Origin of the sequence: Sagittula stellata E-37 (assembly GCF_039724765.1) — a bacterium.
Classification (GTDB): domain Bacteria; phylum Pseudomonadota; class Alphaproteobacteria; order Rhodobacterales; family Rhodobacteraceae; genus Sagittula; species Sagittula stellata.
In genome coordinates, this window is record NZ_CP155730.1 from 1 (window position 1) to 57,071 (window position 57,071).

Below are 57,071 nucleotides of genomic sequence, written 5' to 3' on the forward strand. Positions count from 1 at the left end.
GCTGATATGTGCGACAAGATCGAAACCTTTCAGCAGGAACAGAGAGCAGTTTAAGTCACCCCAGATCCTGTCCAAGAGACGGGGAGGAGCTCAGATGACGGGTTTGGATGACCAGCTTTCGCGCCGCCGCGTCTAGAAAGGCTTATTCCTCTCACATCATTTTATCGTGCCGCCCAGTCCAAAAGATCGGCAAGAAATGCTCGAAACACCCGGCAGAATCGAACCGTGTTTCTTCGAGGAGCACATCCCCGCCGGACTGGCCGACCTTTTGATCGACATCCAGAGGGAAGCAGCCCAGCTGGGACAAGGGCTGCACCCGGACAGCGCGGCTGAACTCGCGGACCTCGTCCGCGTGATGAACTGCTACTACTCCAACCTGATCGAAGGCCACAACACACGTCCACGAGATATTGAGCGCGCCCTCGCCGGTGCCGAACTCGAAGAAGAGACCCGCCCGCTTGCCTTGGAAGCGCGCGCCCATGTCATTGTTCAGCGAGCAATCGACGAGATGCATGAGACTGGCACCCTGCCCCGCCCCACGTCCGGCGAATTTCTCACCTGGGTGCACAGGGCTTTCTACGATGAAATGCCTGACGAATTTCGGGTGATCGAACATTCCGATGGAACACGCGAACCGATCATTCCCGGGCACATGCGCCAGGACGGCGGCAAGGAGGTGGCCGTCGGGCGCCACCTCCCCCCTTCTTCGTCGCGCGTTGCGGCCTTCATGGATCACTTCGACAAACGGTTTCAGATCGCCGCACGGTCCTCGAGCGGGCGGATCATCGCGATCGCGTCGGCGCATCACCGGTTGAATTACATCCATCCGTTCCCGGCCGGCAACGGGCGCGTCAGCCGCTTGATGTCCCATGCCATGGCCCTGACGGCCGGGATTGGAGGACAAGGTCTGTGGTCGGTATCGCGCGGGCTTGCGCGCGGGTTGACGGATCGCGGTGAATACAAGCGCATGATGGATCTCGCGGACAGCCCGCGTCGTGGAGACCGCGATGGACGCGGCAACCTATCCGAAGCCGCTTTGAAGACCTACAGCGAATGGTTCCTGAAGGCCTCGCTCGATCAGATCACGTTTTCCACAAAGCTTTTTGACCTTGCTGGGCTGGAAAAGCGGTATCGGCGCCTCGTAGAGGACCCCGTCGATGACAAACGCGCGCCCGATCTGATCTCGGCCGTTCTTCGGCATGGCGCGCTTAGGCGTGGCGACGCGCAAATTCTCCTCAAGACGTCTGAGCGCACCGCACGCAACACACTTGGCAAATTGACCTCTGCCGGGTAACTGACCTCCGCCCCTCCGAAAACCCCCGTAAGACTGGCGTTTCCCTTGGACTACCGCGAACGGCTTTTCCCCAACCCGTTCGCCCATGGAGATTTGCCGGAATGATGCAGGTCAAGACACTTGCGCGCCCCGGACCTGTCCGAAGATCAGGTGAGAGAGTTTGGAGTGTTTCTTCGAGAGAACGTTCGGGACGCGATTTTCCATCGGTTTAAATCGTTCGAAAAGCACGCTTTCGAATACGGTCACGCCCGGATCGCCGGCGTGCAAAGTGACCTTTGGGATGAAACCGAAGGCGGGCTGATCTTGAAGCAGCAAAATACCTTGCAAGAGCGCGACGTGCCATTTGGAGACCCGCTCGAAGAAATAGACGCACGCAGGGGTAACGGAGGAGTACATGAACAAGCGGCGGACTTCATTCTTGCGACGCGTGTCCGTGGCTCTGTCCACCACGCCGTTTAAATCGAAAATCGACTGGAACTCGAGCAGTTGCTGGTCAGAGTGCTTGGTGCCGCAGCATTGACCCACGCGTTGCTGAAGCCTGTCGATGCCTCCTAAGACTCAGCACTCATGCCCGCATCCTCCAACTGCTCCCGGTCCGGAAGCTCGCGAAGGCTCTCCAAGCCGAGGGCGACAAGGAACTGCTCGGTGGTGACGAATGTATACGGCGCCCCGCGCCGGGGTGACCTTGGCCCGGTCCCGATCAACCTGCGCGCATAGAGCCGTCCGATCAGGTCGCGGCTGATTTCCTTCCCGAAGATGTCCTTCAGCCCGTCGCGGGTGATCGGCTGCTGGTAGGCGATGGCGGCCAGCACCGCGACGTCGAATTCGCTCAGATCGATTAGCTGGTCCCCGACATCCGCCGCAGCGCGGATCGCGGGGGCGTAGGCGGGCCGCGTCCGGAACATCCAGCCGCCGGCGACCTGGGCAATCTCGAAGGCCCGCCCCTCCAGATCGGCGGCAAGGTCCTCGACCAGCAAGTCGACCGAGGCCCCCTGCCCCACCACGCGGGCCAGGTCCTCACGCGGGACCGGCGAGGCAGAGGCGAAAAGCACCGCCTCGATCCGGCGCATCCATTTCCGCCAGCGCAGCTCGGGCGGCAGGTCGGCCAGCTCGCGGTCAAGCTCGGGCTCGGGGCGGTCCTTCGCCATCCCTACACCCCGTAGAGCCGGAAGGTGTCGCGACCGGTCAGCTCGCGCACCGCACCGAGGTCGACCAGCCGGTCGCAGAGCCGCCGCGCGGCGCGATCCGGCAAGGGCAAGGCCGACGGCGCCACGGCATCGCGGGTCAGGAACATCTCGACCGCTGCCCCTGCCCCCTTGGCCCGAAGCTTCGGCGCGACCGCCTTCAGATGCACCGCCCGGCGTGCGAGGTCGGCAGCAAGGCGCGCGGCCTCGGGCGCGGACGAGACGAGCGCGCGATGACAGGAAAGCCTCAGGTCATCCCCGCGCTTACGCAGATCGGTGCGTTTCAGACCAGCTCCCAGAAGCGGTACGAGGTGATCCCAACCGAGGGCTTGCGCAAGCGCCGCATCCGCGAGGACAAGCGCGAGCACGTCGGCGCGCGGCGTCGCCGTCAGCACCGCTTCCAGCACCGTCGCGGCCCGGGCGACCGGAGCACCCTTCCCGGCATCGAGCCACGTGGCGATCTGGCCCGGCGCATGGGTCGGCAAAGCCCGGGCAAGAGCCTCGACCGACACCGGTCGTTCGACCGCGCGCCGCCATTTCAGATGTGTTTCCCCCGCCGGGCCGGGCAAATCGCTGGGACGCATCAGATGCACCGCATCGCGCAACTCCCCTGCCCGCTCTGGCCGCCCCGCGAAGGCGACGCAGGCCTCTGCCGCGCGCAGCGCCAGACGGTCCCGCAACAAGGCTTGGGGCACGTCCTCACGTCCCAACACAAGATGCAGGCAGTTCAACGCGGCGCCGGACAAAAAGGCCACATCTTCAAGGGTTTCTGCCCGCGTCGAGCTGACCCAACCCGGCATCTGCGGTAGGGTATCTGCGGTGCTGTCGTGAGGCGTGGGCGCAAAAGTCATGCTCGGATGTTAACTCATGGCGGCGCTTTCTGCCAGAAAATAGCACACAAACCGCCCCACCTTGCCGTTGTCTTTCATGTCCAATAAGTTTGCATTATTGGACATGAAAGACATGCTGGGAAGCAGTTCAGCTTCATAGTCGGATTTTCTAGAAAGATGCCCTCAGAGACCGAGAAATCGACGTCAACGCCCTCTGATGAGCAAGATGACGCTCGCGTCGACGAGAGACATCAAGGGGAAAGCGATGACATCGCCCTGCCCTCCCATGTGGCCGGATCCGGGACGCTCGATCGTCTGGTGGACACGGCGCGCAACTACGCACGCGCTGCGGCCTCCGACAACACACTGAAAGCTTATGCGCAGGACTGGGTGCATTTTATCCGCTGGTGCAGGATGAAGGGCACGGAGGCGCTGCCTCCGTCGCCGGAGATGATCGGGCTTTATCTCGCGGATCTGGCGTCCGGGTCAGGCTCCGCCCCTGCCCTCTCCGTCTCGACCATCGTCCGCCGCTTGTCGGGTCTCGCCTGGAACTGCGCGCAGCGGGGATTCACCCTCGATCGCAAGAACCGGCACATCGCCACGGTGCTGGCCGGAATCAAGCGCAAGCATGCGCGTCCGCCGGTTCAGAAGGAAGCGATCCTGGCCGAGGACATCCTCGCGATGGTGGGCACCCTGTCCTATGACCTGCGCGGGCTGCGAGATCGCGCGATCCTGCTGCTGGGATACGCTGGCGGCCTGCGCCGCTCGGAAATCGTCAGTCTCGATGTCCATAAGGACGACACGCCGGAGTCCGGCGGCTGGATCGAGATCTTCGACAAGGGCGCGCTGTTGACCCTCAATGCCAAGACCGGTTGGCGCGAGGTCGAGATCGGCCGCGGCTCCAAGGATCAGACTTGTCCCGTTCATGCGGTCGAGCAATGGCTGCACTTCGCGAAGATCGGCTTTGGGCCAGTCTTCGTCGGCACCTCGCGCGATGGCAAACGGGCCTCCGAAACGCGGCTCAACGACAAGCATGTGGCCCGCCTGATCAAGCGCACGGTCCTCGACGCTGGCATCCGATCCGAGCTGCCAGAAAAGGAGCGCCTCGCGCTGTTCTCCGGCCATTCGCTGCGCGCCGGTCTCGCCAGTTCGGCAGAGGTCGACGAGCGCTATGTCCAGAAACACCTGGGCCATGCCTCCGCCGAGATGACCCGCCGCTACCAGCGCCGCCGCGACCGGTTCCGCGTGAATCTGACCAAAGCCGCAGGGCTGTGAGTGTGGCCGAACGGTCGTCAACGACCTGCTGCGCTGATCTGTCCTTGACTATAGAGCTGGCCTGTCTTCGGACTGAGGAGACAGACGGTCAAGAAAAGCCACTTTGGCGAAGAAGAAATCGCTCACTGCCCGACAAATGCAATGCGAAGCGGTGCCACCAAAGGCGGCGTTCTGATGTCCACCCGGCGCTTGCGCAGCGCCAGAATTGACCCTGATCCGGCACAAATCAGGGTGTTTTCCGCAAAGGTCTGTGGAAAAGTCCTTGCGCGACTCTGTTCCGTTCGTCAATAGTCACGAAAAAGGGCGTGAAATCGCCATTATCCGTGAACACGGCGGAGCGGAGCGGACGAGAATGACCGCGATGTGAGCCATAAAACAGGCGGCGCGGGGCAGAAATATGGATGCAACCCTCCAGTCCGAGGACCTGAACGGGGTCATTCGGGACCATTCTGAAACACTGGCGGCACAATTGCACGCCCAGAGAGAGAGCCTGTTTCCGCCCGACGCGGCGAAACAGATGCGCAAGTTCACCTCTGGTGAGGCGGCGGCGCTGCTTGGCGTAAACGACAGCTACCTGCGCAAGCTGAATCTGGACGGCAAGGGCCCCTCCCCCGAATTGACGCCCGGCAACCGCCGGCTCTATTCGGTGACGGACATTCAGGCGCTGCGCGAACTCCTGGAAAAGACGGCCAGAAAACCCGGCGACTACCTGCCCGGACGGCGCGAGGGCGACCACCTCCAGATCATCGGCGTGATGAACTTCAAGGGCGGATCGGGCAAGACCACGACCTCTGCCCACCTTGCGCAGCGGCTGGCGCTTCTGGGGTATCGCGTTCTGGCCATCGACCTCGACCCGCAGGCCTCCATGACCGCGCTGCACGGGGTGCAACCGGAATACGACCTGCCGGAAGGCGGTACGCTGTACGATGCGATCCGCTACGACAGCCCGGTGCCGATCACCGACGTCATCCGCCCGACCTATATCCCGAACCTCGACCTGATTCCCGGCAACCTCGAACTGATGGAGTTCGAGCATGAAACCCCCCGCGCCCTGGCCCAGGGCAGCGCCGGGCTATTCTTCTTCCGCGTGAAGGAGGCGCTGAGCCAGGTCGACGAGAACTATGACGTGGTGGTGATCGACTGCCCGCCGCAGCTTGGCTTCCTGACCATGTCTGCGCTGTCCGCCGCGACGGGTGTGCTGGTGACCATCCACCCAGAGATGCTGGACGTCATGTCGATGTCGCAATTCCTGCGGATGACCGCCGACCTGATGGACGTGATCGCCGAATCCGGCGCAGACATGAGCCACGACTGGATGCGCTACCTGCTGACCCGCTACGAACCGACCGACGCGCCGCAGAACCGCATCACCGCGTTTCTCCGTACGATGTATGGCGACAAGGTTCTGAACGCGCCGATGCTGAAATCCACCGCGATCTCCGACGCCGGTCTCACCAAGCAGACACTCTACGAGGTCGAACGTTCGGCCTTTACCCGGTCGACCTACGACCGCGCCATCGAAAGCGTGAATGCCGTCAATGACGAGATCGCCGGCCTGATCCAGAAGACCTGGGGCCGCTGAAGGGAGGAGCGTCATGTCCGACAAGAAGAAAAGCCGCCTGTCCATGCTTGACGGTCTTGCGCAGGCCGGGGCGTCTGCCCCCCCTGCCCCGATGATGTCGTCGAACCGCGCGCTGCGCTCGGCCCGCGACGCGGTGGACGGGATCAACGTGTGGGAACTGGACCCCGACAGCATCGCCAACCGCCGCGTGCAGGACCGGATGGAACTGGGCGACGTGTCGGATCTGCGGCAGAACATCGAGACCAACGGCCAGACCGTGCCGATCCTCGTGCGCCGCGATCCGAAAGACCCGGAAAAATACCTGCTGGTCTACGGCGCCCGCCGTCTGGCCGCGATCCGCGAATCCGACAAGGTGACGAAGGTGCGCGCGCTCGTCGCCTCGATGAGCGACGAAGCCGCGATGCGGGCGCAGATGGCCGAGAACGCCGACCGCCGCGACCTGACCTTCATCGAAAAGGCGTTTTACGCCTACCAGCTGATCGAGGTCGGCTTCGGCACCCAGTCCGAAGTGGCCGAGATGCTGAACGTCACCAAATCGTGGATCTCCATGTCGCAGAACATCATGCGGCTGCTCGGCCCGGAGCTGGTGCAGATCATCGGCCCGGCCCCAGGCGTTGGCCGTCCGCGCTGGGATGCGCTGGCGCAGGCGCTCGACGGGCGGTTCAACAGCCGCGCGCCGGTGATCGAGGCGGCAGAGGACGCCGCCAGCCGTATCGCCTCGGACGAGGCTGCCGGGAAGACGCTGGCAAAGGAACCGTCCGTCCTGATCTTCGAAGCCCTGGAACGGCTGGCCCGCGGCCCGAAGCGCAAGCCCATCGTGCCGGTCAAGACGACACTGAAGATCAACGGCGAAAAGGCGGGCAGCCTGGCGCGGACCGCGAAAGGCGTGGCCATCGATCTCGACGATCCGCGCTTTGCCAATTGGATGCAGAACCACGCCGAACCCATTCTCGAAGAACTTTACGCCCGCTGGCGCGAAGACATCGAGTGAGACCAGAGCAGAACGAGAAAAAACAGGAGGCACGAGAGAGGCAAAAGAAAAGGCCCCGCAAAGCAACGCTCCACGAGACCCTTCCAGATTAGCACCTTCAAGGTAGTCGCCGGAGCCCGCACTCGCAAGTCCAAAGTGATTCGCGAGCAGGGAATTTTATGCCTTCGTGAATGAAAAATGCGGTACGACCCGATAACGCCGTTCCGGCGACCGATGACGCCTGCGCTGATGGACCATCGCGCGCAGCTTGACACACCTTTGCCGCCCGACGGCCTGAACAAATGGGAAGCGTTGCGCGAACTGGCCTGCGCCCGCAACGCCTACGGTCTCAGCGACCGAGACATGACCGTCCTTCAGGCACTGGTCAGCTTTCACCCCGATACAGTTCTTGGCAGTGGCGGCGCGGCCCCAGTGGTGTATCCGTCGAATGCCGCGATCTGCGAGCGGTTGAACGGGATGCCCTGCTCGACCATGCGGCGCCATCTGTCGCGGCTGGTGGGTGCGGGTGTCATCGTGCGGCGCGACAGCCCCAACGGCAAACGGTATGCCCGTCGGGTCGGCGACGCCAAGGTGGCCTATGGCTTCGACCTCTCGCCTCTGGTGTTGCGCCACGCCGAGGTTTGCGCTCATGCCGAAAAGATCCGCGCCGAACGCGACGCCCTCAAGCGTCTGCGAGAGACGGTCAGCCTGATGCGCCGCGACCTGGCCGGTCTGGTGGACTGGGGTCGGACGGAGCGTCCCGATCTCGCCACCTGGGACATTTACGAAGACCTTGCCCGGCTCGCCGCCCGCGACCTGCGTCGCAAGCTGGACCATGCCGCGCTGGAAACCTTGCGCGCCCGTCTGTTCGCTGCTTTGACAGAGGTGCGGGATCTGCTGGAACCTCAGGAAAGCGTCACGCAGACAGCCGAAACGAGCACCAGCCACGCCCGGAATGAGCAGCACCATCAGAATTCAGAGAAAGACTCTCATGCTTCTGAAGGAGCGGTTCCGGGCGAGGACGGCAACGTCACACCTCTGACCAGCCGGAAGGCCAACTTAGGAACAGACGCGCAGGAGGATGCCCCCCCTGCCCCGTCCCTGCCCTTGCGACTGGTCCTATTGGCGTGTCCCGAAATCCAGAGCTATGCACCGCATCCTGTGAGGCACTGGCACGAATTCGTGGCCATCGCAGAAACGGTCAGACCCATGACCGGCATTTCACCTACGGCCTGGGAAGAGGCCCGGCGGGCCATGGGACCGGAACAGGCAGCGGTTGTCCTTGCGGCCTTGCTCGAACGGTTCACGGAGATCCGCAATCCCGGCGGCTACCTGCGGCATCTGACAGCGAAAGCGTCGGAAGGCGCGTTCTCTTGCGGACCGATGGTTATGGCTTTGCTGCGGCGCGCGGCCTGAGTTCACAGTTGTGAACTTTGGCTGCATACCGGGTGCCTCGGGCAAGAGTTCACAGCTGTGAACTCTTGATCCAAACCGTGTGTCGGCCAATCCGATAATCGAGAAAAAACGCCAACGCGTCTGATCAAGATGATCCCAATGATGCGACGGGGCAGGGGCCATGCGTTACAATTGCACCACAGACCTTCCCCAACATCGCGTTTGCCCCTTTAACTGATCAAATCTCTCGGATAAGACGCGCCTACTTGCTGCGCCATCCAGATTGCCGTGTCCAGACAGCTTCGCAGCCTCAAGACCAAGAACCTGAGGGACAATGGAAATGCGCAGTCTGAGACAGCGGCCCCCTGCGGCCGTCCGAAACTCCGTGGCGAACAGAAACCTGATGGTCGGGACGTCCCTGACCGCCGCCTGCCTGGCCGGTTTCGCCTACGCCCAGGACACCAACGCCGACACCACCACGATCGTCCTGCCGACACTCGACGTGGAAACGACGGCTGAACCCACACCGGCCCCTGCACGTCCGGCGCCGGCGCCCCGCCGCACCGCAACGGCTCCGCGCCGGGCACCCGCGCCGCAGGTCTGTACGCCGGATCTGGCAGGAACGCCGGTTTGTGCGGAACAGGAAGCCGCCGAAGCGGCTGCCGCGCAGACCGCAGCCCAAGCCGCAGCGGCGGCAGAAGCCGCACGGCAGGCCAGCGCGGGCACCAACCCGAACGGCGACCCGGACGCGCCGTTCCGGGCCGTGACGAGCGCCAACTCCAAGCTGAGGGGCGAGATCGCGGACATGCCGCGCACCGTTACCGCCGTCACTAAAGAGGTGCTGGAGACCACCAACACCACCTCTGTCCGGCAACTGGCGCGCAACACGCCGGGGATGAGCCTGGGCTTCGGCGAGGGCGGCAATGCCTTTGGCGACAACATTTACATCCGTGGTTTCAAGGCCAACAACGACGTCTATGTCGACGGCGTGCGCGATCCGGGCACGTCGGTGCGTGAAACCTTCGACACCGAGCAGGTCGAGATCCTGAAAGGCCCGTCCGGGTCTGTCGGCGGGCGGGGCGCCACCGGCGGCACGATCAACCTGACGACCAAGCAGCCGCAGGACGTGGATTTCCAGCACTATTCGGTGGAGGCGACCAGCGCGGGCACCGTGCGCGCCACGGCGGACATCAACCTTGCCTCGGACGAGCGTCTGCAACTGCGGTTCAACACGATGCTGCAGAAGGGTTGGGTGGCCGGACGCGAGGACGTGCACGACGACCGGCAGGGCGCCGCTGTGGCGCTGCGCTACAGTCTGACGGATGACGTGACGCTGGATGCGTCCTATTCCTTCACCCGCTTCGACCAGACACCGGACTGGGGCGTGCCCTTCACCACCGGGCGCCCGGACGGCAAGACCGGCCCGGTGACAGAGTTCGGCGTCGACCGCGACACGTTCTATGGCATCGAGGACCGCGACTTCCAGATCGCCACACGCCATGTCGCCACCGGCCGCCTGACCTGGGACATGGGCAACGGGCTGCAACTGACCAACACGCTGCGCGGGTCCGAAACGATCAACGACTACATCCTGACCGCGCCGTCGAGCACGACAGAGAACGGGTCGAATGATCCGTCGGACTGGACCACGGGCATCCGCGACAAGTCGCGTTATCAGGTGACGGACGTGATCTCGAACACCACGGAGCTGTCGGGCGAGGCCGGATGGTTCGGGGTGTCGCACGACTTCGTCGCGGGGCTGCTGCTGCAGCGCGAAAAGGTGATGGCGGATTCCTATCCCGGCTCGACCGAGGATTTCCCGGCGGGCGCGCGTGGCTGCACGGTGAGCGTGGAGAACCCGGATACGTCGAACTGCTGGGATGGCAACATGCCGTCGCGCAACCTGAACAAGACCAACACGGAGGTGAACACCGTGTCGGCCTACTTCGTCGACCGGATCGAGTTCTCGCCGCAATGGACGCTCGATGCGGGTGTGCGGGTGGACTCCTATGACATCGAGCGCACCAGTTCCGGCTCGACGCTCAGCCGTAACGACGTGATGTGGAACGGCAACCTCGGCCTGACGTACAAGCCGACCGAAACGCTGACCCTTTACGGCAGCGCCGCGACCTCGACCACGCCGATGGGCGCGGAAGTGGCGGCGGGCGGTGGCTTCTACGGCGGTCTCGATGCCGGGGGCGAGGATCTGAAGCCGGAGCGCAACATCGCCTATGAGCTGGGCGCCAAGTACGAGGTCATGGACAACCTCCTGCTGACCGCCGCGCTGTTCCAGACGACCAAGCAGAACGCGCGCGAGGACGTCGGTCCGCGCGGGGCATCGGTCACGAAGGACACGCTTGAGTACCGGCTGCGCGGGGTCGAACTGGGCGTCGCGGGCAAGATCGACCGGGTCGGCCTGTACGGCGGCGCAGTTTTCATGGAGAGCGAGATCCTCGAGTCGGCGGACTCTAGCGCCGTCGGAGAGGAACTGGCCACCATCGCGCACAAGCAGTTCAACCTGCTGACCACCTACGATGTCACCGACAGGCTGATGCTGGGCGTTCAGTCGAACTGGAAGGGCGAGGTCAAGCTGGGTTCGCTGGCGCCGAACGACAACCGGCTTCCGGCCTACTGGTCGTTCGATCTCGTCGGTTCCTACGACATCAACGAGCGGATGGACGTGCGGTTCGGCGTCAAGAACGCGGGCGACGAGGTCTACTACGACACCGCCTACCGTTCGGGTGAACCCTTCACCTACGTCGCCCCCGGGCGCGAGGTCTGGGTCGCCGTCGACATGAAGTTCTGAGGCACGGAACGAAGACGGGCGGGGGCGGCTTTCGGGCGGCCCCTGCCTCCCATCTGGCCCATCATCGAAGAGGACAACATGCTCATCACGATCCCCCAGCTTTTCGGGAAGGACGAGGTGCGGTCGATCCGGGCAGAGCTGGACGCCGCCGACTGGCAGGACGGGCGCACCACCGCCGGGGCGCAGTCGCAGGGCGTGAAGCGGAACCGGCAGCTCGACCCTCGGTCGCAGGCGGGGCAGGCCATCGGTCAGCGCATCCTGGAGCGGCTGCACCAGACGCCGCTGTTCCTGTCCTCCGCCCTGCCGCTGCGCATCCTGCCGCCGATGTTCAACCGCTACGAAAGCGGCGAGACCTTCGGCGTGCATGTCGACAATGCGATCCGGGTGAACCCCTTCAGCGGGGAACGGCTGCGCACCGACCTGTCGATGACGATCTTCTTTTCGGAGCCGGAGGAGTACGAGGGCGGCGAACTGATCGTCGAGGACCACTATGGCACGCAGGAGGTCAAGCTGCCGGCAGGCGACATGGTGCTGTATCCCTCGACCTCGCTGCACGAGGTGACGCCGGTGACGCGCGGCGCGCGGGTGTCGTCGTTCTTCTGGCTGCAAAGCATGGTGCGCTCGAACGAGCAGCGCACGATACTGTTCGATCTGGATCAGGCGATACAGGGGCTGGCCGGACGGGTGGGCGTCGATGACGCGGAGGTCGTTACCCTGACTGGCATCTATCACAACATGATCCGCCAATGGACGGACGTCTGACCATGAATTTTCTGGATATACCGAATGTATACGAGATAAGGGCGGAGCTTCTGGCCTGGCTGTCGCAGGCCGGGCAGGACCACATGTCCCCTGTGGGGATGTATCTGGCCGCCGACATCGTCGTGAAATCGGTGATGGTGTCGCTGGCCGTGGCGTCGGTGCTGGTCTGGGCGATCTTCGTGGCCCGTGTCGTGCTTCTGACGCTGGCGCGGCGTCGGTTGGCGCGGAACTACCGGGCGCTCGACCGGGCCGGCACGCTGGAGGTGGCCGAGGCGCGCTTTCGCAAACGGCGTGGCGTCATGGGGGCCATGGTCCGGGTGGCGCTGGCAGAGCGGCAAAGGTCGGGCACGGCGCCGGACGGCGGCATCAAGGAGCGCGCCGAAAGCGCCTTGTCGCGCATCGAGGTCGGGGCGGCGCGCAGCCAGCAGCGCGGATCGGCCCTGCTGGCTATCACCGGGTCCACCGCGCCGTTCGTGGGGCTGTTCGGGACGGTCTGGGGGATCATGAACAGCTTCATCTCGATCGCCGAGACCAACACGACCAATCTGGCCGTCGTCGCGCCCGGCATTGCCGAGGCGCTTCTGGCCACCGCCATCGGCCTTGTCGCGGCGATCCCGGCGGTGATCTTCTACAACCTGCTGGCGCGGATGCTGGGCGGGTACAAGGTCATGCTGGGCGATGCCTCGGCGCTGGTGCAGCGGACGCTGTCGCGCGATCTGGACATGAGCGTGCAGAACCGCGTGCCGCAGCCCGGGCCGTTTGGCGACGTGCTGCGGCAGCAGGCGGCGGAGTGATCCGATGGGGGCAAGGCTTTCGGGTGGCGATGAAGACGACATGGCGGAGAACGCCGACATCAACATCACGCCCTTCATCGACGTCATGCTGGTGCTGCTGATCATCTTCATGGTGGCGGCGCCGCTTTCGACCGTGGACATTCCGGTCGAACTGCCGGTCGCGGTGGCCGATGCGCCGCAGCGACCATCCGATCCGGTGTTCATCACGCTGAACGAAGACCTGTCGCTTGCGGTGGGCGAGGTGGAGACGACGCTGGACGCGCTGGTGATGGAGATCGGCATCGCGACCATGCTGAACCGCGACGAACGGCTGTACATCCGCGCCGACAAGGCGGTGCCCTATGGCGAATTGATCCGCGTGATGAACGTGCTGCGTGCCGAGGGGTATCTGAAGGTCGGGCTGGTCGGGCTGGACGAGGCAGCGGCGCCCGAAGGTGCGGAGGCCGGCGGGGCAGAGGAGGCCACGCAATGAGCCTCGCCTATCGCGGCGCGGCTGGCCTTCTGCCGATGGCGGCGGCGGGCGTGGCGGTCAGCCTTGCCGTGCATGTCGCCCTGCCCGCGAGCCTTCTGGCCCGCGCGCCCGAGCCGGAACCGGAGGTGCGGCGCGAGGACACCGGCGTGCAGGGCGCGATCATGTTCGACCTCTCGGACATCATCGCCGCGCCCTCGGACGCGGGCGAAGACAGCGTGGCCGTCGAAGAGGCGGTGGAGGCCCCGACCGTCACGGAATCGCCCGAAGCGGTGCATGCCGCCCGCGCGGCGGACGAGCCGATCCTGAACCAGACGCCCTACGAGGTGCAGGACGAGGACCTGAAGTTCGGCATTGCCGCCCCCAAGCCGGAGCAGGACACCGAGGAGATCGCCGAAGAGGTGGCGCAGGAGTTCGAGGAAGAGCAGATCGACCAGGCCAGCCAGACCGGCGCGGTGGAGGCCGAGGCGTCGGAGTCGTCGGTTTCGGGCGTCGATGCGGAGGCGCAGGCCGAAACCGCGCAGGCCGAAAGCGAGGGTCTGACCGCCGAGCAGTTGGCCGAGGTCACCGAATGGCAGAAGGCCGTCGTGCTGCGCATCGCCAAGGCCAAGTCCTATCCGCAGGCGGCCCGCAAGAAGGGGCTGGAGGGCGAGGTACGGGTGAAGTTCACCATCGACCGCTACGGCGCGGTGACCGCGCGGGAGGTAGACGTGTCGTCGGGCTCGGTCCTGCTGGACGAGGCCGCGCTGGAGGTCTTCGACAAGCTCGACCGGTTGCCGACGCCGCCGAACCATCTGACGGGCGAGAGCTTTACGCTGGTCATCCCGCTGAACTACACGATCCGGAAAGGGTAGGGGGCTGGATGCAGTCGGCTGTGATGTCGTCCAGTGTGCGGCATCCCGCCAGCGCCATGGTCACCTCCAGCTCATCCCTGAGAAGGCGCAGGACATGGCTGACCCCCAATGCACCGGCCACGGCCAGACCGTGACAGACCGGGCGACCGATCAGCACCGCAGTGGCCCCCAGCGCCAGCGCCCGGAACACATCCACGCCGCGCCGGATGCCGCCGTCCATCAGCACGGGCACCGCGCCGCCGACCTGCGCCACGACGCCTGGCAGGGCGGCAATGGCCGAGGGCGCGCCGTCCAGCACCCGCCCGCCGTGGTTGGAGACGATGATGCCAGCTGCCCCGGTCTTTACGGCCTGCGTCGCGTCGTCGGGGTGCAGGATGCCTTTCAGCAGGACGGGCAGGGGGGCGTTGGCGCAGAACCATGCCACGTCCTCCCAGTCGGGCAGGACATGGGCGACCCGGTCGAACAGCAGCGACTCGCGGTCCTGAAGCGGGGCGAACTGCGGCTGCGGCAACCCGTCGAGGTTCACCGCCCTGAGGCCGTCGGGCAGGGCAAAGCCGCTGGCGATCTCCGCGTCGCGGATGCCGTTCACCGGGGCATCGACGGTCAGGACGAGGGCGGTGAACCCGGCGCGGGCGGCACGTTCGGCCAGCGCCATGGTGGGCGCGCGCCCGGCCTGCCAGTAAAGCTGCATCCAGCGGCATGCAGGGCCGACATCGCGCACCGCCTCCATCGGTTGTCCGGCCTGCGCGCTGAGGCACATGCCAAGGCCCTGAGCCGTGGCCGCCGCCGCGACGCCGGCCTCTCCGCCTGCGTCCAGCACGCGCAGGTAGGCCATGGGGGCGACCAGCATCGGGGCATCGAGCGATTGTCCGAGCAGCGTCAGCCGCGTGTGCCCACCCGCGATCGGCGCCAGCGCGCGGGGCCAGATGCGGATCGCTTCGAGATCGCGCAGGTTGGCCCGGCAGGTGTCTTCCGCTCCCGCGCCACGCAGGAAATAGGCGGCGGGGCCGGGCGGCAGCAAGGCCGTGGCCTGCGCGGCGTAGTCTGCCAGCCCGCCGGGCAGGGCGGGGGCCTGGTCGGTCATTTCGTCAGGATCAGCTTGCCGGCCCGCGTGATGCGGAGGGTGTAGACTTGGCCGTTCAACTCGATCTCTGCCTTGACGCCTCCGCGGATCAGGCTGCGGGCATCGTAGCGTTCGGTTCCGTCGTCGGTGATCTCGGGTTGGGGCAGATTGGCCTGTGGCATGGCGTGGTCCTTCGACAGGTTTTGTACCGTCTTTTCAGATGCCTCGCCAAGGGTTGGCAGGGCTTGTCCTCCTTCGGTTATTATAAGTCGACAAAATTTGTCAATTAATTTGTCGCGCGCACGTCCATGTTGACGAGGAACACGTCGAGGTAGATCGCCCGGCCGATGGATTGACGGGCGCCGGGCGGTCTGACGGTCAGGCGCGGTCGAAGGCGGCGCGGGCGGCGGCGATGTGGGGCATGCCCTTTTCGGCCCAGTCGACCATCGCCAGCAGGTGCGGCAGGAAACCCTCTCCAAGCTCGGTCAGGCTGTAGCAGACGCTGGGCGGCTTGGTGTCGAAGACCTCGCGCCGCACGATCCCGTCGCGTTCGAGGTTGCGCAGCGACTGGGTCAGCATCCGTTTGGAAATGTCGGGCAGGGCGCGCAGCAGGGCGTTGAAGCGGACCGGACCCTGCTCAAGCTCCATCAGGATCAGCACCGGCCACTTTGCGGACACGTGGTCGAGCACTTGCCGCACCGGGCATTGCGACAGATCGGACGCCTGCGCCTTCCAGTCCTTCATCCGATTGGTGGGGGTCGCTTCCATGGCGGGGTTCCCTTTCTGTTACCTTGTCCCGAAAAACTGCCTCCTTTCGGGACGCGGAGTAAGTCTCTAACTGAGACCTGTATCCGATTCCATACCCGAAAGGAAAGATCATGACGAAGTACCTGGTGACCGGAGCGTCGGGGCAGTTGGGGCAGAAGGTGGTGGATCACCTTGCCACGCTGGTGCCTGCCGGCGACATCATCGCATTGGTGCGCTCGGACGCGGCGCGTGAGGCATTCGCGGCGAAGGGCATCGCCACGCGGCAGGCCGACTACGAAGACCCGGAGTCGCTGCGCGCGGCCTTCGACGGGGTGGACCGGCTGCTGCTGATCTCGTCTTCCGAGGTCGGCAAGCGCACGGCGCAGCACCGCAACGTGATCGACGCGGCGAAAGCGGCGGGCGTGGGCTTCATTGCCTATACATCGATCCTGAACGCCGAGACCGGCGGCATGGCGCTGGCCGAGGAACATCTGCAGACCGAGGCGCTGCTGCGCGACAGCGGCATTCCCCACGCGCTGCTGCGCAACGGCTGGTATTCGGAGAACATCGCCGGGACCGCGCCGCAGGCCGTGGACATGGGCCAGCACTTCGGGGCCGCGGGCGCGGGGCGTTTTTCCACCGCCTCGCGGCAGGACTATGCGGAGGCCGCGGCGGTCGTGCTGGCGGGCGAGGGCCACGCCGGAGCGGTCTACGAACTGGGCGGCGACAGCGACTTTTCCCTGACCGAATACGCGGCGCTGCTGAGCGAGGTGTCCGGCAAGGACGTGGCCTATGTCGACATGGATGAAGCGGGCTACAAGGCGGCGCTGGTGGGCGCGGGCCTGCCGGAGGGCTTCGCCGGTATTCTGGCCGACAGCGACGCGAAGGCGGGGCAGGGGGCGCTGGCTACGCAGTCCCGTGACCTGAGCCGCCTGATCGGCCGCCCGACAACGCCCATGCGCGACACGCTGAAGGCCGTGCTGGGCTGAACGTCCGACTTGCCCCGGACGTCGGAGGGCGGCCCCCTGGGGTCGCCCTTTTCCATGTGGTGCGGTCAGAGCAGGGCGGCGGAGCGGCTGTCTTCCACTGCGAAGTCGATCAGGGCGCGGATCTTTCGGGGCAGGCTGCGCCCTTCGAGGTAGACGGCGCTGACCGGGATCGTCGTGCTTTCGTAGTCCTTCAGCACCGGGACGAGGCGACCGGTGGCCAGCGCGTCCGTGACCGCGAAACGCGGCGTGTAGCAGATGCCCAGTCCGGATGCGGCCAGTTCCGCCGCCGCGCGGGCAGAGTTCACCTGGAACCGGCCCTGTACGTCCACCGCCTGTTCCGTGCCGTTCTTCAGGAACACCCAGCGGCGCGGGGCGCGGCGATTGGTGTCGAGGATGCAGGCGTGGTGGCGCAGGTCGTCAGGCGTGGCGGGGGCACCGTGACCGTCGAGGTAGGCCGGGCCGGCCGCCGCGACCGAGCGCATCTCTCCCAGCTTGCGGGATTTCAGCGACCGCATGTCCGACTGGCCGACTCGGAAGGCGAGGTCGATCCCGTCGCTGGCCAGATCGACAAAGCCGTCGTGCAGCCGCAGGTCGAAGGTCAGGTCCGGGTTGCGGGCGGCGAAGCGGGCGAGCATCCCGGCCACGTAGACTTCGCCAAAGGTGACAGGCGCGGAGATCCGGACGACGCCGGTGAACCCGCGCGAGGTGTCGGAGACCTCGGCCAGAAGCGCGTCGAGGTCGTCCAGCAGCGCCGGGGCGCGGGCGAGGAGGTCTTCGCCCGCAGGGGTCAGGCCGACCTTGCGCGTGGTGCGTTGCAGCAGACGCACGCCAAGACGGTTCTCAAGCTCCGCCACGTATTTCGAGGTCAGCCTGTTGGAGACGCCAAGCTGATCGGCGGCGGCGGTGAAGGAGCCGGTCTTGGCCGTGGCCACGAAGGTCTTGAGTTGGTCGACGATGTCCATGGCCGCTCATTCAGAACAAATGGAAGATAGTCATTCAATGATGACGCCATTTCATGGATGAAGTGCAAGCACTAGGTTGAGGGCAATGCAAAATCTCTGCGGCGGACTTTGGCGCGCCACGGCGCAGCGTTGCAGAGGCCATAGGAGATAGACGATGACCGCGACCAGAACGCTCGACGACCTGAAACGGGGGCTGGGGCCTTCTGACCGGATGCCGGTGGTCTTTCTCGGCCACGGCAGCCCGATGAACGCCCTTGAGGACACGGCCTACAGCCGGGCGTGGACCGAGCTGGGCCGCACGTTGCCCCGCCCCAAGGCGATCCTCGTGGTATCGGCCCATTGGATGACCCGTGGCACCACCCTGGTGGACGTGTCGGCCATGCCCAGGACGATCCACGATTTCTACGGCTTCCCGCAGGCGCTCTACGCGCAGAGCTACAGCGCGCCCGGCGCACCGGAGATGGCGCGCGAGGTGGTGTCCCTGCTGGCCAGCCACCGTGCCGAAGAGGACGACACATGGGGGCTGGACCACGGCGCGTGGACCGTGCTGAAATTCCTTTACCCCGGCGCGGATGTGCCGGTGTTCCAGGTCTCCATCGACATGGGCCGCGGTCTTGAGCATCAGCTCGACATCGGGCGCACCCTGTCCGAGCTGCGTGACCGTGGCGTGCTGATCCTCGGGTCGGGCAACGTGGTGCACAACCTCGGTGCCATCGAGTGGGGGAAGGGGGCGCGGCCGCACGATTTCGCGCTGGAATTCGACAGGCTGTTTGCCGACCGGCTGGAAGACCGCGATTTTGCCGCGCTGAGCGACGTGAAGGGGCTTGGGCCTCTGCTGCCCATGGCGCATCCTTCGGTCGATCACTACATGCCCGCACTGACCATCGCCGGGGCCTCGGACGCCCGCGACGACCTGACCTTCATGACCGACGCCATCGACCTCGCCTCGATCTCCATGCGGTCCTTTGTCTTCCACGCGCGGTGAGGCGACGGGGACAGGTCAGGCGCCGAAGGGGGCAGCCGGCACTTTCCACCCGCGCAGGAAAGTCCGTCACCTGTATCCCAGCGGCGATGCCGTCGGTGTGTTGAAGTAGTCGCGTAGCGCGGCACTGCTGCCTAGACCGAGCTTTCCGTAACTTCGGCGCCTGTAGGTTGCGACGCTGGTGATGGCGATGCCCAGAAGCTCCGCGATTTCTGCCTGCTTGTGGCCCAGCACGGTGTAGGCGCAGACCTCGGCCTCGCGGGATGTCAGGCTGCCGTTGCTTGCCTCCCTGAGGTGTCGGGCGATCGCGTGCGCATCGGGCATTGTTCCCGAGGCGCCTGCCGATGTGTTGCAAAGTGCGTCATGTCGGAGCGCTGCCGCCGAAAGAACCGGACCGTTTGCATCGAGAGCGGCGGACGCTTGCATCGGAAACGGCCCGTTTTCCCGCAGCCGATAGAGGTTCAGCATCAGCAACGGCCCGGCAAGGCCTTGTTTGAAGTAGAGATGCGTGAGCCTTTCGCAAACGGCTCCATCCGCGAAACACTGGCGAAGGTAGTCCCGATCCAGGATGCTGGTGGCGTTGAGCCTGACGACGGCGCTGTCCTGCAGGCGGCGCAGCCGATAGCGTGTCAGCGTGGGGTCGGATCGGGCGAAGCGCTCCGCATAGGCTCTGGAGGCTTGCTCCGCGAATTTTCCGTCTGCCGCGACGCTCAGCACGCAGCGCAGTCGCGCGCCTTCGGGGACGAAGACAGAGCACATGTCCGCCCTGAACAGATCGGCGCAGGCCGCAAGCAGCGAGGGCCCGAAACCCGGGCGCCCGATCTCGTCTATCAGGCGGGCGAGGGTCGTTGCGGGCAGGGCTGGGCGTGGGGTCATCGGCACCGTCCGGGTCATTCGTCACCTGTCATACCACACGTATGACAAATCGGCATCCAGATTGCACTATATCAAAACGAATTAGACAAAGTGAAATGCGGCTGCTGGCGAATGAGCCGTGTCGTGATTCCGGAGGAGACCCACACATGACGTCCATTCCGAAGATCAAAGGGATGTATCACTATTCTTTTCCTTGCCGCGACGGTGAGGAGACCCGGCAGTTCTACGAAGACCTGCTTGGCCTTCCCCTTGTGACCTGCATGCAGGCCGACAAGGTGCCGAGCACCGGAGAAGAGAAACCCTATGCGCATTTCTTCTTCGAGATGGGTGACGGCTCCTACATGGCCTTTTTCGACCTCGGCGAAAACGAGATGCCGAAGCCGTCGCCGAACACGCCGGCCTGGGTCATGCACTTCGCGATGGAGATGGACTCGATCGAAGACGTTCTGGCCATGCGCAAGCGGCTGCACGATGCGGGCGTGGAGGTGACGGATATCGTCGACCACGAGTTCATCCATTCGATCTACTTCTTCGACCCGAACGGGCTGCGGCTGGAAGTGACCACACGGGTCGAGCCGCCCTCCTACATGGAGGCCGAGAAGACCCGCGCCCATGCCGGGCTGGACGCATGGACCAAAAAGAAAAAGGCCCTGTTGGCGGCAAAAGGCTGACAGGTCGGCGCCAGGACCCGGTCGCCGCTGTGCGGCCGGGTAACATTGGCGCGTGGGCAATGAACGACGTGGGAGGACACAGATAGACATGAGTGGCGCAGAATACGGGCAACCGCAGCTTTTTATCGGCGGCGAATGGATTGGATCGAAGGACCGCAGCGGGGAAGACGTGCTCAACCCCGCGAACGGGGAGGCGCTCGCCGAGCTGCCCCATGCGACGACGCAGGATGTGGACCGGGCCGCAATGGCGGCGAGCGAGGCGTTCGACGGCTGGCGCCGAACACCCGCTTTGGCGCGCGCAAGGATCATCCGGAAGGCCGCCGATCTGCTGCGGGAACGGACCGAACGCATTGCCCTCAGTTTGACCCTTGAGCAAGGGAAGCCGTTGGCCCAGTCCCGTATCGAGGTCATGGCCGCCGCGGAAATCCTCGACTGGTGCGCGGACGAGGGCCGCCGGACCTACGGGCGCATCGTGCCGGCCTCGGTGCCGGGACATCAGTGGTCGGTGCTGCGCCAGCCGGTCGGCCCCGTGGCCGCCTTCACGCCGTGGAACTTTCCGCTGATCATCCCGGCCCGGAAGATCGGTTCGGCGCTCGCGGTCGGGTGCACGATGGTGATGAAACCGGCTGAAGAAACCCCGGTCTCCGTGAACGAGATCGCGCGCGCCTTCGAGGATGCCGGGCTTCCCTCCGGTGTGCTGAACATCGTTCACGGCATTCCCGGCGAGGTGTCCGAGCAGCTGATCAACCATCCCGTCATCCGCAAGATCACCTTCACCGGTTCCACCGCCGTTGGCGCGCAGCTGGCGGCCATGGCCGCGAAGGCGGGCGTCAAGCGCTGCACCATGGAACTGGGTGGCCATGCGCCGGTGCTGGTCTGTGAAGACGCCGACGTCGATCTTGCGGTCAAGACGATGATGCAGGCCAAGTTCCGCAACGCCGGACAGATCTGCATCGCGCCGACCCGGTTCTTTGTGCATGACCGTGTCCACGACAGCTTTGCCGACAGCTTCACCAAGGCCACCCAGGCGCTGGTCACGGCGGACGGCATGGACCCGAAGAGCGAGATGGGGCCGCTGGCGCATGACCGCCGGGTGCCTGCTGTCGAAACTCTGGTGCATGAGGCCGTCGATCAGGGCGCAAAGCTTGCGACCGGCGGAGAGCGGATCGGCAACGCGGGGTACTTCTTTCAGCCGACCGTGCTGACCGATGTGCCCGACGCCGCGCGGATCATGAACGAAGAACCCTTTGGCCCGGTTGCCACAATCACCCGTGTCGCTTCGTTGGACGATGCAATCACGCAGGCAAATCGCTTGCCGTTCGGGCTTGCCTCTTACGCCTTCACCGGATCGACCCACACCGCCGCCCGCCTCAGCGATGAGGTCGAGGCCGGGATGCTCGGTATCAACAACACCTTCATCTCCATGCCCGAAACGCCCTTCGGCGGTGTGAAGCAGAGCGGTTATGGCAGCGAAGGCGGGATCGAAGGCATGGACCCCTACCTTGTGACCAAGACCGTCAGTGTGAGCTGAGGGGGGTCAGGACTCGTGGCGGGATTGCCAGACTTCCAACACAAGACGCCGGAGCGTGGTCAGATCCTCGTCGCCGAGCATCGAGAAGGCGTCGGTCTCGATACGGTCCACCAGTGGGGCGCATTCTTCCAGAAGAGTGCGCCCGGCATCGCCGAGCACGACGAGACGCACGCGCATGTTGGCCGGATCGGGCACGCGTGCCAGCAGGTCGCGCCGTTCGAGGGAGATGATCGTCTCGTTCATGGTTTGCGGCGTCACGTAGAACCGCCGCGCGATCTCTGCCGAAGACATCGGGTCGTTTTCGTCGACCATGCTCAGCACCGAGTATTGAATGCCGGTAAGCTTGAACGGTCGCAGCGCTTGCTCCAGCTCCGACCGGACCGAATTCGCGGTGATGTAAAGCAGATAGAGCGTGCGCGGTCGCAGGACGTTGCGGTCGGTCGGGCGGGGGTCGGATTTGGCCATACGTGCGGTTCCTAAGCTCCAGAATTAAACCCACAATGCATCAGGGATACTGACAATGACAGCAGCAATCCACCTTGCCACCATGTGGCGCGGCGCCTGACCGATGGCTGACACCTCGGCTGCTCTGGCCCGCCTTCTTCGGCCGCAATCCGTGGCCATTGTCGGCGCCTCACCCAAGCCGCTTTCGCTTGGCGGGAACATTCTGGCAAACTTCAAGGCTTTTGCCTACGACGGCGCGCTGCACCTTGTCAGCCGCTCCCAGACAGAGATCGACGGCATCGCCTGCGTGCCGTCTATCGACGATCTGCCGGAGGGGATCGACCTTGTCGCGCTGATCGTGCCGTCGGAGGCCATCGCTGACTCCCTGCGCGCCTGCGCGCGCCGCAAGGTGCGCGGGGCCATCGTCTTCTCGGCTGGGTTCGCCGAGACGGGGGAGGCAGGCCGGGCGATGCAGGAGGAGATCGTCGGGATCGCAGAGGCGGCGAACATGGCGCTTCTCGGGCCGAACTGCCTTGGCTTTGCGAACTTCCTGCTCGGCGTTCCGGCCACCTTCGAGCCGCTGCCGGTATCGGAGCGGCCCACCAAGGGTGCGGCCATCGTCACCCAGAGCGGTGCGATGGCCGGGAACCTGCGCATCGGCCTTTTGGCGCGCCATGTGCCTGTGGCCATGTCGGTCTCTACCGGCAACGAGGCCGTGACCTCTTCGGAGGAAATTCTGGATGTGCTGGTGGACGATCCCGCCGTGACGCAGCTCGTTGTCTGTGTCGAGCAGATCAAGAAACCTCGCCTTTTCCTCGACGCCGCCCGCCGCGCCATGGCGTTGGGCAAGCCGCTGCTGCTCATGCATCCGGGCAAGAGCGCCCGTTCGATGGAAGCGGCGCTGACCCATACCGGCGCGGTCGCCGGGGATCATGCGGTGATGGAATGCTTCGCGCGCGAGCACGGGGTCATTCTGGCGGAAGGTTTCGACGAGATGTTCGACCTTGCCGCAATCGTCGCCCGCTATCCTCAGGCGCAGGTCTCGGGCGTTGGGATCATGTCGAACTCTGGCGCCGTGCGCGGCTTCACGCTGGACTTTTGCCATGCGCTGGGGCTCGATCTGCCGCGCCTCGCCCCGGAGACGATCCAGGCCCTCGCAGCGGTGCTTCCCGACTTTGCGACGCTGGACAACCCGCTCGACATCACGGCGCAGGGGATGAAACAGCCGAGCCTGTTTGGCGATACGACCGCGGCGCTTCTGGACGATCCGTCGATAGATGCGGTTGTGGTTGCGGTTGTCGGCGGCTCGCCCGCGCAGATCATGAACAAATGGAACACGCTGCGCCCGGTCATGTCGAAGTCCGAGAAGCCGGTCGTCTACATCGTGGTCGGCGACGAACACCCGATGCCCGACGAGTTCCTCGAAGACATCGCGGCCAGTGGTGTGCCGTTCATGCGCTCGCCGGAACGGGCACTGAGAGCGTTTCGCCGTCTGGCAGATCGCAGGAGTACAACGCCCGCACCGCTTGCAGTCCATCCGATTGGCGAGGCCGACGTGGTCGCGCTTTCCGAATGTACCGGCAAGGCGCTTCTGGCCGCCAATGGTCTCGATGTGCCCGCCGGACGGGTGGTGAACAGCGCACAAGCCGCCGCCGAAGCAGCTGAGACACTGGGGTATCCTGTGGTGGCCAAGGCGCAGAGCGGTGCTCTTCCCCACAAGAGCGATGCGGGCGGCGTCGCTTTGAACCTTGGCTCGCCGCAGTCGGTCTCGCAGGCCTATGGCCGGATCATCGCAAGCGTCTACGGGTACGCGCCGGAGGTTGCGCTGGAAGGCGTGTTGATCGAGCGGCAGTCCGGACCGGCGGGGGCCGAACTGATCGTCGCCGCGCGGCGCGATCCGCTTTGGGGCGGTGTTCTGGTGGTCGGCATGGGCGGTATCTGGGCAGAGGTCATGGGCGATATGCGAATGATGCCAGCCGGTGTCGATGTGGCCCGGATCGAAGAGGAGATCCGCGCTTTGAAAGGCGCCGCATTGCTGACCGGCGCACGCGGCATGCCAGCGCTGGACATAGCCGCCGCCGCGGGTGTGGTCTCGCGGTTGGGGCACATCCTGGCGGAAGACGACCGGATTGCCGGGATCGAAATCAACCCGCTGGCGCTGTACCCTGAGGGCGTCGGTATCCTCGATGTATTGATGACCGTCCGGGCCGCTCCCGCCGAGAAATTGGAGACGACAGCATGAAAATCAAGGCAGCGGTTCTGGCCGAGAGCGGGAAGATCACCCTGCAGCAGGTCGAGATGAGCGACCCATTGCCCCACGAAGTGCGCGTGCGCATCATGGCGACCGGTGTGTGCCACACCGATCTGAAATGCGCGGCCTCGACGCGGCTGGTCCAGAACCGGCCCGTTGTGCTGGGCCATGAGGGCGCCGGTGTGGTCGATGCCGTCGGGTCGGCGGTGACACAGGTCGTGCCCGGCGATCACGTGGTGATGACCTTTGCGTCCTGCGGCACCTGCCCCTGTTGCCGCGATGCGGAACCGGCCTATTGCGACCGGCAGATGCCGATCAACTTCGGCTGCGCCCGCCCGGACGGCGGCGTGCCGTACCTGCAAGGCGAGGAGGGTCCGATTCACGGTGACTTCTTTGGCCAGTCGTCCTTTGCCACTTACGCCATCGGCACCGAGCGGAACGTGATCCCCGTGCGCAAGGACGTGCCGCTGGAGCTTCTTGGCCCACTGGGCTGCGGGATCCAGACCGGTGCGGGCGCGGCGCTGAACGATCTGAGCGTCGGTCCGGAGACGAGCTTTGCGGTCTTCGGCACGGGCAGCGTCGGTCTGAGCGCCATCATGGCCGCGCATCACGCCGGGGCCTGGCCGATCATCGCCGTTGACCGCGTGGCGGCGCGGCTGGAGCTGGCCCGGGAGCTGGGTGCGAGCCATGTGATCGACACCTCCGAAGGGGAGGCGCGCGCGCAGATCATGTCGATCCTGCCGCGCGGGGTCGACCGCGTGCTCGACACCACCGGGGTCGCCCCGCTGATGCGCGAAGCGATGGCCATTCTGGCGCACCGCGGCACCTTCGGCTTCGTGTCCGGAACGGCTGACGGGTCGGACCTCGGCGTGCCGATGCTCAGGATGCTGCAAGGTCGCAAGGTCGTCGGGATCGTCGAGGGCAACAGCAACCCGCACCTGTTCATCCCGTTTCTGACCGACCTGTTCGCCCGAGGCCGTTTCCCTTTCGACCGGCTGATCGAGTTCTTCGATTTCGGTGACATCGACGCCGCCTTTGCGGCGATTCACGACGGCTCGGTCCTGAAGCCGGTTCTCAGGATCGGCTGAGGCGGAGCGCCCCGATCACTTCGGCAGGTAGCGTTCGGACATCGCCGCCGCGTTGGCCGTGGCGGCGTAGTCGCAGAGCGGGCCGAAGCCGAGTTCCGGGGCGCTGTTGAGGAAGCGCTTGATCGTGGAGAGGGAGGTGCGGGAGTTATCGGCAAACCCCGCCCGCCAGACGGCGATTTCGCTCTCCCAATCCGAGGCGGCCACAACCTGAGAGGCCAGGCCGATCCGCACCGCCTCCGCAGCGCCGATTTCGGCGCGCGACAGCACCAGCCTTGCGAGGCTGGCCCGGGACAGCCGCTCGCTCAGGGCGGTCATCACCAGCAGCGGCGGGATATCGCGGTTCATTTCCGGGATTTGAAAGATGGCGTCCTCGCGGGCAAGGATGACATCGGCCAGCCCGGCCACCGCGCAGCCGACGCCAAGCGCCTTGCCCTGCACGGTGGAAATGACTGGCAGATCGAGGTTGCGCAACGTGGCGTAGAATTGCAGCACCGGGTGGGACACCTTTGCGCGGATGTCGGCGGCCGTGATGCGGCTGTCGGCCGGGGGCATGGGCGATTGCCGCCCGACACAGAAGTCGTCACCGTTGCTCGTCAGCAAGACGAACTTGGCCTCCGCCGGCACGTCCTGACAGGCGCGGGCGAGGTCCTGCGTCATCGCAAGCGAAAGGGTGCCGCCCGCCTCGGGGTTGTCGATGGTGATGACCCATGCGTTGTCTTCGGCCAGTTCGGTCAGAATGCTCGGTTGGGTCATTGAGTCTTTTCCTTAAGGGATTGTCGTGCGTCTTGTATCGCCTGCCATATGCGGCCGGGGGAGGCGGGCATTTCCAGTTCTGTCACGCTTTCCGGCGCAAGGGCGTCGAGCACGGCATTCATCGTCACCGCCAGCGCCGGGGTGATGCCGCTTTCGCCTCCGCCTTTGATACGCAGGGGGTTGGACGAGGTGGGGTCTTCCACCAGATCGACGCCGAAGAACGGAACATCTGACGCCCGCATCATCGCGTAGTCCATGAAGGCGCCGCTGAGCACTTGGCCGGTGGTCGGATCGCTGCGCATCGCTTCCGACAGCGCCTGACCGAGTCCCTGGACAATCCCGCCATGGGTTTGTCCGTCGAGGATCAACGGATTGATCGGCTGACCGACATCGTCGACGGTCGTGTAGCGGGTGATCTCAAGTTCACCGGTTTCCGGGTCGATCTCGACCTCGCAAACCGCGGCGCCGGTCGGATGGGCGGGCATGCGCCCGGTGAAGGTGGCCGTCGCCGCAAGCGGTTTGCGAAGAGCGTCGGGCAGCGAGGGGTCATCACACATCGCGGCGACTTCGAAGACCGACAGGCGCTGGTTGCCCTGGCCCGGATCGAAGAGCCCATCGGTGAAGGCGACGCGCTCTGCCGGCAGACCGAACAGATGTGCGAGCACTTCCCGGGCCTGTGCGATCACGCTGTCGGAGGCTTCGCGCATCAGCGTCCCGGCCAGACGCATGGAACGGTCCGAATGCGAGCCGCCGCCCGAGATGACCCGTGCGGTATCGCCCGCGATCAGCCGGATGTCCTCGGGCGTGACGCCAAGACAGTCGGCCATGACCTGGGCAAAGCTGGTTTGGTGCCCTTGCCCGGTCGATTGGGTGCCGGTGATCACTTCGACCGTACCCTCGGGGTTCACCGTGAGGTCGATACGTTCGTGGGGCATGCCCACCGGTGATTCGACATAATTGGCGATGCCGATACCGGCCAGTTTCCCGCGCGCCCGGGCGGCTGCGCGCCGGTCCTCGAAACCAGACCAGTCGGCCCCGGTGAGCGCGCGCTCCATGTTGCCGGAGAAGTCGCCGCTGTCGTAATCCAGCCCCATCGGAGAGTGATACGGCATCTGTTCTGGGCGGACGATGTTCCGGCGGCGAATTTCGTCGCGGTCCAGAGCGAGCGCACGCGCCGCGCGGTCCAGCAGGCTTTCGATGGCCAGATGGGCCTCTGGCCGACCGGCGCCGCGATAGGGGGCTGTCGGCGTGGTATTGGTCATCACGCCCTCGATCGCCACGTGGGCATGAGGCACATGGTACACCGTCGTGAGAACGCGAAAGGCGTTGCCCATCGAGATGAAACCCACCGTGCGTCCACCGACATTGCCGGTGATCGTCGCATCGTAGGCCAGAATCCGGCCCTCTGCATCGAGCGCCATGCGCGCCGCCACCGCCATGTCGCGGCCCTGATAGTCCGACAGGAATGCCTCCGAGCGCGTTGAAGTCCAACGCACGGGGCGCCCGAGAAGACGCGCGGCGATGGCCAGCATGGGCTGCTCGGGCGACAGGTTTGTGCGCGGCCCGAAGCCGCCGCCGGTATCCGGGCATGTCACCCTGACGTCCGCTGGCGGAACGCCCAGACAGGCCGCGAGCGTGTCGCGCTGGCGGTTTGCGCCCTGACTGCCGGCGATCATGTGGAACTTTGCGCTTTCCCGATCGTAAGTGACGATGGCCGAGCGAGGCTCCATCTGGGCATTGACGATGCGCTGGTTGGGAAAGCGGCCCTCGACGACATGGGCGGCGTTTTCAAAGGCGGTCTCGACCGCCTCGCGATTTCCGAAGGCGGCGGCAACGGCGAGGTTGCCCGGAATGGCTGGATCGACAACGGGCGCGTCTGCGGCAAGGGCCTCTGCCGCGTCAATCACAAACGGCAGTTCTTCCAGATCGAGGTCCACCAGTTCACAGGCGTCCAGCGCGATGCTCTGGCTGTTTGCCACGACCATCACAAGCGGTTCGCCCAGATACTGCGCCTGATCGACCGGCATCGGCAGATGCGGCACGTCGATTACGCTGTGGCCATAGCCCGAGAACGCGCGTTTGGTGTGATCCCTCGCATCGGCCGGCTCGGGAATGTGATGCATCGGCTGGCCGCCCTGGGCCAGATAGTCCTGTCCGGTCAGGACGGCGAGCACACCCGGCAGGGCCTTGGCCTCCGTGGTGTCGATTGCGTTGATCCTCGCTGCGGCGAATGGGGAGCGAACGAATGCGGCCCAGACCTCTCCTTCGAGAGAGAAGTCATCGGTGTATCGCCCGGCGCCGCGAAGCAGCCGGCGATCCTCGAAGCGCGGTAGAGGGCGGCCTATGTAGGGCGCTGACGAGTTGGGGTTTTTCATGCGGTGATCGGGCGTTTCTGCGCAAAGGAGACGAGGACGGGGGCCATCGCGGCTGACCCTTCTGTGGCTCGGCTCTTGCTTTCAGGAATTATATAATACATCATGCATTTGTATATTAACAAAGACAAATGCGGGTCAAGTCCGCTTGCACAGAACGCCGAGGAAAACATGAGCTGGATCCAACTCACCGCAGAAGATGGCCATCGGTTCGACGCCTACGAGCACAAGGTCGAGGGCGCCGTAGGGGGTGTCGTGGTCTTGCAGGAGATGTTCGGCGTCAACGAACACATCCGCAGCGTCGTCGATCGCTTTGCCGCCGCCGGATACAGCGCCATAGCCCCCGCTCTGTTCGACAGGCAGCAGAGAGACTACCAGACCGGCTACAGCCCTGAAGAGATCGCCGCGTCCCTACCGCTCCTGAAGGCCATCGACTGGTCGGCCTCGGTGAAGGATGTCGCCGCGGCGCAGGCCCACCTGAAATCCCAGGGCGGGAAAACCTCGGTCGTCGGGTTCTGCTTTGGCGGTTCGCTGGCCTATCTGGCCGCGACGCGTCTGGAGGGTGTGGCCTCGGCCGTAGGCTACTACGGCGGGTACATTGCCAAGGTTTCGGACGAAGTGCCGAACTGCCCCACGATGCTGCACTACGGTGCAACCGACCAGACGATCCCGCTCTCGGATGTCGAAGCGGTCGCGGAGGCCCGCCCGGAGGTGGACGTCTTCATCTACGACGCGGGGCATGGCTTCAACTGTGACGCCCGCGCCAGCTTCGATTCGGAGTCCGCAGCGCTTGCATGGGACAGGACGATGGCCTTGCTGGCAACGACGATCGGCTGAGGGGCTGCCGGTCAGCCTTGAAAGCGTGAACTTGAGGGCGCTGCGCCGAGACTCGTCGACAGGCTGCGGCTGGTTTGCAGAACCTGCTCGACCACATTCTTGAGCCCTGCCTTTCGCAGGCTGTTCTGCGCACCCAGAACGGTGACCGCTGCGACGATGCCATAGCTGTAGTCATAGACCGGCGCGGCGATGGCCGAGAAGTTCCAGTTCACCTTGTTCGTCGACATCGCATAGCCATTTGCCCTGATCGTGTCGCGTTCCGCAGCGACCTCGGCACGCAAGGCCTCGACGTTGCGGGTTTCTCCCGGTTGCGCGGCCAGTTCCTGAAGCTCGCTCTCGCACAGCGCCTTTGTGCTGCCTTCGTTCAGGAACGCATGGAAGATCTGCCCTGTGGCCGAACTGAGCAAGGGCAAGACATAGCCGAGCCGCACCGCCAGCGAACCTTGATAGATCCCGTCGACCTTCGACACGATCCCCGGCCCCCGGTCGCCCCAAAGCGACAGGTAGGCGGCATAGCCGGTACTGTCACTCAGTTTGACAAGATGCTCGCGTGCAAGGCCCACGACATCGAGTTGTCGGATCGCGGAAAGGCCAAGTTGGATGGCGAAGGTGCCCAGCCCGTAATGTCCGGTTTCAGAATCCTGAAAGGCGACACCTTCCTGGATGAAGCTGACCAGATAGAGATGCGCCTTGCTGGGCGGCATACCCGCGGCGGCGGCAATGTCGCGCAAGGGCATGGGGCCGTTGGCATCTTCCAGCACGCGGATAACGCGAAACCCAACTTCGATGGATTGAATGCGCCGTTGCGCCTCACCCGTGCCTGCTTTTCGTGCAACCATTTTTTGCCTTCTTCATGCCGGAGTTCACGGTAGAGCATCGCGCCAAATCGGTCGAGCGCCCGTTCGCTACATTTTCGCGCTCAGTAATTCACCGCGACAGATTTGACTTCGGTATAGGCCTCGATGCCTTCCCGTCCACTTTCCCGGCCCCAGCCCGAAGCCTTGAACCCGCCGAAAGGCAATGCGGGATCGAGCCCGCCACCGTTGACCCGGACGGTCCCGGCCTTCAGCTTGCGGGCCAGCCCGTGGGCGACTCCGATATCGCGGGTCCAGATGACGGCGCCAAGGCCGAAGTCGGATTGGTTGGCCTCGGCGCTGATGCGGTCGATTTCCTCGGGGTCGAATTTCATCGCGCAGAGCACCGGCCCGAAGATCTCTTCGCGCACCACATCCATCTTGTGGGTGGTGTCGGTCAATATCGTCGGCTCGACGAAATAGCCGGACCCCGATGGCCGCCCGCCACCGCTGAGCAGGGTCGCCCCCTGCTGCTGGCCCGTTTCGATGTATCCGGTAATCCGGTCAAGTTGTTGGCTGGAGATGACCGGACCCATTTGCGTTTGCGGGTCGGTGCCGCGCCCCAGGCGGATGTTCCTTGCGATGTCCGCGACGCCTTCGATCACCTGGTCGAACACATCCGGGTGGGTATAGAGCCGAGAGCCCGCGTTGCAGATCTGCCCGGTATTGGAAAAGATCGCACGGGCGGCCCCGGCAATGGCCTTCTCCATATCCGCATCGGGAAAGATGATGACCGGCGTCTTGCCACCCAGCTCCAGCGTGACTCTTTTGAAGTTCGAGGTGCTGGCATGAACGATCTCGCGCCCGGTCGCCGTGGACCCTGTAAAGGTAATCTTGTCGATCCCCGGATGCGCCGCCATCGCCGCACCGGCGGTCTTGCCGTAGCCTGTCAGGATATTGACAACGCCGGGGGGGAATCCGGCCTCCTGCACAAGCTGGCCGAGTCTTAGCGCCGTCAGGGGCGTCTGTTCGGCGGGTTTCAGGATCATCGTGCATCCCGCCGCAAGCGCCGGTGCAAGCTTGGAGGCTGCGATCATGAAGGGCGCATTCCACGGCACGATCTGGCCCACGACCCCGACCGGCTCGCGAAGGGTGTACGCATGCCATGTCCCCGGATTGGACAGGGCTATGGACTCGCCGTTCAGTTTGGTCGCCCAGCCCGCGTAATACCGAAACAGTTCGATTGCATGGGGCAGGTCAAAATGGCGGGCGTCCCCCACCGGCTTGCCGTTGTCGAGCGATTCCAGCAGCGCGATCTCATCGGCATTCGCTTCGATCAGGTCGGCGAGCCGCCAGATCAGCCGGGCGCGTTCGTTTGGGGGCATCGACGGCCAAGGGCCGGACTCGAACGCCCGTCGCGCTGCCTGGACCGCGCGGTCGACGTCTTCCGCACCCGCTGACGCCACGCTGGCAAGGGTTGTGCCATCGGCGGGGTCCAGAGTGTCGAGCGTCTCTCCCGACGCTGCCGCAACCCAGTCATCCCCGATCAGGAGGCGGTGTTGCCCGTCGAGGAACTTCGCAACCGAGGCTGGGCGGGGTAGGAGTGGCGCGGCAATATCCATGTGTTTGGGCATCCTGGTTGGTTTGCATGCGGCGGGCATCTAAGGATTGCCCATTCAATAATTTCCACATAAGCATAATTACAATGATAATATCAAATCCACAAGATGGACTGTGACGCACGACCGGCCTGGCGCGGGAGAGGAAGAATGCAAGACAAACTGATCGGTTTTATCGGGCTCGGCAACATGGGCACGGCAATGGCGCGCCATCTGGTGCGCGGCGGATTCGAGGTTCTGGCCTACGACATCGACGCCGAGAAGCGTGCGGCCTTCGCCGAAGAAACCGGCATGCGCAATCCGGCCACGGTTGCCGAGCTGGCCGAGGCGACGGTTCTGCTGACGATGCTCCCCAACGGCGCAATCGTGCGCAAGGTTCTAGATGAGGGAGGTGAGGCCGGATTGCTCGGTCAGATGCAGCCGGGCACGCTGATGATCGACACTACCTCCTCGCCGCCCGAGGCGACGCGCGAACTTGCCGCCGTGCTGAACGCGCGCGGTTGCCATCTGGTGGACGCCCCGGTTTCCGGCGCGCGTGCGGGCGCAGAGGCTGCGGATCTCGTTTTCATGATCGGCTGCGACGATGACGCAGTCCTGGAGCGCACCAGGGCCGTGCTCTCTTGTCTCGGCAACCGTCTCTTTCATCTCGGCCCCGTCGGAGCGGGCCACGCGATGAAGGCGCTCAACAACTATGTCTCGGCAGCGGGCTACGTCGCGGCGGCGGAGGCGATGATCATCGGCACGGAAGTTGGGTTGGACCCCGCACAGATTGTCGATGTGCTGAACGTTTCGACCGGGCGCAACTTTTCTACCGAAGTCTCCATGCCGCGTATCCTCAGGGGAGATTTCGAGCGCCGTTTTACGCTGGAACTCTATACCAAGGACGTGCGGATCGCTGCCAACCTCGGGGACAGAGCCGGTGTGACCGCGCCGCTGACCCATCTGGTCCATGACCGTTTCGCCGCCGCACGCGACGCCGTCGGACCGGATCTGGACCATACAGAAGCCTATGAATACTGGTCGCGAAAGCCGGAGGCCGACGCTTGAGCCAAGGTGAGGCACATCATGACTGCGATGTCCTTGTCGTTGGGGCGGGCAGCGCTGGCTGCGCCGTCGCCGGGCGTCTGAGCGAAGATCCGTCCTGCAAGGTCATTCTGGTCGAGGCCGGGACGTCCGATCGGGTGGGCCTGTCCCGCGTTCCCGCCGCTGTCGTGCGGACCATCGGCAACCCGCGCCACGACTGGCGTCTCCAGACAGAGCCGGACCCGACCCGTGACAACCGTGCGGATGTGCTGCCGCGCGGGCGGATGCTTGGCGGGTCGTCGGCGATCAACGGGATGATCCATATTCGCGGAAGCGCGGCTGACTATGACGCCTGGGCGGCGCTTGGCAATCCGGGCTGGAGCTGGACAGATGTCCAGCCATTGTTCCGGCGGCTCGAAGCGCGGGCGGGGCAGGGGAACCAGTCGGCCGGAGAACTCGGCCCGCAGCCGGTATCCGGTCTGGGCTACAGATATCCGTTCACTGAGCCGTTCCTGCAAGCCTGCGCCGCTGAGGGCATCGAAACCGTCGAAGGCTTCGTGTCGGGGGCCAGGGCCGGGATGGCGCTGGCGGATGCCTCGATCCGGCGCGGTCTGCGTGTTTCGTCCTATGACGCCTACATCCGGCCCAACCTCAAGCGGGGCAACCTGCAGGTGATCGACGGGGCGCATGCGACCGCCCTAAGGTTCGACGGCAGACGGGTCACGGGCCTCGACATGATGCGTCACGGGCAGCCGGAACGGATTTCGGCGCGCCAGGGCGTCGTGCTCTGCCTCGGCAGCATTGCGACGCCGCAGTTGCTCATGCTGTCCGGTATCGGTCCGGCGCATGTGCTGAAAGAGCTGGGCATTGAGGTGCGGGCCGACCGCAAGGAGGTGGGGGCGAACCTGCGCGACCATGCAGGCTTTCGTCTGCGCCTGGAGATCGAAGGTTTTACTGCCAACCAGCAGGCCCGTGGTGCCAGGGCGGCGTATCACCTGTTGCAATGGGCGCTTGGCGGAGGCGCAGGCCCGGTCGGGACGGTCTCGGCTCAGGCGGTCGGTTTTGCCAGATCGCAGCCGGGGCTGGCGCAGCCAGATCTGCAACTGACCCTGTTTCCCTATGCAAACGACGTCGGCCCGACCGGGCGTGCCGTCCTGCCGAACAGGGCGCTCATGTCGATAGGGGTCAACATCAACCATCCCGAAAGCCGCGGGCAGATCGGCCTGCACTCTGCCGACCCGCTCACTCCGCCCAAGATCGATTTTCGGCTCATGGACGACCCGGCGGATGTCCAGAGTCTTTTGAATGGCCTCGATTTGGCGCGCAGGATATCGGCGCAGCCGCCCTTTGCGGATCTTGTCTTGGATCGTGGCGCCTGTCCGCCCGATGGTTCGGACCGCGAGGCCGATCTCGCGTGGCTGAGGGAGACCACCCGCAGTTTCATGCACCCGGTGGGCACCTGCCGCATGGGGTCGGACCCCGATGCGATTGTCAGCCCCGATCTGGAACTGGCGGGGTGCGACCGGCTCTGGGTGGCGGACGCGTCGATCTTCCCGCGCCACACCATGGGCAATATCAACGCGACGGTTCAGATGATCGGCGAGAAGGCGGCGGACCTGGTTCGATCTCGGCTGTCCGCTTCGGCAGGCTAGGGGCCTTTGGGGGCGGGTCCTGCGGCTGTCGGACTTGTTTCCGGCCGGACGAGCGCGAACGAACCATCTACGCCAGCCTGCCGGGCGCGACGGGTTAGACATTGATGTGCGGCCTTTCAATAAGTGGGAGACAGGGACACACCGCAAAAGTTTGTTAAAAACGAATTGTATTAGATTTTGGCAAATTTTTGTTGAGTCCGGCCTCCATGCCGGTGCATGATAATTTCCGAACAGGGTCGGCTTGTGCGGAACGCGATGCGCACAGGACCGACAAAAGGGAGGGAAGAAGAACATGAGGCTCGGCTTCAGACTAGTTGTGTCCATTGCCCTGGCGGCTGCGGTCAGCCCCGCCAACGCAGAAGAATTCACCTACGGCTCATGGCCCGCCTCGACGGATTGGCTCAACACCACCGCGCTGCCGCGCGCCTTCGCCCAGATCGAAGAAGAGACCGGCGGTGACGTGACATGGAACCTGATTTCCGGCGGGCAGCTCGCCGGGGGCAAGGAAACCTTCTCGGCCATTCAGGACGGTCTTATGGACGCCGGCTTTGGCTTCGCCCCGTATGCTCCGAACTTGCTTCCCTCCATTTCCATGCTCTACGGCACCGTTGTCGCCGGGGAAGACCCGGTCGTTGCCGCCGGGGCTGCGACGGAAACGATCCTGCTGCATTGCCCGAGTTGCCTCGATGAAGCCAAAGCCATCGAGCAGTTGCCCTTGGGCATGTTTGCCGCGTCGCCCTACGTGCTGATGTGCCGCGAGCCGATCGCCAGCGTGGCGGACCTGAAAGGCAAGCGTATCCGTGCCTCTGGGTCCACCCAAAACATGCTTGCCATCGCGGGGGCTTCGGTTGTGTCGGCATCGTTGGCCGATGCCGTCTCGCTGCTTCAGCGCGGCGGGCTGGACTGCGTTGCCGGTGCAGGTGGCTGGATGAAGACATATGGATACAGCGATTTCGCGAAATATGTCACCGACTTCTCCTTTGGCGTGACCGCCCCGGCAATCGGCCTTCAACTCGGCACGGCGGCCTGGGAACGGATGACACCTGAGGGACGTCTCGCGACCCTTCGCGCGGCGCCTATCGTGACGGCGGAGATGACCATCAACAACTTCGTCCTCGACAATCAGAAGACGATCGACGCGGAAATCGCCAACAATGGCGTGCAGATGGTCGAGGTCGGCGATGATTTCGCCAAGCTGATGGCGGACTACCAGGTCGACGAAGCGAAGATCAACGCCGACCGCGCCCGTGATCTGGGTGTCGAAGACCCCGAGGCCATCCAGAAGGCCTATGCCGCAGCCGTCGAAAAGTGGCGCGGGCTCGCCCCCGAAATCGGCACCGATGTCGATGCTTTCGCGGACGTTCTGTGGACGGAAGTCTACTCCAAGCTTGACCCTGAGAGCCTGTAATCCCGATGCAGAAAATTGACTCACTTCTGGACTGGTGGTCCAGGGTTCTCGTGACCTTTGCCGTTTGCGCAGGGGTGTTGATGATGCTGCATGTCAGCCTCGACGTGTTCTTCAGAACCGTGGTCAACGACCCGCTGCCCGGCACAAACGAGACCGTTGCCGCCTACTACATGATCCTGGCGACGTTCATGCCCTTGGCCTACCTCGGCCTGACGGACACGAACATCTCGGTCGATATCTTCACCCAGAGCCTTCGCGGGTCCCCGAAGAAATGGCTTGAGGTGGTGATACAGCTAATCTGCATCATCTATGCGGCCGTTTTCACCTGGCAGAGCTGGATCTCTGCGATGCGTCGGATGGCACGCAACGAAGTGCTGGAGATTCCGCACGGCTTCCTGACTGCATGGCCCTCGCGGTTCATCCTTCCGGTCGCCGGGGCAAGCTTTTTCCTGTGCCTTGTGCTGCGCTTCGTGAAAACGCTTCGCGCGAAAGTGGAGCGCTGACATGGACGGTCTGACGCTTTCGCTTATTTGCCTTGCGGCGGTCCTCGTCCTCATCGCCTTGCGCATGCCCATCGGCGTTGCGCTGCCGGTCGTGAGCTTGGTCGGTTTCTGGTATCTGAAAGGCACGGCAACCGCGCTCTCCGTCGTGCGTGAAGCGCCCTATGCCTTCGCTGCGAACTGGGATCTCTCTGCCATTCCGATGTTCGTTCTCATGGGGTCCATCGTATTTGCCTCGGGTATTGCCGGTGCGTTGTTCCATAGCGCCCGACTTTGGCTTTCCGGGTTGCCGGGCGGGCTTGCCGTGGCTGCCAACATCGCTTCGGCGGGATTTGCCGCGGGGTGCGGTTCTTCCATGGCGTCTGCCGCCGCGATGAGCCGCCTTGCCGTGCCGGAAATGCGGAAAGCCGGTTATCAGGACGGTCTCGCCACCGGTGTGGTCGCCAGTGCGGGCACGATCGCCGCCCTGATCCCGCCATCGATCCTGCTGGTCCTCTATGGGATCTTTGCCGAAACCTCGATCGCCGACCTGCTGATCGCCGGCATCATTCCCGGGATTCTGACCGCTCTTGCCTATACCTTCATGATCATTGTCCGCTGCTCGTTGCAGCCCGATCTGGCGCCGAAGGTCGATATCGATATCGAAAACCTGCGGCGTGAGCGCTGGCGGTCCCTCGGCCAGATCTGGCCGCTGATCGTCATCATCGTCGCGATCATCGGGGGTATCTACACTGGGTCGATCACCCCGACCGAGGCCGGGGCCGCCGGATCTCTGCTTGCACTTGTAATGGCGGTGCTTCAACGCCGGATCGACTTGAAGGGCTTTCTCGGGGCCGTGCGCGAAGCCATGGTGACGACGGCGCAGATCTTCTTCGTCGGCATCGGCGCGCTGATGTTCACCCGTCTTCTCAGCCTGTCCGGCGCATCGCAGATGTTGTCCGACATGATCGCGCCGCTCGGGCTCGATCCGGTGCTGATCATCTTGGCGATCTCCGTGATTTACCTGATCCTGGGGATGTTTCTCGACCCGATCGGCATCATGCTCATCACCATGCCGGTGTTCATTCCGCTCATTCAGGCGATGGACATGAACATGATCTGGTTCGGCGTGATCGTCGTGAAGTTCATTGAAATCGGGATGCTGACGCCGCCCTTGGGATTCAATGTCTTCGTGGTCAAAGGCGTGGTGGGGGAGAGCATCTCTCTCGGCACGATCTTCCGCGGGGTCGGGTGGTTCCTGGTTTGCGACGTCGTCGTCGTCGCGCTGATGATCATTTTCCCGGAACTCTCGACCTTCCTTCCCGATCTTATGTGAGGCTCAAAAATGCGCGTTCGGCCTACGGCCCCAACACGCTCAGTTGTCAAAGCTTAATTTGGTTATACAATGTTTAACAAGTGTAACTCTCGGGCGAGGAGCGATTCGTCGACCTCGTCCGGGAGCAACGACCAAAAAATGAAAGGGAGGAACTGAAAATGAAACGACTGTTGACAAGCACCTTGATCCTGGGGGCGACGATGGGAGTCTCCAGTGCGCAGGCCGAGGAACTGACATTCGGGGTCTGGGGGGCGCCATCGGGCTATCTCTCGGCTGTGGCGCTGCCCAACGCACTCGCCAAGATCGAAGCCGAAGCACCGGAAATTAAGTGGAACCTCGTGACCGGCGGCCAGCTTGCCGGCGGCAAAGAGACCTTCCCCGCCATTCAGGACGGGATCATGGATGCCGGCTTCGGCTTTCCGCCGTATGTTCCCAACCTGCTGCCATCGATTGCCATGCTCTATGAAATCGTTGTGCCAGGCGACGATCCGGTGGTTGCTGCCGGTGCCGCTGTGGAGACGGTGATGCTGCATTGCCCCTCCTGCCTGGAAGAAGCGGCGGCGATGGATCAGATCCCGTTCGGTGGGTTCGCGACCGCGCCCTATCAGCTCATGTGCACCACGCCCATTGCGAGCGTCGAAGACCTGAAGGGCAAACGCGTCCGGGCCTCCGGCGCGTCGCTGGTGATCGTCGAAATGGCTGGCGCGTCCGGCGTCTCCGCGTCGCTCTCGGATGCGGTCTCCTTGCTTCAGCGCGGGGGCCTGGACTGCGTTGCCGGCGCTGGCGAGTGGATCAAGACCTACGGCTTCGGGGATTTCGCCAAATACGTCACCGACTATTCCCTCGGAATCTCGGCGCCAGGCATCTCCTTCATGATGAACCGCGACAAGTGGAACGCCATGACCGACGAGGAAAAGCAGGTTCACCTGAAGACCTTCGCCTCGATCGGTGCCGACATGACCGTCAACAACTTCAAGATCAACTCCGACAAGATCATGGAGGAAGCGGTGGCCAATGACGGCGTCACCCTGGTCGAGGCCGGCGACGATTTCGACAAGCTGATGGCGGATTATGCCGGGCTGGAGACTGAAAAGAGCATCGAAAGAGCCAAGAAATTCGGCGTCGAAGACCCGGCCACTCTGATCGCCACGTACCGTGAGATGGTCACCAAGTGGCAAGGCATCGCGGAACAGATCGACGGTAAGGGGGCGCAAGCCTTTGAGGACGCGCTCTGGTCCGAGGTCTATTCCAAGGTCGACCCGAACAGCTTCTGAGAATTTGGGTCCGGGGCTTCACTGGTGGCCCCGGACGACCGCCAAACTGCCGGGCCCCCAGTGGCGGTCCGACTGAAACAAGCTCCCAACAGAAAAACGTAGTCGAGAACGTGGTTCCCCGCTGCGACGGAACGAGGTGAAATCATATGCGAATTGCGATTGTCGGTGGCGGGATCGGCGGGCTCACTGCGGCCTTGGCTTTGCTACAGCGTGGCTATGATGTGAAGGTTTATGAACAGGCTCCGGAACTGAAGGAATTGGGCGCCGGGGTTCAGATCAGCCCGAATGGCAGCCGGATCCTTTTCGACCTCGGCCTGAAGGACGAGATCATGGCTTTGGCCAGTGAACCCGAGGGCAAGGAAGTGCGCCTCTGGAACACCGGGCGCACCTGGAAACTGTTCGATCTGGGGCCGGTGTCGATGGAGATCTACGGATTTCCCTATCTCACGCTCCACCGGAACGATCTACACAAGACCCTTGCCGAAGCTTTCATCAAACGCTGCCCGGACGGGCTTGTGCTCGGCCACGCTTGCACCGGTGTGGAAGAGACCGCCAGCGAGGCGGTGCTGAGCTTCGAAGGCGGCATGACGGCCACAGCGGATATCGTCGTGGGCGCGGATGGCGTCCACTCGGTCATTCGGAACTGTCTGTTTGGAGATGGCGATCCGTCGTTCACGGGCATCGTGGCCTGGCGCGGTGTGATCCCCTGGGCCGATGTCGCCCCCCATATGCAGCGTCCTGTCGGGACCAACTGGATCGGGCCGGGCGGTCATGTCATCCACTATCCGCTGCGTCGCGGCGAACTGATGAACTATGTATCGGTCGTCGAGCGGGACGACTGGCAGGTCGAGTCCTGGTCTACTCAAGGGACCACCGAGGAATGCCTCGCCGACTACGAGGGGTGGCACGAGGATGTGCGCGGCCTGATCCGCGCTGTCGGCACCCTGAACAAATGGGCGCTCATTCTGCGCCCGCCGATGGAGCAGTGGTCGCAGGGGCGGGTGACCCTGTTGGGCGACGCCTGCCACCCGACGCTTCCGTTTCTGGCGCAGGGCGCAAACATGGCCATCGAGGACGGGCTTGTTTTTGCCCGCGCGCTTGAAGCGCACAACGAAGACCACGTCAGAGCTTTCGAGGCTTATGAGGCCGCGCGGGTCGAGCGCACCGCGAAGATCGTGCGCGGCTCGGAAGGCAACATCGCGCGGTTTCACAACCCGGCCCTCGCCAGCGAGGCGGGCGCCGTCGATTATGTCGATGCAGAGTGGACCCGGGAAAAGATCACCGAACGTTACGACTGGCTGTTCCGCTACGACGCCCTGACCGTTCCGCTTTCATCCGGCGCTTGAGAGAACATCCCAGACAGACGGAGCCTTGAGTAATGACTATGGAAGCCGAGGCCGCTTTTACGCGCGTGCCGCTCCACATCTCCTTTCCCGACCGCAGTGCCTTTACCGAAACCTACGGGTTCGCCGGCAAGGCCGGGAAGGTCAATCTTGAGGGGCAACTTCTGCGTCCAGCGACAGAGTCCCGCACACTGTTCGTGTTCATGCACCCGACGTCGACGTTGAACCTTCTGCCCATGCCTCGTGCGTTGGTGGACGCGGGGCTGCATGTTCTCTGCGCCGCCAGCCGGTATGCAAAGAACGACAGCGCGTTGATCATGGAGAAGGTGGCCATCGACCTGGGGGCGTGGATCGCCCATGCCAAGGCCGAGATGGGGTACGACACCATCGTGCTGGTCGGCTGGTCGGGCGGAGGGTCATTGTCGCTGTTCTATCAGGCCCAGGCCGAAAATCCGACGATCACCCACACACCTGCGGGCGACGAGGTGAACCTTGTCGAGGCCGGGCTGACACCGGCCGACGGGGTGATCTTCATCGCCGCTCATCTGAGCCGCGCCGAGACCCTTACGGAGTGGCTCGATCCTTCGGTCATCGACGAGCTCGACCCGGACAAGCGCGACCCGGAGTTCGATATCTACTCGCCGGATTGTCCGCATCAGCCGCCTTACGACGCGGCTTTCATCCAGAAGTTTCGCGCGGCGCAGGTGGCCCGCAACCGCAAGATCACAGCCTGGGCGCAGGACATGCTGGAAACCCTGCGCAAGCGAAATACGCCCGAGCAGGAGCGTGCCTTCGTCACGCACCGGACCATGTGCGACCTGCGCTGGTTCGACCTCGCTATCGACCCGAACGAACGCGCTTTGGGTGTGAGCTACATGGGTGATCCGCGTACCGTGAATGTCGGCCCGGTCGGGCTTGCGCGCTTTTCGACCCTTCGTTCCTGGCTCAGCCAGTGGAGCTATGACCTGTCGAACGCCAAGGGCCCGATGAACGCGGCACTGATCCACAAAACTCCCGTCCTTCAGATCGAGAATACGGCCGACGAGGCCGTTCCGGCCACCCACAACCCGACGATTGCAGCCGCGCTGGCGACGCCGGACAAGGAGTACCTCCGGATCGTCGGGGCAACGCATTATTATGTCGGGCAACCCGAAGAACTGAAGACCTGCATCGATCGCGTGCTCTCCTGGAGCAGTGCGCACAATCTGCTGAACTGATGCAATAAGCGGATTGATAGGTATCAGGAATCCTGATATACATTCGAAGCCGATATGATGGCCGTGTGACGGCCAATCCGTTGAAAGGAATGGTGCCTGTGAACACCGTTACGAATAGTGCAATCTCCGCCGAGACAACGACAAAGCCGACCGGGCTCGACAGGATGCTGCGCCCACGGTCCATCGCTATCGTTGGCGCAAATGACGACCCTCGCACGATTGGCGGCAGCGTTCTGGCCAACCTCGATGCGTTTGGATTCACAGGCGATATTCACCTGGTCAGCCGCAAGAAGACCCGCATCGGCGAGCGGTCCTGCCTGCCCGATATTCTGTCCCTGCCCGAAGGGATCGACCTGCTGGTCCTGATCGTCCCCAAGGCCGCGATTGCCGATGCCATCCGCGATTCCATCGCCCGCAAGATTGGCAGTGTCGTGGTGTTCTCGGCTGGATTTGCGGAGACCGGAGAAGAAGGGCGCATCCTTCAGGAAGAGCTGGCCGCCCTTTGCCGTGAGGCCGACATGCCCATGCTCGGACCCAACTGCATGGGCTTCATCAACTACAAGGATGGTGTGCCCATCACTTTCGAGCGCATGGCGCCGCGCGCGCTCGGGACGTCGAAGGCGGTTGGCATCATCGCGCAAAGCGGAGCGACGGCCTCCAACATCCGCGCGGCCATGCACGGTCGTGCGATAGATGTTTCCTGTGTGGTGGCGACGGGCAATGAGGCCCAGACCGGTGCCGAGGACTATATCGAAGCGATGCTGGACGATCCCCAGATCGGGTTGATCGCCGTCTATGTGGAGCAGATCCGCAATGGCCCCCGGTTTCTGGACGTGGCTCATCGCGCGCGCGCCAAGGGTGTGCCCATCGTCATGCTGCATCCCGGCGCCTCGGACAAAGGCGCGGAGGCGGCATTGTCGCACACCGGCGCCATGGCCGGGAACCACGCAGCCATGCGCACCGCCATGCGCTATGCGGGGGTCGCCATCGTCGAGACGACCGAAGAGTTATTCGACGTCTCCGCGATCCTGCTGAACTGGCCCACTCCGGTGCCTGGCGGCGTCGGCGTCATCAGCAATTCCGGCGCGATCCGTGGCCTTTCGTTCGATTTTTGCGAAGCTATCGAGTTGCCGATCGCGCCCCTGGCGCAACCCACGCTCGACAGGCTTTCGGCCGAGATCGACGGCGAGGCTTCGAACCCGCTGGACATCGGCACCACCGGCTTTGTCAGGCCCGAAATATTTGGCACCAGCACGCAGGCGATGCTGGACGATCCGGCTGTCGGGGTCGTGCTCAACTGCCATGTCGGCGGCGCGCCCAACCTGCAGATCGTCAAGTCGGACCACCTCTTGCCGGTGTTCGACACTGCGCAAAAGCCGGTGGTGCTGACGATCCTGGGCGATGAAGACCCGCTCGATCCCGCCTTCGTCAAGGCGGTCCGCGACAGCGGCATTCCGTTTTTTCGCTCTCCCGAACGCGCGCTGCGGGCCATTCGGGTTGTTCAGAAATATGCGGACGACCTTGCAGCCCTTCAAACCCGGAAAACCCCGGCGATCAAACTGCCGCGACTTGAGGGCAAAGGGACGATCCCGGAATATCGCGGCAAGGACTTCCTGCGCGAATTGGGGATCGGCGTGCCAAACGGGCGGCTCGCCACAACCGTAGCAGAGGCCGAAGCGGCCGCGTCCGACGTCGGCTACCCCGTCGTGCTTAAGGCGCAGGCGGCGGCGCTGGCCCATAAATCCGACGCGGGCGGCGTGGCCGTTGACATTGCTGACGCCACTGCCCTGCGCGCCGCATGGGAAAAGATGTACGCCAGCGTCGGCAAAGCCCGGCCCGACATCACCCTCGACGGTATCCTGATCGAAGCGATGGATGCAGACGGCACAGAGATGATCGTCGGCGCCAGCCGCGATCCCAATTGGGGGCCGGTGATCCTCGTCGGCCTTGGCGGGGTCTGGACGGAAATTCTGGCCGATACCCGCCTTCTGCCTGCCGACATCGACCAAGCGGGCGCCATCCGAGAGATCGGCATGTTGCGCTCCGCCAGGATGCTGGGCGCCTTCCGCGGCAAACCGGCGCGCGATGTGGCGGCGCTCGCGGAGGTCATCGTCCGTCTTGGGGCGCTGATGCGGGCACAACCGGACATCGCCGAGATCGACATCAACCCATTGATTGTGCGTGTCGAAGGCAAGGGCGTCACGGCGCTGGACGCGTTGTTCGTCCTCAACTGATGAATGAACACCGACAGGAGACTGAAATGACTGCAACTGAAGCCACATTGCCGGCCAACGACCCCGATCTGAGCGGCGACAATGTCGCCGTGGCCTTCGAGGACGGCATCGCATGGGTCAAACTGAACCGCCCTGAAAAGCGCAACGCGATGAGCGTCAGTCTCGCGGAAGACATGAACGTCGTGCTGGACAAGCTGGAGATCGACGACCGTTGCGGCGTGCTTGTGCTGACCGGCGAAGGCTCGGCCTTCTCTGCGGGCATGGATCTGAAGGACTTCTTCCGCGCCACCGATGGTGTCTCGGATGTGGAAAGGATGCGCGCCTACCGCTCCACCCGCGCCTGGCAGTGGCGCACGCTGATGCACTATTCCAAGCCGACCATCGCCATGGTCAACGGCTGGTGCTTCGGTGGGGCCTTCACGCCGCTGATCTGCTGTGACCTTGCCATTTCTTCCGACGATGCGGTCTACGGCCTGTCCGAGATCAACTGGGGCATCATCCCCGGCGGCGTCGTTTCCAAGGCGATCTCGACCCTGATGAGCGACCGCCAGGCGCTTTACTACGTCATGACGGGTGAGCAATTCGGAGGTCAGGAAGCGGTGAAACTTGGGTTGGTCAACGAATCCGTGCCGGCCGACAAACTGCGCGAACGTACCGTCGAGCTGTGCAAGGTTCTGCTCGAAAAGAACCCGACGACGATGCGTCAGGCCCGGATGGCCTATAAGTACATCCGCGAAATGACCTGGGAAGAGTCCGCCGAGTATCTCACTGCCAAGGGCGACCAGACGGTCTTTGTCGACAAGGAAAAGGGTCGGGAACAGGGCCTCAAGCAGTTCCTCGACGACAAGACCTACCGGCCCGGTCTTGGCGCCTACAAACGCTGAGCGGGCCCGATGGATCTGACCTACACCGAAGACCAGCAGATGCTGCGCGATACCGTGCGGCGCCTGCTGGCCGAGCGGCACGATTTCCCGACCCGTCAGGCCGCCGTCACGTCCGGCGACGGCCGCGCGCCGGGGCTTTGGGCCACCTTTGCCGAGCAGGGCTGGCTCGCTCTGCCGTTTTCCGAGGAGAACGGCGGGTTTGGCAGCGATGAGGTCGATCTATCGATCCTGATGGAGGAAATGGGCCGCGCGCTTGTGGTCGAGCCATACTTCGGGGCCGTCGTCCTGGCCGGCGGGCTGGTGGAACGGCTGGGCAACCCTGCGCAGCGCGCGGCACTTCTGGAGCCGCTGATCGAAGGTCGCCACCTGCTGGCCTTTGCGGACGTAGCCGAGGCAGGGGCAGAGGTTTCGGCGACGAAGTCTGAAGGCGGTTTCACGCTGTCCGGGCGCAAACAGCTGGTTCTGGGCGGTGCCGCTGCCGATGTCTTTCTCGTCAGCGCCAGCATGCCGGGCGGTGGCATGGGCATCTTCGCGGTGCCGCGCGGCACCGAAGGCTTGAAGGCCAGCGCCTATATGCTGGCGGACGGCTCTCGCGCAGCCCGGCTTGAGCTTGACGGGCTTTCGGTTGCGCAGAGCGATCTGCTCGGCGCGAACGAAGATGCCATGACGACAATCGACGCCGTGCGCGACCGGGCGGTGGCCTGCCTGTGCTCCGATGCCGTCGGCGCGATGGAGGCCGCACTTGACGCAACCGTGGCCTACACAAGCGAGCGCCAGCAATTCGGCCGGCCGCTGAGCGAGTTTCAGGCCCTGCGTCACCGCATGGCCGAAATGGCGGTGAAATGCCAGGAGGCCCGCGCCTCGGCCTTGTTGGCCACGGTTTCGATCAACGCCGAGCCTTCCGCCCGCATTCGCGGTGTCTCCGGCGCGAAGGCCAAGATCGGACGCAACGCCCGCTCCGTTGCACAAGAGGCGATTCAGTTGCATGGCGCCATGGGCTTCACCGAAGAAATGGCGACAGGCGCCTGGTTCAAACGTCTCTTTGTCTTTGAGCAACTGATGGGCACCACGGCGCAGCATCTCGCCCGTTACGGCGCCGAGATCACCCGCCCGGAGGTTCTGTCGCAGAGCCTCCTGCAAGCGCCCGCCGAAGGCTGAAGGAGCCTCTGATGGATCTGACACTCACTCCCGCCGAAGCGGCGTTCCGCACCGAGATCCGCCAGTTTCTCGACAGCGAACTGACCGCCGATGTGCGCCGTGCCTCCCGGCTGAACACCAGCTTCCTCGCCGAGCCCGAGATCGGGCTGGCATGGCAATCCAAGGTCAACCAGCGCGGCTGGGTTGCGCCCTCTTGGCCGGAAGAGTTCGGCGGGCCGGGCTGGAGCCTCGCGCAGCGCTACATCTTCGACCAGGAATGCGAGATGGCCGACGAGCCACATTTTCGCGGCGCCTCGATCAAGATGATCGCGCCGGTGCTGATGCGCTACGGCACGCCGGAGCAGCAGGATCACTACCTGCCGCGCATCCTGTCCGGAGAGCATTTCTGGTCGCAAGGCTATTCCGAGCCGGGCTCTGGTTCCGACCTTGCGTCGCTCAAGTGCAAAGCCGTGCGCGAGGGCGACGAATACGTCATCAACGGCTCCAAGATCTGGTCGACCCTTGCCCATCGCTCCACCCACATGTTCGCTCTGGTGCGCACCAATTCAGAGGGCCGAAAGCAGCAGGGGATCACGTTCATCCTGATCGACCTTTCGCTGCCGGGCATCGAGATCGCGCCGATCACCTCGATCTGCGGGACGCATGAGTTCAATCAGGTGTTCTTCGACAACGTCCGCGTGCCGGTGGCCGAACGCATCGGCGAGGAAGGGCAGGGGTGGGAGATCGCCAAATACCTGCTCGAATTCGAGCGTGGCGGCTCCTTTGCCGGTGGGTTGCTGCGGGCCATGCACTGCCGCCTTTTGCGCATCGCCTCAAGGCCGGCGACTGATGGCACCCGCCCGATCGACGATCCGCTTATCGCGGCCCGCTTCGCCGAGATCGCCACGGATATCGACGCCAACGACATGCTCGAACTGTCGTCCATGTCCAAGGTTCAATCCGGCGGCAACCCGGGGCCGGTGCCCTCCTCGACAATGAAGATCGAGCGCAGCCGCATCCGCCAGTCGATCACCGAGCTGACCGTGACGGTTCTTGGCCCGGCCGCGCTTGAATGGGAACCGCAGCGCCCGCTCTATGACCTGCCCGAGACCAGCGAGGCGGAAGAGGATATCCGCGCCGCCGCTGCGATCTACTTCAACACCCGGTCGCAGAGCATCTTTGGAGGGACCAACGAAATCCAGCTGGAGATCATCGCGCGCGCGCTGTTCTCGTGACGGCATACGACTACATCGTCGTCGGCGCCGGCCCATCGGGCTGCGTGCTCGCGGCGCGGCTGTCCGAAGATCCCGCCTGCAAGGTGCTCCTGCTGGAAGCGGGCCCGCCGGATCGCCACCCTTGGCTGCGCATGCCGTTTGCCTTCATGAAGATGGCCCAGCATCGCCGCTACATCTGGCGGTTTCGCACCGAACCAGAACCTGGCCTCGACGGGCGCCGGGTAGATTTGCGGCGCGGACGCACGCTGGGCGGAAGCGCAGCGATCAACGGCATGATCTGCGCGCGCGGCCACCCAAGCGACTGGAACGGCTGGGCGCAATCCGGGCTTGCGGGCTGGAGCTACGAGGATGTGCTGCCCTATTTCCGGCGCCTGGAAAGCCACTGGAGCCCTGATGCAAGCGTTCACGGGCAGTCCGGCCCCATCGGCATCACCCGTGTCGACGATCCGCAGATGCTCTACCCGGCTTTCCGCGATGCCGCGCTCGAAGCCGGGTGGCCTGAGCGTGAAGACTATCTGGCCGGCGAGACCGAGGGCATCAGCCGTATCCAGCTTGCCATCGCCGATGGAGAGCGTCAGACTCCGGCGCGCCGATACCTCGGTCCGGCCCGCGCCCGCCCGAATTTGACGATCCTGACCGGCGCCCGTGGCTTGCGGGTGCTTCGCGACGGCACACGCGCCTCCGGTGTGGAATTCCTGCACCACGACCGTGTCGAGCAGGCCCACGCCGATCGGGAGGTCATCCTCTGTGCGGGCGCTTACATGTCGCCGCACCTCCTGCTTCTCTCCGGTATCGGCCCAGCGGACCACCTCGCAGAAATGGGCGTTCCGCTCTGGACCGATTTGCCAGGGGTCGGGGGCAATCTCTCGGAACATCCGAATTTTGTGATGAGCTGGGAAACACGCCAGCCCGAAACGCTGCTCAATGCCCTTCGCTGGGACCGGGCCGCGCTGTCCGTCGCCAAATGGCACATCTCCCGACAGGGGACCTTTGTGAACAACGGCGCAACGGCGGTGGCCTTCCTGCGCAGCCGCGAGGGCTTGGATCGCCCCGACGTTCAACTCATTCTCATGCCGATCGATGGCTCCGCGCGCACATGGTTCCCTGCTTTGAGGCCTCGGACACGGCACTGCCTTAGCGTTCGGGTCGGCATCCTATACCCGCAGTCTCGTGGCAGGGTCAGCCTGGCGTCTTCGGACCCGCGCGATGCGCCGCGCATTCAGCTCAATCTGATGAAAGAGACGGATGACGTGAGGACGTTGACCGCCGCGATCAGGGCCACCCGCGCGATCTTTGAAACTCCTGCGATGCAGAAGGTCGTCAAATGTGAGATCAGCCCGGGTCGGCAGTTGGAGTCCGATACGGAGATCGCGCAGGCGATCCGCGAAAACGCCCACGTTCGGCAACACCCGCTGGGCACCTGCGCAATGGGCAACGGCCCGCTCGCCGTAACCGACAGCACGCTCAAGGTTCATGGTGTCGACGGCCTTCGGGTGGTCGATGCCTCCGTCCTGCCCAGCGAACCGGGGGGCAACACGAACCTGCCGTCCATCATGCTGGCCGAAAGGGCGGCCGACCTGATCCGGGGGCGTGTCTAGTCAGCCGTTGCGGTGGTGGCCGGTGTCCACGGCTTCGACCAGGCACAACCGAGTCTCGGTGGATGTCCTCGCCGGTGGGAGCGGATTGCCACCGAGAACGTTGCACCGACATCGCCCGCCCCCGGTCTGGCAACCTGTGGCGGCATCGGTCCTTTAGGCCCGGATCGCCCTGACGCCGGTCCCGCTTGTGGCAAACCTGACCGTGGATCCGGGCGGGACGGGACATGTGGCGAATGTTGTGGCATTGCTTGTCGGGGGCGGTATCGTCTTTTTGCCCCGAATCCAAAGTCGGAATGCCGGGACCCGTGAATGAAACCTGCCACCAGCCTCGAACGCCTACTGTCGGTCCTCCAGCTGTTTTCGGAGGACCGGCTGGAATGGTCCCCCGAGGACATGATGGAGCGGTTGGGCTATGCCCGGCCGACACTCTATCGCTATCTCAAGATCCTTTCTGAAGCGGGGCTTCTGGTCTCACATCCGCATGTCGGCTACACGCTTGGTCCGAAGATCGTCGAGATGGACTACCTGCTGCGGCTGTCAGATCCACTGATCTGCGCCGCGCACCCGGTGCTCGACAGGCTCGCTGAAGAATTCCCGTGCACGGCGCTTATTGTACGTTGGTATGGGGATCGCATGCTCTGCGTCGACTCGGTGAACTCGCTGGCCGAACCCCTCAGCAGCTATCCGCGCGGCCGGCCCATGCCGCTCGGCCGCGGCGCCATCGCCCGCGCGATCCTTGCCTTCCTGCCCAAGGCGCAGGCGCTGCCGATCATCGAGACACATCTGCCGGACTGGCAATCGCTCGACATGGGCGACACGCCTGATGCCGTTTACAGCGCCCTGCGGGGCGTGCGGCGTGACGGAGCTTCTATGGCCTTCGGCGAAGTGACCCGAGGCGTCACCGGCACCGCCGCTCCTCTCTTCGATCTTGCGCGCAGCCCCTTGGGCGCTCTCTGTCTGACCCTGCGGCAGGAGGATGCCGCCGATGCCGAGACGCGGGCGAGGCTGCTAACCAGGGTTACCGAAGCCGCAGCCGAAATCGGCGCGAAACTGCGGACCCGACACGATTGAACCATCCTGGTGCCTACACCGCAGATTTTCACGAAATCTCACATTTCAAGAATCCTTGACCTCTCGTTTCTCGCCCGACATAAGCTTCAGGCAGACAGAAACGGGAGGACACTATGGAGCAGATCGCGCAGCAGGACGTCATCATCGTGGGGGGCGGTCCCGTGGGGAACGGTCTGGCCATTGACCTCGGCCAGAAGGGCCTGTCGGTCCTGGTGATCGAGAAATACGATAGCCCGCAGCCGATCCCGAAAGGTCAGAACCTGACCCAACGCACCATGGAGCACTTCGCCGCCTGGGGCGCGGAAGAGGCCCTTCGTGCGGCCAAGACCGTTCCGTCGGAGTTCGGCATTGGCGGTCTCACCGCCTATGGCACACTGCTGGGCGATTACAGCTATGACTGGCTGAAACGCGAACTGGTACGCCCGTATTACGCGGCCGACAACGAGCGCCTGCCGCAGTATGCAACGGAGGCCGTGCTGCGCGCCCGCGCTGCCGAGATCGGGACCTTGCGCATGGTGACTGGCCGCACCGTCGAGGACATCACAGAAGACGAGGACGGCGTCACGGTTACCGCTCGACGGCGCGACGGCAGCGGCACGGAGACACACCGTGCCGCGTGGTGCGTCGGCGCCGATGGCAGCCGCTCGGTCGTGCGCGAGAAGGCCGGACTGGGGCAGACCGTCTTCGACCACGACCGCTTGATGGTCTTGCTGGTGTTCCAGTCGGACGACCTGCACGAACGCCTGATCGAGCGCCACCCGGGCAAGTCCTTCGTCAACGTGCTCCACCCCGACCTCGAGGGGTACTGGCTGTTCTTCGGCCGCGTCGATCTCGAAGGAGAATTCTTCTTCCACGCCCCTGTGCCCGCCGGAGCCGACCCCGAAACCTTCGACTTCGAGGGCTTTGTACAGCGGGCCGTTGGCGCACCGGTCGACATTGAAATTCGACACCGCGGGTTCTGGGATTGCCGCGTCGCCATCGCGGAGAGCTATGGCCGGGGCAGGGTGTTCATCGCAGGCGATGCCGCGCACAACCACCCGCCTTACGGCGGCTACGGTATCAACAGCGGCTTTGAGGACTCGCGCAACCTTGGCTGGAAGCTGGCGGCAGTGCATCACGGTTGGGGAGGAGAAAATCTCTTGGCCACTTATGACGAGGAACGCCGCCCGGTTTTCTGGTCGACCGCCAAGGACTTCATCGAACGCTCCATCGAGGTGGACCGCGACTTCCTCGCCCGTTTCGACCCCGAGAAGGACCGCACGGCCTTCGAGGCCGAATGGACGGCGCGCGGCAGCGGCGCACAGACCGAAGTCGGAAGCTTCCAGCCCAACTACCGCGGGTCTTCTATCGTCGACGGTCCCCGTGACGGAACGGCTGATGCGGTCGCTCCCCACGCGTTCACCGCACGCCCCGGGTTTCACCTGGCGCCGCGAAAGCTGGACGGGCAAGCGACCTACTACGACAGCGCGACACAGGGCTTCACGCTGATCGCGGCGGAGCGGTCCGAAGAAACCATCGAGTTCGAACGGGCAGCCAAGGATTTGAACGTTCCGCTGGAGACGCTCCAAGCCGATCCCACAGGCGAATTCGCCGACTACGGCGCGCGCCTGATCCTGGTGAGACCGGACAGCTTTGTGGCCTGGGTAGGCGACAATCTGGGCGGGTCGTCTGCGGCGGATATCATGGCGCTGGCCACGGGCAGGGGGGCAGTCTGACCGGGGCGGCGCCGGGTCAGGACATCAGCCGCATGAGTTCATGAGGCTGATGCCCGTTTGCGGGCGGCGAATTCGAGGCCTTTGACCGCGCGGTAGACGCTGCGGCTGGCCTCTACCGGCACGCCAAGCCGGTCGCCCTCGCGGACGACGAAACCGGTCAGTTCCTCGATTTCGGTCGGCGCGCCACGGGCGATGTCGAGCGCCATAGAGCCGCAATGGCTCGACAGCGGCACCTCGCCGGAGCGCACCTTCTTGACGAAGCCCATCGGATCGAAGGCAAAGGTGCCCCCAAGTGCCTCGATGACGGCCGTGCCCTCCGCCGCCATGTCGTCTATCAGCGCCCTGACCTCCGGAACCTCGTAGCGCGCGCGGTTGTCGCCGCCGACGAGCGCGCCGACCGGATTCATGACCGCGTTGAACAGGAACTTCGACCACACCGCGCCCATCGGGTCGGGGATGACCTCGGCCTTCAGACCAGCAAGCGAGAAGGCCTCGGCCAGCGGCTGCAGGTCATGGGTCTCGACACGCACCGGGCCGAACCAGCTTGTCTGACCGCGGATCAGGTGCTCGACCTTCCCGGGCCCGAGATAGCGGCCGGCCTCCATGGTGACGCCGCGCCCGACGCGCGCGCCGGCAACCTGCATCAGCGTCTCGGCATTGCCCATGCCGTTTTGAAGCGTCAGGAGCACCGCTCCGTCGAGCGTCGGGCCGAGGGTCTCGATGACGGTCGCGGTGGCCCCGGACTTCACCATGAAAAGCGCTGCGTCGAAGCGGCGTCCGGCAAGTGCTGCCGCGTCGCTCGTCACTTCAAAGCGGAAAACACGTTCCTCGCCACCGGCCGCGATCCGCAGGCCATCCGACCGGATCGCGTCGAGATGGGTCTCATTCGCGTCGAAGCCCACCACTTCGGCCACCTCAGACAGGTGTCCGGCAAACAGGCTTCCCATAGCGCCGCAGCCGACCACCAGTATGCGAAGGCGGGCGCTTCCGGGGTTTTGCGATTCCGTGCTCATCGTGTTGTCTCCGTGTTGGGTCTGGAAAATTCGCGACCGAAGGTGCCGTCGAGAAAACGCGCATCGAGCGTCGCGATGTCGGGGCAGCCAAGAAGGGCGAGGTCGCGGTCGATCTCTTGCGAGAGCAGGTCGATGGCGTGGGCGACGCCCGCCTCGCCGGCGAGCGCTGCCGCATACAGGAACGGGCGGCCAAGGAAGACGAAGTCGGCCCCGAGCGCCAGCGCCTTCAGCACGTCGGTGCCGCGACGAAGGCCGCCGTCGATCATGACCGTCATGTCGCCAGCGACCGAGACGATGGACGGCAAAGCCTGCAGCGGCGCGACCGCACCGTCGAGCTGGCGTCCGCCGTGGTTTGAAACGATGACGCCGTCCGCGCCAGCCTGCCGGGCAGCGACCGCGTCGTCTGGCGCCAATATCCCCTTGACGATGAGCGGCCCGCTCCAGCGCTGACGCACCCAGGCGAGATCGTCCCAGGTGAGCCTCGCGCGCGAGGTATCCGGCGCCTGCGGGCCGGCGAGCATCGAGGCGCCGCGACTGGCGGAAAAGTTCTCGAAGTGCGGCACGCCGTGGCACCAGAGCGTGCGGGCCGCGGTAGAGACAAGCCAGTGCGGATGCATCAGACCATCGAGCAGCAGAGACGGTGTCAGTCGCAGCGGCACCGAGAAGCCGCTGCGCAGGTTCTGCTCGCGATTGGCCGGAACCGGCACGTCCGCCGTCACCACCAGGACCTCATAGCCCGCGTTGGCAACACGGTCGACAAGGGCGCCCATGCGCTCGCGGTCGGCAGGGAGGTATCCGGCGAACCAACCTGTTCCGGTGGCTTCCCGCACCCTTTCGAGCGGTGTCAGGGCTGCGGATGTCAGTATGAAGGGAACGCCCGCGGCTTGCGCGGCGCGGGCCATCGCCACGTCGGCGTCAAAGCCCATGAGCGCGGCGGCGCCCATCGGTGCAATACCGAAGGGCGCGGCGTGGCGCCGTCCAAACAGTTCCACCGCCTGCTGCCGCTTCCCGACGTCGCGCAGGGTGCGAGGCTTGAAGAAGATTTCGCCGTAGGATTGCCGGTTGGCGTTCAAGGAGCCGCTGGTCTCGCTGCCGCCCGCGATGAATCGGAAGAGGGGCCGAGGCAGCCGACGCGCTGCGGCTGCTTCCAGATCGTCGAGGGCGAAAATGCGGCGCATTGGCCGGCGCCACTGGGCTGCTCCGGGTCGCGCGTTGCCTGTTGCCACGTCAGGCCCCTCCTCCCGGCGCGACGGGGTCTGAGGTCTCGACGAAGCGGTTCGTCTTCGGCGCGGTGTACGCGGCCCAGCCAAGGACGACGGCGCCGAGCGCCAGGGCGACTACGTTGCTGACATAGGGGATGTCGATCAGCACGTGCACCGGCAGCACCGCCAAGAGGCCCGCGACCGCGAGGATCACCCGCTCGACCACCAGCAGCTTGCGGGAGAAGTAGCCCCGGATGCCGGCCGTCACAAATCCGACGCCGGCGAAGCTTGCCAGGGTATGCCAGACTATGATGCCGAACGGTGCCTGCATCACGAGGCCCGGCTCGAAGACGATCATGAATGGCACGAGATATGCGATCCAACCCATGCTGATCGCCTTCCAGCCGGTTTTCCATGCGTCCGCCTTGGCCAGTGAAGCGGCGGTGAAGCTCGCCAGCGCGACCGGCGGCGTGATCATCGAGAGCATGCCGTAATAAAGCAGGAACATGTGCGCGCTGATCGGGTCGATCCCCGCCTTGACGAGCGCCGGTCCGATCAGGCTTGCAAGCAACACGTAGACACCGACCGTCGGCATGCCCATCCCGAGTACGACGCTGACCAGTGCCGCGAAGAACAGGAGGATCAGCAGGTTGCCGGACGCAAGCTGGACAAGCACCAGGGTGAGCGAGAAGGCGAGCCCCGAGATGTTCAGAACGCCGATGACGAAACCCGCTGCGGCTGAGATGACGAGCACTTCGACAACCCCGTAGCCCGTGCTGCGCAGCATGTCGTAGAGGCCGAAAATGCCGGTGCGGCGGTTGCGATAGGGCAGGATCGTCGACAGGACGAGCAGTGAAGCGGCGCCCGCGAGGGCGGACAACTCCGGTCGCCAGTTCAGCCAGAACAAGGTGTAGATCAGGAGCACGAAAGGCACGATGAATTGCCAGCCGTCGCGCAGGACGGAGCGGACGCTTGGGATTTCGACGTCGTCCGGCAGGACGAGCTTCCTCTCGGCCGCATCGAGGTCGATGTAGAAGAAGATCGCGAAGTAGTAGAGCGCCGTCGGGATCACCGCCGCGAGCACCACGGTCGAGTACGGTACGCGAAGAAACTCGGCCATCAGGAAGGCTGCCGCGCCCATGATCGGCGGCGCGAGCTGGCCTCCGGTCGAGGCGAGCGCCTCTGTCGCCGCCGCCATGTGGGCCTTGTATCCTGCGCGCTTCATGAGAGGTATGGTGACCACGCCGGAGGCGACGACGTTCGCCACCGCGCTGCCCGACACGCTGCCGAACAGGAAGGAGGAGACGACCGCGATCTTGGCTGAGCCGCCGCGCGTGCGTCCGACCAGCGCCAGGGCCAGGTCGTTGAAGAAAGCCCCGCCTCCGCAGCGGGCGAGGATCGAGCCCATGAAGATGAAGGCGAACACGACCGTCGACGCCACCATCAGCGGCAGGCCTATCATCGCATTCGTGTCCATCGCCAGGTAGATGAAAAGCCGGTCGGGCAGGATCTGCCGCGACACGCCAAACGGCAGGAGATGGCCGACGAGCGCGTAGAGGATAAAGGCCACGATGATGATGGTCAGTCCAAGGCCCGTGACGCGGCGCACCGCCTCGACCATCAGCACCACGAGCAGAGCAGCGACGATCAGCCCGTCAACTGGCTTGTAGACGAGCTCGTAGACGAAGACGGGATAGCGGATCGCGACGTACCAGCACGCGGCGAATCCGATGAACGCGGCCAGTCGGTCAATCCAGACAAGGGGGCCGTGAAAGCGCGGGTTGGCGAGATAGACCAGCGGCAGCACGAAAGAGAGGATGACTGCGACGTATTGCTCGGTGAACGGCGCGAAACCGAGCCGTTGAGGCAGGTCGATCGCATAGAGCACCGCCGTGAGGGTCATCAGCGCCGCGAGAGCGTTTGCGACGGGGGCGTGTTGCCCTGCGTGCCCCTCTTCCGGGTCCGCGTGCGTGTTGGTGTCGGTCATGTCTTAATCCCAGGGCGATAAGGCGGCCACGGCGCTGCACCGTGGCCGATACGTTCGAGGAGGCCGGCAGTTACTGGCCCAGTTCCTCATAGGCCTTCTTCGCGCCGTCGTGATATTCGATCGGAAGGTCCTTGAGCATCTGGTCGGGATCGAAGGCATCAAAGCGTGCGAACGCGGCCGTAAGCTCGTCGGGGTGCTCGTGCATCACCTTGACCACAGCGGCGACATTCTCCTCCGGCACGTGGGCGCCGGCGAGCAGAACATAGTCGTAGGCAACGCTCGGCGTCGGTTCGCTGATGCCGACCAGGTCGGGCGCCGGCTCCACCATCGCCACATAGGCCGCTGGGATTTCGGCCTTCAGGCGCTTCTCGGCCTCGGCGTCTGTCGGGACCGGCAGGAAGCGAAGCGCACCGACCGAGGCCTCGACCTCGGCGATCTTGCTGCCGCCGATGGCGAAGAAGGCGGCATCGGCCTTGCCAGCAGAGAAATCGTCCATACCACGCACGACGGTCGGCACCATGACGGGGGTGAAGTCACCCTCTTTCACGTCACCGGTCGCCAGTATTGCGTCCACGACCTTCTTCAGCGTCACCTGGTTGGTAAAGCCATAGGCGATGCGCTTGCCCTTGAGGTCGGCGATCGTCTCTATGCCACTGTCTTCGCGCACGAAGAGGCCCACCCGAAACGGGAACAGCACTGAAACAGCCCGCAGGTTCTTGAGCTGGTGGCCTTCGAAGCCGGCCTCACCTGCCGCAGCCTGGCCAGATTCAATGACGTTGGCGATTCCAAAGTCGAGCTCCCCCGAGTCCACCAACGGCAGGTAGGCACTGGTGCCGCCGGAAGGCTGCACGATGGCGCCGATGTCGTGGGTCGACAGCACGCTGGCGATGGCGGAGCCGATTGAGTAGCCCAGATTACCTGGCGCCATCGTGCCGATGCCGAGTTGCTGGGCGTGCGCGGCAGTGCTGATCGACGCGGCGCAAAGCGCGCCCATGACAATTTTCGAGAGCTTCATTTTTTCCTCCTAGGGTGTTGTTCTTCTTCGGATTATGAGACGCTGCCTTCTTGC

The 57,071-nt window shown here is 64.4% G+C and carries 48 protein-coding genes and 1 pseudogene; 32 read left to right on the plus strand and 17 right to left on the minus strand.

Annotation, left to right across the window (positions count from 1 at the left end):
- Positions 1 to 196: 196 nt before the first annotated feature.
- Positions 197 to 1,399: pseudogene (locus ABFK29_RS21475) on the plus strand (Fic family protein).
- A gap of 6 nt (positions 1,400 to 1,405) precedes the next feature.
- Here the strand turns inward: ABFK29_RS21475 and ABFK29_RS21480 are convergent.
- The 3 genes from ABFK29_RS21480 to ABFK29_RS21490 are packed head-to-tail and all read right to left on the minus strand — an operon-like array spanning position 1,406 to position 3,329.
- Positions 1,406 to 1,819, minus strand: a complete 414-nt coding sequence (locus ABFK29_RS21480) for a hypothetical protein (RefSeq protein WP_005859477.1) — start codon at positions 1,817 to 1,819, stop codon at positions 1,406 to 1,408.
- 26 nt (positions 1,820 to 1,845) lie between these two features.
- Positions 1,846 to 2,442 (minus strand): SMC-Scp complex subunit ScpB, encoded by a 597-nt coding sequence (scpB, locus tag ABFK29_RS21485; protein WP_005859475.1) that lies wholly within the window; start codon positions 2,440 to 2,442, stop codon positions 1,846 to 1,848.
- A gap of 2 nt (positions 2,443 to 2,444) precedes the next feature.
- Positions 2,445 to 3,329 (minus strand): DUF1403 family protein, encoded by an 885-nt coding sequence (locus ABFK29_RS21490; RefSeq protein ID WP_040604620.1) that lies wholly within the window; start codon positions 3,327 to 3,329, stop codon positions 2,445 to 2,447.
- Between the two features lie 156 nt (positions 3,330 to 3,485).
- On the opposite strand from ABFK29_RS21490, the gene ABFK29_RS21495 reads away from it, so the two are divergent.
- From ABFK29_RS21495 to ABFK29_RS21535, 9 genes are all read left to right on the plus strand, one after another.
- Positions 3,486 to 4,583: a tyrosine-type recombinase/integrase gene (locus ABFK29_RS21495; protein WP_005859468.1), complete on the plus strand. Its 1,098-nt coding sequence runs from the start codon at positions 3,486 to 3,488 to the stop codon at positions 4,581 to 4,583.
- A gap of 397 nt (positions 4,584 to 4,980) precedes the next feature.
- Complete coding sequence (gene repA, locus ABFK29_RS21500; RefSeq protein WP_005859466.1) at positions 4,981 to 6,165, plus strand: plasmid partitioning protein RepA; 1,185 nt, start codon at positions 4,981 to 4,983, stop codon at positions 6,163 to 6,165.
- Between the two features lie 13 nt (positions 6,166 to 6,178).
- A complete protein-coding gene (gene repB, locus ABFK29_RS21505) occupies positions 6,179 to 7,156 on the plus strand; it encodes a plasmid partitioning protein RepB (RefSeq protein ID WP_005859464.1) in 978 nt (325 codons plus the stop codon).
- Between the two features lie 177 nt (positions 7,157 to 7,333).
- Positions 7,334 to 8,551, plus strand: coding sequence for a plasmid replication protein RepC (repC, locus tag ABFK29_RS21510; protein WP_005859462.1), 1,218 nt, complete (start codon positions 7,334 to 7,336; stop codon positions 8,549 to 8,551).
- Between the two features lie 382 nt (positions 8,552 to 8,933).
- Entirely contained in the window at positions 8,934 to 11,336 is a 2,403-nt protein-coding gene (locus tag ABFK29_RS21515; protein ID WP_005859460.1) for a TonB-dependent receptor, read from the plus strand.
- Between the two features lie 78 nt (positions 11,337 to 11,414).
- Entirely contained in the window at positions 11,415 to 12,098 is a 684-nt protein-coding gene (locus ABFK29_RS21520; RefSeq protein ID WP_005859458.1) for a Fe2+-dependent dioxygenase, read from the plus strand.
- Between the two features lie 2 nt (positions 12,099 to 12,100).
- Positions 12,101 to 12,892 carry a tonB-system energizer ExbB gene (gene exbB, locus ABFK29_RS21525; protein ID WP_232281562.1) on the plus strand — a complete coding sequence of 264 codons (792 nt, stop codon included), beginning with the start codon at positions 12,101 to 12,103 and terminating at the stop codon, positions 12,890 to 12,892.
- Between the two features lie 4 nt (positions 12,893 to 12,896).
- Positions 12,897 to 13,364 (plus strand): biopolymer transporter ExbD, encoded by a 468-nt coding sequence (locus ABFK29_RS21530; RefSeq protein WP_005859454.1) that lies wholly within the window; start codon positions 12,897 to 12,899, stop codon positions 13,362 to 13,364.
- Positions 13,361 to 14,215: an energy transducer TonB family protein gene (locus ABFK29_RS21535; RefSeq protein ID WP_005859452.1), complete on the plus strand. Its 855-nt coding sequence runs from the start codon at positions 13,361 to 13,363 to the stop codon at positions 14,213 to 14,215. Before ABFK29_RS21530 ends, ABFK29_RS21535 begins: the two co-directional genes overlap by 4 nt.
- On the opposite strand, the gene ABFK29_RS21540 is transcribed toward ABFK29_RS21535, so the two are convergent.
- The 3 genes from ABFK29_RS21540 to ABFK29_RS21550 all read right to left on the minus strand — a co-directional run bounded on the left by ABFK29_RS21540 (position 14,181) and on the right by ABFK29_RS21550 (position 16,046).
- Positions 14,181 to 15,299 carry an alpha-hydroxy acid oxidase gene (locus tag ABFK29_RS21540; protein WP_005859450.1) on the minus strand — a complete coding sequence of 373 codons (1,119 nt, stop codon included), beginning with the start codon at positions 15,297 to 15,299 and terminating at the stop codon, positions 14,181 to 14,183. The two genes, ABFK29_RS21535 and ABFK29_RS21540, sit on opposite strands and share 35 nt — an antisense overlap.
- Entirely contained in the window at positions 15,296 to 15,460 is a 165-nt protein-coding gene (gene hemP, locus ABFK29_RS21545) for a hemin uptake protein HemP (protein ID WP_005859449.1), read from the minus strand. The genes ABFK29_RS21540 and hemP overlap by 4 nt, the downstream gene beginning before the upstream one ends.
- Positions 15,461 to 15,656: 196 nt before the next feature.
- Entirely contained in the window at positions 15,657 to 16,046 is a 390-nt protein-coding gene (locus ABFK29_RS21550) for a winged helix-turn-helix transcriptional regulator (protein ID WP_005859447.1), read from the minus strand.
- A gap of 110 nt (positions 16,047 to 16,156) precedes the next feature.
- On the opposite strand from ABFK29_RS21550, the gene ABFK29_RS21555 reads away from it, so the two are divergent.
- Positions 16,157 to 17,014, plus strand: coding sequence for an SDR family oxidoreductase (locus ABFK29_RS21555; protein ID WP_005859445.1), 858 nt, complete (start codon positions 16,157 to 16,159; stop codon positions 17,012 to 17,014).
- Between the two features lie 65 nt (positions 17,015 to 17,079).
- Here the strand turns inward: ABFK29_RS21555 and ABFK29_RS21560 are convergent, their stop codons facing one another.
- Positions 17,080 to 17,976, minus strand: a complete 897-nt coding sequence (locus tag ABFK29_RS21560) for a LysR family transcriptional regulator (protein WP_005859443.1) — start codon at positions 17,974 to 17,976, stop codon at positions 17,080 to 17,082.
- Between the two features lie 154 nt (positions 17,977 to 18,130).
- Between ABFK29_RS21560 and ygiD the strand changes: the two genes are divergently transcribed.
- Positions 18,131 to 18,961, plus strand: a complete 831-nt coding sequence (ygiD, locus tag ABFK29_RS21565) for a 4,5-DOPA dioxygenase extradiol (RefSeq protein ID WP_005859442.1) — start codon at positions 18,131 to 18,133, stop codon at positions 18,959 to 18,961.
- A gap of 66 nt (positions 18,962 to 19,027) precedes the next feature.
- Here ygiD and ABFK29_RS21570 read toward each other — a convergent pair whose 3' ends face one another.
- Positions 19,028 to 19,834 carry a helix-turn-helix transcriptional regulator gene (locus ABFK29_RS21570; RefSeq protein WP_157136495.1) on the minus strand — a complete coding sequence of 269 codons (807 nt, stop codon included), beginning with the start codon at positions 19,832 to 19,834 and terminating at the stop codon, positions 19,028 to 19,030.
- A 146-nt stretch (positions 19,835 to 19,980) separates the two neighbouring features.
- On the opposite strand from ABFK29_RS21570, the gene ABFK29_RS21575 reads away from it, so the two are divergent.
- Positions 19,981 to 20,505, plus strand: a complete 525-nt coding sequence (locus ABFK29_RS21575) for a VOC family protein (protein WP_005859438.1) — start codon at positions 19,981 to 19,983, stop codon at positions 20,503 to 20,505.
- Positions 20,506 to 20,593: 88 nt separating this feature from the next.
- The gene (locus tag ABFK29_RS21580; protein ID WP_005859436.1) at positions 20,594 to 22,036 is read left to right on the plus strand and encodes an NAD-dependent succinate-semialdehyde dehydrogenase; all 1,443 of its coding nucleotides are present in this window, start codon (positions 20,594 to 20,596) and stop codon (positions 22,034 to 22,036) included.
- A 6-nt stretch (positions 22,037 to 22,042) separates the two neighbouring features.
- Here the strand turns inward: ABFK29_RS21580 and ABFK29_RS21585 are convergent, their stop codons facing one another.
- Positions 22,043 to 22,501, minus strand: coding sequence for a MarR family winged helix-turn-helix transcriptional regulator (locus tag ABFK29_RS21585; RefSeq protein WP_005859433.1), 459 nt, complete (start codon positions 22,499 to 22,501; stop codon positions 22,043 to 22,045).
- A gap of 103 nt (positions 22,502 to 22,604) precedes the next feature.
- On the opposite strand from ABFK29_RS21585, the gene ABFK29_RS21590 reads away from it, so the two are divergent.
- Entirely contained in the window at positions 22,605 to 24,722 is a 2,118-nt protein-coding gene (locus tag ABFK29_RS21590; RefSeq protein ID WP_005859431.1) for an acetate--CoA ligase family protein, read from the plus strand.
- Positions 24,719 to 25,819 (plus strand): NAD(P)-dependent alcohol dehydrogenase, encoded by a 1,101-nt coding sequence (locus ABFK29_RS21595; protein WP_005859429.1) that lies wholly within the window; start codon positions 24,719 to 24,721, stop codon positions 25,817 to 25,819. The genes ABFK29_RS21590 and ABFK29_RS21595 overlap by 4 nt, the downstream gene beginning before the upstream one ends.
- A 15-nt stretch (positions 25,820 to 25,834) precedes the next feature.
- Here ABFK29_RS21595 and ABFK29_RS21600 read toward each other — a convergent pair whose 3' ends face one another.
- Complete coding sequence (locus tag ABFK29_RS21600) at positions 25,835 to 26,572, minus strand: enoyl-CoA hydratase/isomerase family protein (protein WP_005859426.1); 738 nt, start codon at positions 26,570 to 26,572, stop codon at positions 25,835 to 25,837.
- Positions 26,569 to 28,947, minus strand: coding sequence for a xanthine dehydrogenase family protein molybdopterin-binding subunit (locus ABFK29_RS21605; RefSeq protein WP_005859425.1), 2,379 nt, complete (start codon positions 28,945 to 28,947; stop codon positions 26,569 to 26,571). The genes ABFK29_RS21600 and ABFK29_RS21605 overlap by 4 nt, the downstream gene beginning before the upstream one ends.
- A gap of 168 nt (positions 28,948 to 29,115) precedes the next feature.
- Between ABFK29_RS21605 and ABFK29_RS21610 the strand changes: the two genes are divergently transcribed.
- Positions 29,116 to 29,781 (plus strand): dienelactone hydrolase family protein, encoded by a 666-nt coding sequence (locus ABFK29_RS21610; protein WP_040604649.1) that lies wholly within the window; start codon positions 29,116 to 29,118, stop codon positions 29,779 to 29,781.
- A gap of 11 nt (positions 29,782 to 29,792) precedes the next feature.
- Here the strand turns inward: ABFK29_RS21610 and ABFK29_RS21615 are convergent, their stop codons facing one another.
- Positions 29,793 to 30,620: an IclR family transcriptional regulator gene (locus ABFK29_RS21615; RefSeq protein WP_005859421.1), complete on the minus strand. Its 828-nt coding sequence runs from the start codon at positions 30,618 to 30,620 to the stop codon at positions 29,793 to 29,795.
- An 80-nt stretch (positions 30,621 to 30,700) separates the two neighbouring features.
- Positions 30,701 to 32,197, minus strand: coding sequence for an aldehyde dehydrogenase family protein (locus ABFK29_RS21620; RefSeq protein ID WP_157136494.1), 1,497 nt, complete (start codon positions 32,195 to 32,197; stop codon positions 30,701 to 30,703).
- Positions 32,198 to 32,344: 147 nt separating this feature from the next.
- Between ABFK29_RS21620 and ABFK29_RS21625 the strand changes: the two genes are divergently transcribed.
- The 15 genes from ABFK29_RS21625 (at position 32,345) to ABFK29_RS21695 (ending at position 51,800) form a co-directional block, all read left to right on the plus strand.
- Positions 32,345 to 33,241: an NAD(P)-dependent oxidoreductase gene (locus ABFK29_RS21625; RefSeq protein ID WP_005859417.1), complete on the plus strand. Its 897-nt coding sequence runs from the start codon at positions 32,345 to 32,347 to the stop codon at positions 33,239 to 33,241.
- Entirely contained in the window at positions 33,238 to 34,869 is a 1,632-nt protein-coding gene (locus tag ABFK29_RS21630; protein WP_005859415.1) for a GMC family oxidoreductase, read from the plus strand. Before ABFK29_RS21625 ends, ABFK29_RS21630 begins: the two co-directional genes overlap by 4 nt.
- Before the next feature lie 292 nt (positions 34,870 to 35,161).
- Complete coding sequence (locus tag ABFK29_RS21635) at positions 35,162 to 36,277, plus strand: C4-dicarboxylate ABC transporter substrate-binding protein (protein WP_005859413.1); 1,116 nt, start codon at positions 35,162 to 35,164, stop codon at positions 36,275 to 36,277.
- 5 nt (positions 36,278 to 36,282) lie between these two features.
- The gene (locus tag ABFK29_RS21640) at positions 36,283 to 36,780 is read left to right on the plus strand and encodes a TRAP transporter small permease (protein WP_083803451.1); all 498 of its coding nucleotides are present in this window, start codon (positions 36,283 to 36,285) and stop codon (positions 36,778 to 36,780) included.
- 1 nt (position 36,781) lies between these two features.
- Positions 36,782 to 38,092, plus strand: a complete 1,311-nt coding sequence (locus tag ABFK29_RS21645) for a TRAP transporter large permease (RefSeq protein ID WP_005859409.1) — start codon at positions 36,782 to 36,784, stop codon at positions 38,090 to 38,092.
- Positions 38,093 to 38,250: 158 nt separating this feature from the next.
- Positions 38,251 to 39,366, plus strand: coding sequence for a C4-dicarboxylate TRAP transporter substrate-binding protein (locus ABFK29_RS21650; RefSeq protein ID WP_005859407.1), 1,116 nt, complete (start codon positions 38,251 to 38,253; stop codon positions 39,364 to 39,366).
- A gap of 146 nt (positions 39,367 to 39,512) precedes the next feature.
- The gene (locus ABFK29_RS21655; protein ID WP_040604617.1) at positions 39,513 to 40,712 is read left to right on the plus strand and encodes an FAD-dependent monooxygenase; all 1,200 of its coding nucleotides are present in this window, start codon (positions 39,513 to 39,515) and stop codon (positions 40,710 to 40,712) included.
- Positions 40,713 to 40,744: 32 nt separating this feature from the next.
- Positions 40,745 to 41,926, plus strand: coding sequence for an alpha/beta hydrolase family protein (locus ABFK29_RS21660; protein WP_005859403.1), 1,182 nt, complete (start codon positions 40,745 to 40,747; stop codon positions 41,924 to 41,926).
- Positions 41,927 to 42,024: 98 nt separating this feature from the next.
- Positions 42,025 to 44,160 (plus strand): acetate--CoA ligase family protein, encoded by a 2,136-nt coding sequence (locus ABFK29_RS21665; RefSeq protein ID WP_347100622.1) that lies wholly within the window; start codon positions 42,025 to 42,027, stop codon positions 44,158 to 44,160.
- 26 nt (positions 44,161 to 44,186) lie between these two features.
- A complete protein-coding gene (locus ABFK29_RS21670; protein ID WP_005859399.1) occupies positions 44,187 to 45,044 on the plus strand; it encodes a p-hydroxycinnamoyl CoA hydratase/lyase in 858 nt (285 codons plus the stop codon).
- 9 nt (positions 45,045 to 45,053) lie between these two features.
- Positions 45,054 to 46,202 (plus strand): acyl-CoA dehydrogenase family protein, encoded by a 1,149-nt coding sequence (locus tag ABFK29_RS21675; RefSeq protein ID WP_005859395.1) that lies wholly within the window; start codon positions 45,054 to 45,056, stop codon positions 46,200 to 46,202.
- 11 nt (positions 46,203 to 46,213) lie between these two features.
- A complete protein-coding gene (locus tag ABFK29_RS21680; RefSeq protein ID WP_005859393.1) occupies positions 46,214 to 47,416 on the plus strand; it encodes an acyl-CoA dehydrogenase family protein in 1,203 nt (400 codons plus the stop codon).
- A complete protein-coding gene (locus ABFK29_RS21685) occupies positions 47,413 to 49,014 on the plus strand; it encodes a GMC family oxidoreductase (protein ID WP_005859391.1) in 1,602 nt (533 codons plus the stop codon). Before ABFK29_RS21680 ends, ABFK29_RS21685 begins: the two co-directional genes overlap by 4 nt.
- Positions 49,015 to 49,323: 309 nt before the next feature.
- Positions 49,324 to 50,085, plus strand: coding sequence for an IclR family transcriptional regulator (locus tag ABFK29_RS21690; RefSeq protein WP_005859389.1), 762 nt, complete (start codon positions 49,324 to 49,326; stop codon positions 50,083 to 50,085).
- Positions 50,086 to 50,198: 113 nt separating this feature from the next.
- On the plus strand, positions 50,199 to 51,800 hold the full coding sequence (locus tag ABFK29_RS21695) for an FAD-dependent monooxygenase (RefSeq protein WP_005859387.1): 1,602 nt from the start codon (positions 50,199 to 50,201) through the stop codon (positions 51,798 to 51,800).
- Between the two features lie 38 nt (positions 51,801 to 51,838).
- Here the strand turns inward: ABFK29_RS21695 and ABFK29_RS21700 are convergent, their stop codons facing one another.
- From ABFK29_RS21700 to ABFK29_RS21715, 4 genes are all read right to left on the minus strand, one after another.
- Positions 51,839 to 52,813, minus strand: coding sequence for a ketopantoate reductase family protein (locus tag ABFK29_RS21700; protein WP_005859385.1), 975 nt, complete (start codon positions 52,811 to 52,813; stop codon positions 51,839 to 51,841).
- A complete protein-coding gene (locus ABFK29_RS21705; protein ID WP_005859383.1) occupies positions 52,810 to 53,991 on the minus strand; it encodes an alpha-hydroxy acid oxidase in 1,182 nt (393 codons plus the stop codon). The genes ABFK29_RS21700 and ABFK29_RS21705 overlap by 4 nt, the downstream gene beginning before the upstream one ends.
- A gap of 49 nt (positions 53,992 to 54,040) precedes the next feature.
- A complete protein-coding gene (locus tag ABFK29_RS21710; protein WP_005859381.1) occupies positions 54,041 to 56,002 on the minus strand; it encodes a TRAP transporter permease in 1,962 nt (653 codons plus the stop codon).
- A gap of 70 nt (positions 56,003 to 56,072) precedes the next feature.
- Positions 56,073 to 57,017, minus strand: coding sequence for a TAXI family TRAP transporter solute-binding subunit (locus tag ABFK29_RS21715; protein WP_005859379.1), 945 nt, complete (start codon positions 57,015 to 57,017; stop codon positions 56,073 to 56,075).
- Between the last annotated feature and the right edge of the window lie 54 nt (positions 57,018 to 57,071).

What these genes read in the sequence shown, in the direction of transcription:
- ABFK29_RS21520 (WP_005859458.1), top strand. Translation starts at nt 11,415, where the DNA reads ATGCTCATCACGATCCCCCAGCTTTTCGGGAAGGACGAGGTGCGGTCG.
- ABFK29_RS21575 (WP_005859438.1), top strand. Translation starts at nt 19,981, where the DNA reads ATGACGTCCATTCCGAAGATCAAAGGGATGTATCACTATTCTTTTCCT.
- ABFK29_RS21560 (WP_005859443.1), bottom strand. Translation starts at nt 17,976, where the DNA reads ATGGACATCGTCGACCAACTCAAGACCTTCGTGGCCACGGCCAAGACC.
- ygiD (WP_005859442.1), top strand. Translation starts at nt 18,131, where the DNA reads ATGACCGCGACCAGAACGCTCGACGACCTGAAACGGGGGCTGGGGCCT.
- ABFK29_RS21660 (WP_005859403.1), top strand. Translation starts at nt 40,745, where the DNA reads ATGACTATGGAAGCCGAGGCCGCTTTTACGCGCGTGCCGCTCCACATC.
- ABFK29_RS21490 (WP_040604620.1), bottom strand. Translation starts at nt 3,329, where the DNA reads ATGACTTTTGCGCCCACGCCTCACGACAGCACCGCAGATACCCTACCG.
- exbB (WP_232281562.1), top strand. Translation starts at nt 12,101, where the DNA reads ATGAATTTTCTGGATATACCGAATGTATACGAGATAAGGGCGGAGCTT.
- ABFK29_RS21700 (WP_005859385.1), bottom strand. Translation starts at nt 52,813, where the DNA reads ATGAGCACGGAATCGCAAAACCCCGGAAGCGCCCGCCTTCGCATACTG.
- ABFK29_RS21610 (WP_040604649.1), top strand. Translation starts at nt 29,116, where the DNA reads ATGAGCTGGATCCAACTCACCGCAGAAGATGGCCATCGGTTCGACGCC.
- ABFK29_RS21540 (WP_005859450.1), bottom strand. Translation starts at nt 15,299, where the DNA reads ATGACCGACCAGGCCCCCGCCCTGCCCGGCGGGCTGGCAGACTACGCC.
- ABFK29_RS21550 (WP_005859447.1), bottom strand. Translation starts at nt 16,046, where the DNA reads ATGGAAGCGACCCCCACCAATCGGATGAAGGACTGGAAGGCGCAGGCG.
- ABFK29_RS21515 (WP_005859460.1), top strand. Translation starts at nt 8,934, where the DNA reads ATGGTCGGGACGTCCCTGACCGCCGCCTGCCTGGCCGGTTTCGCCTAC.
- ABFK29_RS21555 (WP_005859445.1), top strand. Translation starts at nt 16,157, where the DNA reads ATGACGAAGTACCTGGTGACCGGAGCGTCGGGGCAGTTGGGGCAGAAG.
- ABFK29_RS21715 (WP_005859379.1), bottom strand. Translation starts at nt 57,017, where the DNA reads ATGAAGCTCTCGAAAATTGTCATGGGCGCGCTTTGCGCCGCGTCGATC.
- ABFK29_RS21625 (WP_005859417.1), top strand. Translation starts at nt 32,345, where the DNA reads ATGCAAGACAAACTGATCGGTTTTATCGGGCTCGGCAACATGGGCACG.
- ABFK29_RS21670 (WP_005859399.1), top strand. Translation starts at nt 44,187, where the DNA reads ATGACTGCAACTGAAGCCACATTGCCGGCCAACGACCCCGATCTGAGC.
- ABFK29_RS21600 (WP_005859426.1), bottom strand. Translation starts at nt 26,572, where the DNA reads ATGACCCAACCGAGCATTCTGACCGAACTGGCCGAAGACAACGCATGG.
- ABFK29_RS21605 (WP_005859425.1), bottom strand. Translation starts at nt 28,947, where the DNA reads ATGAAAAACCCCAACTCGTCAGCGCCCTACATAGGCCGCCCTCTACCG.
- ABFK29_RS21535 (WP_005859452.1), top strand. Translation starts at nt 13,361, where the DNA reads ATGAGCCTCGCCTATCGCGGCGCGGCTGGCCTTCTGCCGATGGCGGCG.
- ABFK29_RS21645 (WP_005859409.1), top strand. Translation starts at nt 36,782, where the DNA reads ATGGACGGTCTGACGCTTTCGCTTATTTGCCTTGCGGCGGTCCTCGTC.
- ABFK29_RS21640 (WP_083803451.1), top strand. Translation starts at nt 36,283, where the DNA reads ATGCAGAAAATTGACTCACTTCTGGACTGGTGGTCCAGGGTTCTCGTG.
- ABFK29_RS21615 (WP_005859421.1), bottom strand. Translation starts at nt 30,620, where the DNA reads ATGGTTGCACGAAAAGCAGGCACGGGTGAGGCGCAACGGCGCATTCAA.
- ABFK29_RS21695 (WP_005859387.1), top strand. Translation starts at nt 50,199, where the DNA reads ATGGAGCAGATCGCGCAGCAGGACGTCATCATCGTGGGGGGCGGTCCC.
- scpB (WP_005859475.1), bottom strand. Translation starts at nt 2,442, where the DNA reads ATGGCGAAGGACCGCCCCGAGCCCGAGCTTGACCGCGAGCTGGCCGAC.
- ABFK29_RS21675 (WP_005859395.1), top strand. Translation starts at nt 45,054, where the DNA reads ATGGATCTGACCTACACCGAAGACCAGCAGATGCTGCGCGATACCGTG.
- ABFK29_RS21580 (WP_005859436.1), top strand. Translation starts at nt 20,594, where the DNA reads ATGAGTGGCGCAGAATACGGGCAACCGCAGCTTTTTATCGGCGGCGAA.
- ABFK29_RS21595 (WP_005859429.1), top strand. Translation starts at nt 24,719, where the DNA reads ATGAAAATCAAGGCAGCGGTTCTGGCCGAGAGCGGGAAGATCACCCTG.
- ABFK29_RS21655 (WP_040604617.1), top strand. Translation starts at nt 39,513, where the DNA reads ATGCGAATTGCGATTGTCGGTGGCGGGATCGGCGGGCTCACTGCGGCC.
- ABFK29_RS21705 (WP_005859383.1), bottom strand. Translation starts at nt 53,991, where the DNA reads ATGCGCCGCATTTTCGCCCTCGACGATCTGGAAGCAGCCGCAGCGCGT.
- ABFK29_RS21680 (WP_005859393.1), top strand. Translation starts at nt 46,214, where the DNA reads ATGGATCTGACACTCACTCCCGCCGAAGCGGCGTTCCGCACCGAGATC.
- ABFK29_RS21495 (WP_005859468.1), top strand. Translation starts at nt 3,486, where the DNA reads ATGCCCTCAGAGACCGAGAAATCGACGTCAACGCCCTCTGATGAGCAA.
- repB (WP_005859464.1), top strand. Translation starts at nt 6,179, where the DNA reads ATGTCCGACAAGAAGAAAAGCCGCCTGTCCATGCTTGACGGTCTTGCG.
- ABFK29_RS21690 (WP_005859389.1), top strand. Translation starts at nt 49,324, where the DNA reads ATGAAACCTGCCACCAGCCTCGAACGCCTACTGTCGGTCCTCCAGCTG.
- ABFK29_RS21710 (WP_005859381.1), bottom strand. Translation starts at nt 56,002, where the DNA reads ATGACCGACACCAACACGCACGCGGACCCGGAAGAGGGGCACGCAGGG.
- ABFK29_RS21530 (WP_005859454.1), top strand. Translation starts at nt 12,897, where the DNA reads ATGGGGGCAAGGCTTTCGGGTGGCGATGAAGACGACATGGCGGAGAAC.
- ABFK29_RS21635 (WP_005859413.1), top strand. Translation starts at nt 35,162, where the DNA reads ATGAGGCTCGGCTTCAGACTAGTTGTGTCCATTGCCCTGGCGGCTGCG.
- ABFK29_RS21620 (WP_157136494.1), bottom strand. Translation starts at nt 32,197, where the DNA reads ATGGATATTGCCGCGCCACTCCTACCCCGCCCAGCCTCGGTTGCGAAG.
- ABFK29_RS21570 (WP_157136495.1), bottom strand. Translation starts at nt 19,834, where the DNA reads ATGACCCCACGCCCAGCCCTGCCCGCAACGACCCTCGCCCGCCTGATA.
- ABFK29_RS21650 (WP_005859407.1), top strand. Translation starts at nt 38,251, where the DNA reads ATGAAACGACTGTTGACAAGCACCTTGATCCTGGGGGCGACGATGGGA.
- repA (WP_005859466.1), top strand. Translation starts at nt 4,981, where the DNA reads ATGGATGCAACCCTCCAGTCCGAGGACCTGAACGGGGTCATTCGGGAC.
- ABFK29_RS21585 (WP_005859433.1), bottom strand. Translation starts at nt 22,501, where the DNA reads ATGGCCAAATCCGACCCCCGCCCGACCGACCGCAACGTCCTGCGACCG.
- hemP (WP_005859449.1), bottom strand. Translation starts at nt 15,460, where the DNA reads ATGCCACAGGCCAATCTGCCCCAACCCGAGATCACCGACGACGGAACC.
- ABFK29_RS21590 (WP_005859431.1), top strand. Translation starts at nt 22,605, where the DNA reads ATGGCTGACACCTCGGCTGCTCTGGCCCGCCTTCTTCGGCCGCAATCC.
- repC (WP_005859462.1), top strand. Translation starts at nt 7,334, where the DNA reads ATGCGGTACGACCCGATAACGCCGTTCCGGCGACCGATGACGCCTGCG.